The following is a 53,382-nucleotide window of genomic DNA, read 5'->3' as shown; positions in this document are numbered from 1 at the left end:
CCGACAAGGCCGTGACGACCAAGGACAAGAAGCCGATCAAGACCTGGTCGCGCCGCTCGATGGTTCTGCCCGAGTTCATCGGTCTGACCATCGCCGTGCACAACGGCAAGCAACACGTGCCCGTGTACATCACCGACCAGATGGTCGGCCACAAGCTCGGCGAATTTGCGCTCACGCGCACGTTCAAGGGGCACCCCGCGGACAAAAAAGTCCAGAAGAAGTAAGGAACGACCATGTCTGAAACACGTGCAGTCCTCCGCGGTGTCCGCCTGTCGGTCGACAAGGGCCGTCTGGTCGCTGACCTGATCCGCGGCAAGAAGGTCGATCAAGCGCTCAACGTTCTGCAGTTCACGCAGAAGAAGGCCGCTGTGATCATCAAGAAGGTGCTGGAGTCGGCTATCGCCAACGCCGAGCACAACGACGGTGCCGACATCGACGAGCTGAAGGTCAAGACCATCTACGTCGAGCAAGGTGCAACGCTCAAGCGCTTCACCGCGCGGGCCAAGGGTCGCGGCAATCGCATCAGCAAGCCCACGTGCCATGTGTACGTGACGGTTGGCAACTAAGAAGGCCTGGAAGAAATATGGGACAGAAAATCCACCCAACCGGGTTCCGCCTTGCGGTTACCCGTAACTGGTCCAGCCGCTGGTACGCAAGCGACCGCGATTTCGCGGGCATGCTGGCCGAAGACATCAAGGTTCGCGAATACCTGAAGAAGAAGCTGAAGAACGCTTCGGTGTCGCGCGTCATGATCGAACGTCCCGCCAAGAACGCACGCATCACGATCTACTCGGCACGTCCGGGCGTCGTGATCGGCAAGAAGGGCGAAGACATCGAGAACCTCAAGCGCGAACTGGGCAAGCAGCTCGGCGTGCCGGTTGCGGTCAACATCGAAGAAGTGCGCAAGCCCGAAATCGATGCGCAGCTGATCGCCGACAGCATCACGCAGCAGCTCGAAAAGCGGATCATGTTCCGCCGCGCCATGAAGCGTGCCATGCAGAACGCCATGCGTCTGGGTGCCCTGGGCATCAAGATCATGTCGGCTGGCCGCCTGAACGGCATCGAAATCGCTCGTACCGAGTGGTACCGCGAAGGCCGCGTGCCGCTTCACACCCTGCGCGCCGACATCGACTACGGCACCTCGGAAGCCAAGACCACCTACGGCGTCATCGGCGTCAAGGTCTGGGTCTACAAGGGCGACACGCTGGGTCGTAACGACCTGCCGGCCGTCGAAACGCCGCGTCCCGAAGAAGAACGTCGTCCGCGCGGTCCGCGCCGTGACGGTCGCCCTGGCGACCGTCCGGGTGGCGACCGTCGTGGTCCCGGCCCCCGTGCCGGCGGCCGCGGCCCGATCGGTGGCAACACCGCTCCGGCCGATGGCAGCGACAAGCCCGCAGAAGCAACCGGCGGTGCCGGTGCAGACTCGAAACCCGCCGTTAAGCGCGTCCGCAAAGCCGCGCCCGCTGCAGCAGCGGACGGTGCCAAGACCGAGTAATCGGTCGCTCCCGGGCACGCAAGTGCCTGGGGCCCTCACGGAGTAATAAAACATGCTGCAACCTGCACGCAGAAAGTTCCGCAAGGAACAAAAGGGCCGCAACACCGGCATCGCAACCACGGGTAACTCGGTTGCGTTCGGTGACTTCGGTCTCAAATGCACCGACCGCGGCCGCCTCACGGCGCGCCAGATCGAAGCCGCTCGTCGCGCGATTTCGCGTCACGTGAAGCGCGGTGGCCGTATCTGGATCCGCGTGTTCCCGGACAAGCCGATCTCGACCAAGCCCGCAGAAGTGCGGATGGGTAACGGTAAGGGCAACCCCGAGTACTACGTCGCTGAAATCCAGCCTGGCAAGATCGTGTTCGAGATCGTCGGCGTGCCCGAAGAACTCGCCCGCGAAGCGTTCCGCCTGGCCGCCGCCAAGCTTCCGCTGCGTACGACTTTCGTCGCTCGCCAGCTCGGCGCCTGAGAGGAGAACACTTATGGCAACCCGTAAGAAGAAAGAAACCGCGGCTCCGGCCAAGGTGACGAAGGCCGCAACCCTGCGCACGAAGGACGTCGCAGGCCTGCAAGCCGAAATCAAGGATCTGCAGAAGGCCCATTTCGGCCTGCGCATGCAGAAGGCCACGCAACAGCTGTCGAACACCTCGACGCTGCGCGTGACGCGTCGCGACATCGCACGCGCCAAGACCATTCTTGCGCAAAAGCAGCAAGAAACCCAAGCCGCCAAGTAAGGAGTGAACATGACGGAAGCTAAAAAATCCCTCAAGCGCACCTTGATCGGCAAGGTGGTCAGCGACAAGCGTGCCAAGACCGTGACCGTGCTGGTCGAGCGCCGTGTGAAGCACGAGCTCTACGGCAAGATCGTGGCCAAGACGAGCAAGTACCACGCCCATGACGAAAAGGGCGAGTACAAGCTGGGCGACACCATCGAGATCACGGAAAGCCGTCCGATCTCGAAGACCAAGAACTGGGTCGTGACCCGTCTGGTCGAGAAGGCCGTCCTGGTCTGATCAATCATTGGTGCCCCCTGGGGCAACCAATCCGGAAACGGCCCACAATGTGGGCCGTTTTTCTTTTTCTGGAGCACATCGAATGATCAAAGTCGGCGACACCCTTCCCGCGGCCACCCTGCAGGAATATTCCGAAGTCGAGGGCGAGGGCTGCAGCATCGGCCCGAACGCCGTGGACGTGGCCAAGGCTTCGGCCGGCAAGACCATCGCGCTGTTCGCGCTGCCGGGCGCCTTCACGCCCACCTGCTCGGCCAAGCACGTGCCGGGCTACGTGCAGCACTTCGACGACTTCAAGGCTGCCGGCGTGGACGAGATCTGGTGCGTGAGCGTGAACGACGCTTTCGTGATGGGCGCCTGGGCGCGCGACCAGAAGACCGGCGCCAAGGTGCGCATGCTGGCCGACGGCAGCGCCGATTTCGCCAAGGCCACCGGCCTCACGCTCGACCTGACCGGCCGCGGCATGGGTCTGCGCAGCAACCGTTATTCGATGCTCGTGAAGGACGGCAAGGTCGCGACGCTGAACGTCGAAGCGCCGGGCAAGTTCGAAGTGAGCAACGCCGAGACGCTGCTGGCGCAAGCCCGCGGCTGATCCGGCTAGAGATCCACCTTCAGGTAGTGGGCCCCGGCGACGGGGTTGTGATAGTAGGGCGGTACCTCCGCGAAGCCCAGGTCTTCGTAGAGGGCCCGCGCCGACTCCATGTCGTCGAGGGTGTCGAGCAGCACGCAGCCGTAGCCAGAGCTGCGCGCGGCATCGAGGATCGCCTCGGCCAGCTGCCGGCCCAGGCCCAGTCCGCGAAAACCGGGGCGCACGTACAAGCGCTTCATCTCGGCCGCGTTGGCGTAGTCCGCGCTGTCCAGCGGACGCAGCGCGCAGCATCCCGCAACGTGCGCCAGCGTGCCGTCGGCGCGTTTCAAGGTCGGCGCCTGGCGGCCGGCGTCTTCCTTCACGTTGACCGGATCGACCAGCGCCAGCAGCAGCGTGCCGCGCGGCTCGGCATATTCGCCCGGCAGGCCGGCCAGTTCGCCTTCGAAATCCTGGAAGTCGAGGTCGATGCCGAGCGAATTCGCATAGTCGCGGAAGATCGCGCGAACGGCATCGATCTCGTGCGCCTCCTCGGGCGTCAGCAGCACGACGGCGGGCATGGCCGCCAGCGGCAGTGGGCGTGAAACGGAAAAGCTCATATGCGCAACGAAGAAATCCAGTAAGCCACGCCCGCGCAGAGCGCGAACACCACGAGGGCAAACGCGCGCGAGGCCGCATCGTCGCGGCTCGGTGCGACATTGCCTCCGGCGCCGGCGGCGATCAGCTTGTCGCCCGTCACCATCGGCCGCACCAGCCGGCGCCGCTTGACGAGTGCATGGAACAGCACGGCCAGCACGTGCAGGCTCGCGAGCGCTATCACGATCCACTTGCCCCAGGCCTTGTGCCAGCTCGTGGCCAGGCTCACCGTCTCGCTCGAGACAAAGCGCGTGAGCGGTCCGGAGGCCGCGATCTCGTCGTCCGCCGTCAGCCCGGTCGCCACCTGGAGCGCGAGGATGGCCAGCACGGCGAAAACCGACAGGGCGCCCAGCGGGTTGTGCCCGATCAGATGGTCCGGATGCGCCTTCCCGCGCAGGTAGGCGACCACGGAGCCCGGCTGGTAGACGAAGGCCGCGAAGCGCGACCAGCGCCCGCCGACGAAGCCCCAGGCCAGCCGGAACAGCAGCAGCGCGAGCACCGCGTAGCCCAGGCGGAAGTGCCATTCCATGATGCCGTTCAGGCCGGTGCCGATCAGGCCGATCACGGCAATCGCCAGCGCCCAGTGGAAAAGGCGCGTCGGCAGGTCCCAGACCCGGGTGGCCGTGCCGGTGCCGAAGGCCGTTCGAGGGGCGGCCACGGAAGAGTCGGTCATCGAAGGAGGCGCGGAGGGCGCAATGCTGCGGAAGGCGCAGATTAGCAAAGTCCGGACCCTCATTCGCTTCGGGTTGTTGCTATGAGCCCGGCGCCGGCGCGACCTACACTCGCGCCGCGCCGCGCCAGACGGCGTTTCCCCAACGAGGAGCCCCGATGACCCGATTTGCTTCGTTCGCCCTTGCAGCCGCCTGCGCTGCGATGTCCCTGCCCGCCGCGGCCCAGTTCGCCAAGCCCGAGGACGCCATCAAGTACCGCCAGAGCGGACTGTTCGTGATGAGCCAGCATTTCAGCCGTCTCGGCGCCATGGCCAACGGCCGTGCGCCCTACGACGCCGCCGTGGCCGCCGCCAACGCCGAAGTGGTCGCCGACATGGCGAAGCTGCCCTGGGCGGCCTTCGGCCCCGGCACCGAGGGCGGCAAGGCCAGGACCGACGTGTGGAAGGAAGACGCCAAGTTCAAGGAACGGCAGCAGAAGCTGGTCGAAGAGACCGGCAAGCTGCTGGTCGCAGCCAAGGCCGGCAACATCGACGCGCTGAAGACCCAGTTCGGCCCGACCGCCGCGAGCTGCAAGGCGTGCCACGACAGCTTCCGCAACCAGTAAAAACAAAAGGCGCTCCTCGGAGCGCCTTTTTTCTTGTCGCCGGCCGAAGGATCAGGCTTCGGCCAGGAGTTTCTCGATCAGCTTGTGCAGCTCGGCGAAATCGGGCTCGCCCACATAGCGCTTCACGATCTCGCCGCGCTTGTTGACCAGGTAGGTGGTCGGCGTGAGCTTCACGTCGCCCCAGGCCTGCGCCACGCTGCCGGTGTTGTCGATCGCCACCTTGAACGGCAGCTTGCGCGTTTCGGCGAAATTGACGACGTAGCTCGGCGGGTCGTAGCTCATGGCCACTGCCAGCGTGTCGTAGCCCTGGGCCTTGTATTTGTCGTAGGTGGCGATGACCTTGGGCATCTCGCCGACGCAGGTCACGCAGCTCGTGGCCCAGAAGTTGACCAGCGTGACCTTGCCCTTCAGGTCGGCCGTGCTCTTTTTCGAGCCGTCGAGCAGCACGAAGGTCGAGGCCGGGGCGGCGGTGGCGCCGGAGCCGAGGTACACGCCCACGCCGGTGGCCAATGCGATGACGACGGCGGCAGCGGCGATGTATTTTTTCATGGCAGCGTAGAGAGAAGGGCGGCGCGATTTTAGTTCCGCCCGCCCGATCGTGCTTGCGACGCCCCGCCGGCCCCGGGCGGCTCGATAATCGCTCCCCCATGCCGTCGTCGCCCTTTCCATCTTCCTGGCTTGCGTTGGTCGCGGCGGCCCTGCTCGCCGCCTGCAGCCCCACCTTCAACTGGCGCGACGTGCCGGTCGGCGACGCCGGGCTGATCGCGATGCTGCCCTGCAAGGCCGACAAGGCGAACCGTGCCGTGCCGCTCGGTGCCGAATCAGTGCAGGTCGACATGACGGGCTGCGAAGCCGGCGGCGCGACCTTCGCCATCGCGCACGCTTCGGCCAGCGGACCGGCCCAGGCCGAAGCCTGGCTCAATGCGTGGCGCACCGCCACCCGCGCCCAGCTCGGCGGCATGCAGGTGACCGAAACCAGCGCCAGCGTGCAGCGCGCGACCGCCGTGCCGCCGCCGCTGCGGCTCGATGCCCGACCGGCGCAGGCCGGCGCGCCTGTGCAGGTGCTGTGGTTCGCCCAATCGCAGAAAGACGGCACCGTGGCGCTCTACCAGGCCACCGTGCTCGGCAAGCCCTCCGCGGCCGATGCCTCGCAAACCTTCTTCGAAGGCCTGCGCCTCCCGTGAAGCGAGGCTGCTATTGTTTTGATAGCCGCGCGTGCCGCTCGCCCCGGGGCGGCACTGTCCGGTTTGCCGCGCTGCCGCGTTGTGTCATATATCTACATCCACTGGGCGCCCCCGCATAATCGGCGCGTCGTCCTCCGTCCCGCATGAACAGCATCCTCATCATCGCCCACTCACCGTTCGCACATGCGCTGCGGCAGTGCGCGCTGCATGTGTTCCCAGATTGCGAGCAGGCCATCGTCGCGCTCGACGTGTTGCCCAACGTGTCGCCCGAAGAAACGCTGGCCGCCGCGCGCATCACGCTCGCGCAGCAGCTGCACGCGCCCCGCGCGCAGGTGCTGGTGCTGGCCGACGTGTTCGGCGCCACGCCCTGCAACGTGGCGCAGAAGCTGGTGGACGGCGTCCGGTCGCGGCTGGTGGCGGGGGTCAACCTCCCGATGCTGCTGCGCGCCGTCACCTACCGGCACGAACCGCTCGAGACTCTGGTGCAACGGGCCCTGGCCGGCGGCACCGCGGGTGTCATGCAGGTGGCGGCGGCCGCTCCCCAGAACCAGGCGAAGAGAAAGCACAGTGATCAAGAAATCCGTGACCATCAGCAATAAGCTGGGCCTGCATGCACGCGCATCGGCCAAGTTGACCAAGCTCGCAGGCAGCTTTCCCTGCGAGGTCTGGCTCTCGCGCGGCGACCGCCGCATCAATGCCAAGAGCATCATGGGCGTCATGATGCTGGCCGCCGGGCTCGGCTCCACCGTGGAGCTCGAAACCAACGGCCCGCAGGAAGAAGAAGCGATGAACGCCATCGTCCACTTGATGGACGACAAGTTCGGCGAAGGCGAATAAGGACTCTCCCATGACCTTCGCAGTCCACGGCCTCCCTGTCGCCCGTGGCATTGCCATCGGGCGCGCTGTGCTGGTGGTGTCGAGCCGCATCGACGTGGCCCACTACTTCATCAAGCCCGAAGAGATCGAGACCGAGATCGACCGCGTGCGCACCGCGCGCAACGCGGTGGCCGACGAGCTCACCAAGCTGCAGGCCAACGTGGCCCAGATGGGCCCCAACGACGCGCCGCACGAACTGGCGGCGCTGCTCGAGGTGCACCAGATGCTGCTGCAGGACGAGGCCCTGAGCGGCGGCGTCAAGCACTGGATCAGCGAGCGGCTCTACAACGCCGAATGGGCGCTGACCACGCAGCTGGAAATCATCGCGCGCCAGTTCGACGAGATGGAAGACGCCTACCTGCGCGAGCGCAAGGCCGACCTCGAGCAGGTGGTCGAGCGCCTGCTGCACCGCATGAAGGGCACGGCCGCCGTACTCGCGCCGAGCCCGCCGCGCCGCAAGCGCGCCGCCGCGCCGGTCGACGACAACGACGAGCACGACGACCCCACCGCGGGCGACGGCATCGACGTGCCGCTGGTGCTGATCGCGCACGACCTGTCGCCGGCCGACATGCTGCAGTTCAAGAAGAGCGTGTTCGCCGGCTTCGTGACCGACGTGGGCGGGCGCACCTCGCACACCGCCATCGTCGCGCGCAGCATGGACATCCCGGCCGTGGTGGGCGCGCGCACCGCGAGCCAGCTGGTGCGCCAGGACGACTGGGTCATCATCGACGGCGATGCCGGCGTGGTCATCGTCGACCCCTCGCCGATCATCCTGGCCGAATACGGCTTCAAGCAGCGCCAGGGCGACCTGGAGCGCGGGCGCCTCGCGCGGCTGCGCCACAAGCCGGCCGTCACGCTCGACGGCCAGCGCGTCGAGCTGCTGGCCAACATCGAGATGCCCGAGGACACCGTGGGCGCCGTCAAGGCCGGCGCGGTGGGCGTCGGGCTGTTCCGTAGCGAATTTCTCTTCATGGGCCGCGAATCTTCGGCCCGCCAGACGCGCCTGCCCGACGAGGAAGAGCAATACCAGGCCTACAAGCGTGCGGTAGAAGGCATGCAGGGCATGCCGGTCACCATCCGCACCATCGACGTGGGCGCCGACAAGCCGCTGGACAGCAAGTCGGCCAACAAGCAGGAACACCTGAACCCCGCGCTCGGCCTGCGCGCCATACGCTGGAGCCTGGCCGACCCGGCGATGTTCCTCACGCAGCTGCGCGCCATCCTGCGGGCCGCCGCGCACGGCGAGATCCACCTGCTGATTCCCATGCTCGCGCATGCCAGCGAGATCCGCCAGACCATGTCGCTGATCGACTTCGCGCGGGCCGAGCTCGACAACCGCGGCGCGGTGTACGGCCCGGTCAAGCTCGGCGCCATGATCGAGATACCGGCCGCGGCGCTCACGCTGCGCATCTTCCTGAAGCACTTCGACTTCCTGTCGATCGGCACCAACGACCTGATCCAGTACACGCTGGCCATCGACCGCGCCGACGAGTCGGTGGCGCACCTCTACGACCCGGCGCACCCGGCCGTGCTCAAGCTCGTGGCCGACACCATCGCCGAGTGCCGCCGGCAGGGCAAGGGCGTGTCGGTGTGCGGCGAGATGGCGGGCGACGTGGCGTTCACGCGGCTGCTGCTCGGGCTGGGCCTGCGCAGCTTCTCGATGCACCCCTCGCGCATCCTCGCGGTCAAGCAGGAAGTGCTGCGCGCCGACACCGGCAAGCTTGAGGCGTGGGCCAGGGGCGTGCTCGAATCCGACGACCCGGCCGCCGCGCTCGCGGGCTGAGTCTTTTCGTGGCGCGCGGCACCGCGCATTGCCAAGGGACATCGCTCGCATGACTTCGCCTTCGTCCACGCCCGCCGCGCCCGCCGCGCCCGCCGCCCACGCCGCCCACGCTGCCGACGTGGCGCCCGTCGATCCTCCCGGCCACGGCATGCTGCTCGCCTTCACCGGCGGCTTCGTCGACACGCTCGGCTTCGTCGCGCTGTTCGGCCTCTTCACCGCGCACGTCACCGGCAACTTCGTGCTGATCGGCGCGGCGATGGCGGGCGACGGCCATGCGGATGTGGTCGGCAAGCTGCTGGCGCTGCCCACCTTCGTCATCGGCGTCGCGGCCACGCGCCTGTTCCAGCTGCAGCGCGAACGGCAAGGGCGCGACACCGCGGCGCCGCTGGTCGTCATCCAGCTTGCGGGCCTAGTGGCTTTCATGCTCGCGGGCGTGTGGGCCGGGCCCTTCGCACACGGCGGCGGCATGCAGGCCATCGGCGTCGGGCTGATGGGCGTGCTGGCGATGTCGGTGCAGAACACCGCCGCGCGCAGCGTGTTCTCGCGCCTGACGCCCAGCACCGTGATGACAGGCAACGTCACGCAGCTGGTGATGGACCTGGTCGACATCGCGACGCGCGCGCCCGGCATGGCGGCGGCCGGTGCCCGCCTGCACAAGGCGTGGCCGCCGGTGGCCGCGTTCGCCGCCGGCTCGCTGGCGGGCGGGTTGGGCTACGCGCATGCGGGCTTCTGGGCGCTGCTCGCGCCCTGCATTGCGCTTGCGGTGCTGCTGCGGCTGCTGCGAAAGCACTAGCGCCGCAATAAAACGAAACACGCCGAAACTGCGGCGAAAGGACTTGCGGCGACCCCGCAAGCACGATCAGGCCTTCTCTTCCAACCCCTGAAAGAAAGGCCTGCCAAATGAAGCAATCTCTCTCCCTGACCCAGATCATCGCCGTCGGTTCGTTCGCCATGCTCGCGGCGGCCGGCGCCAAGGCTGAAAGCTACGAGGGCGTGCTGCCCGCCGTGTCGGCCAAGAGCCGCGCCGAAGTCAGCGCCGAAGCCGTGCGCACCGCGTCCGCCCCCGACCAGAACGTGGTGCGCGGCTCGCGCGGTTCCGAGACCGTTGCCGTGTCGACCGAGCGCGCCCGCGTCGTCGCGGAAGCCGTGCGCACCGCGGCGGCGCCCGACCAGAACGTGTCCTCGGGCTCGCGCGTGAACAGCCAGGTCATCTCGACCATGCAGAACCCGGTGGACGCGCGCGCCTCGGCGGCCAACGCCAAGAGCAGCCGCCTGTAATCGGGCAGTGCGGCAATAAAACGAAACACGCCGATACCGCGGCGAGAGGACTTGGCCCGGTGCGGATCGCACCATGGAGCTTCCTCCTCACAGACAACACAAGGACCTCCCATGAAGAACTGGATCAAACGTAGTCTCTTCGGTTTTGCGGGCCTCGCGGTGGTGGCCGGCAGCATCGCCGGCTGTGCCGGCCACCGCCACGGCTGGAGCGGCAACAGCGCCGAGTTCCGCGCCAAGATGGTCGAACGCGTGGGCAGCAAGCTGGAGCTCGACGCCAACCAGAAACAGAAGCTCACCGTGCTGGCAGAGAAGATGCAGGCGCAGCGTGAAGCCATGCGCGGCGCAGGCGGCTCGGGCGACCCGCGTTCGCAGTTCAAGGCGCTGTTCGCGGGCAACAAGCTCGACCAGGCCGGTGCCGCACGACTCGTCGACGAGAAGACCGCGGCGGTGCGCGCCGGCAGCCCCGAGATCATCGCGGCCGCCGCCGACTTCTACGACAACCTGAATGCCGCGCAGCAACAGAAGGTGCGCGACTTCATGGAGCGCGGCGGCCGCCGCTGGAACTGAGCATGGGCTCGCCCCCAGTCTTCGCGCACTTCGTGTCGCTTCGCCTTCCCCCTCTCCGGGGGCGATACCTGCGGCCCGGCGAAGCCGGTTTCGCGGTATCCCGCGAACAGGCCTCTGGCGCCGCGGCCGCGGGTGGCGTGCGTGCGCTGCTGCGCCTCGAGGGCGCGGTGGTGCTCGGCGTGGCGCTCGCCGCGTACGCGCAGTACGGGCTGGGCTGGGGCGTGTTCGCGCTCTGGCTGCTGGCGCCCGACCTCGCGATGCTCGGCTACCTTGCCGGGCCGCGCGTGGGCGCGGCGCTGTACAACGCGACGCACTCGTACGTCGGCCCCTCACTTTTGCTCGCGCTCGGCGTGCTCGCGGCCACGCCGTGGGCGGTGGCCGGCGGGCTGATCTGGTTCGCCCACATCGGCTTCGACCGCGCGCTCGGCTACGGGCTCAAGTACGCCGCCGGTTTCGGTCTCACGCATCTCGGCCGCATCGGCCGGGCCGATCCGTGGTGAGCGCGATCGCCGCCCCCGTCATGCGCCCGCGTATCGCGCGCGCATGGATGCTGGCCGAGGCGCTCACGCTCGGTGTCGCGTCGACGGTGCATGCCGGCTACCTCGTGCCGGGCCATGCGCACGCACCGGCGCGCATCGCCGAGGCGGTGATCGCGACGGTGCTGGTGCTGGCTGCGGTCGAGACCTGGCTGCGTCCCGCGCATGCGCGGCGCGCCGCGATCTTCGGCCAGGGCTTCGCGCTGCTGGGCACGCTGGTCGGGCTGGGCACCATCGTGGCCGGCATCGGCCCCGGCTCCACGGGCGACGTGGTCTACCACGCGCTGCTGCTCGCAATTCTGGTGGCGGGCCTGACCTGGGCGGTGCGATGCCGGCGGGTCTGATGGTGAGCGAAGTCATCCGCCACATGCTTGCCAGGAGGCACAATCCCGCCATGCCGCGCATCCTGCTGATCGACGACGACGAACACCTCGCCGCGCCGCTGACCACCTACTTCGCACGCTTCGGCTGCACGCTCGAGAGCGCCGTGCGCCCGAGCGAAGGCCTCGCCAAGCTGCGCGCCGGCCAATACGACGCCGCCATCCTCGACGTCATGCTGCCCGAGATGGACGGCTTCGAGCTGTGCCGCGAGATCCGCAAGGAAAGCGACATCCCCATCGTGATGCTCACCGCGCGCGGCGAAGTGATGGACCGCGTGGTCGGCCTCGAACTGGGCGCCGACGACTACGTGCCCAAGCCCTTCGAGCCGCGCGAGCTGGTGGCGCGCGTGCAGACGATCCTGCGCCGCCAGCGCAGCGCGCCGCCGGCTGCAAGCAGCACGCAGCAACGGGTGTTCGACGGCCTGTCGATCGACCTCGACCGCCGCCAGGTGCTGCGCCACGGCGAGCGCGTGGAGCTCACCGGCACCGAGTTCGAGCTGCTTGCGCTGCTGGCCGGCGAACCGGGCAAGGTCTTCAGCCGCGACGACATCCTCAACCGCCTGCGCGGCCACGAGGCCGAGCTTTACACGCGCGCGGTCGACATCGTGGTGAGCCGCCTGCGCAAGAAGCTGGAGCCGCTGGACTGCATCAAGACGCTGCGCAATGCCGGCTACGCGCTGGCCGTGGCGCGCAGCGAGACTGCATGAGCTTCAACCGCAGGTTCCCCCGCGAGATGCGGCGGCGCATGGAATGCCGCGACGAAGAATGGCGCCAGGAGTGGCACAAGCAGTGGCATGCGCGCTGGAACGAGAAGGTGCAGGGCAAGCGTCGCTGGCGCCGTTCGCTGCGCGTGCGGCTGGTGCTGATGTTCGTGCTGCTGGCCATGGTGATGGCGGTGGTCTTCATGGGCGGCATGAAGCGGGCTTTTTCCACCGGCTGGGCCGAGGCCGCCAGGCCGATGCTGACCGACTACACCGACCGCCTGGTCGCCGACATCGGCACGCCGCCCGACGTGGCGCGCGCGCAGGCGCTGGTGGCGCGCCTTCCCATCACCATCCGCATCGTCGGCCCCACGGTCAACTGGGACTCCAACCCCGGCGGCGCGAACAGCCCCGGCGGCTGGATGCACGACCGCGACGACAGGCCCGGCGGCGACAAGTGGTTCATCCGCTCCACCGCCGATGGGCACCGCGTGATCTTCGGCTGGTCGCCCAAGCTCTGGGAGCTGGCGCCGCGCGTCATCGGCTGGGCCACGCTCGGCGTGCTGCTGTCGTGCGTGCTGCTGGCCTATGCCTACGTGAGCCGGCTGCTGCGGCCGCTGATCGACATCCGCGAAGGCGCGCAGCGCTTCGGCCGGGGCGAGTTCTCGCAGCCCATTCCGGTCCGCCGCAACGACGACCTCGGCGATCTCGCGCAGCGCGTCAACACCATGGCCGACGACATCCAGGCCATGCTCGATGCCAAGCGCGGCCTGCTGCTCGCGCTGAGCCACGAGCTGCGCTCGCCGCTCACCCGTGCCCGCCTCAACGCCGAACTGCTGCCGGCCACGCCCGAAGGCCAGGCCGAGCGCGAGGCGCTGCTGCGCGACCTGAACGAGATGCGCGACCTCATCAGCGACCTGCTCGAAAGCGAACGGCTGGCGAGCCCGCACGTGGCGCTGCAGCGCGAGCCGGTCGACCTGGCCGTGCTGATCCGCGAGACCGTGGCCGAGATGCCCGGCGCGCAGCAGGTGCACCTGGACCTGGCCGACGGCCTGCCGCCGCATTCCGTCGACCGCATGCGCATCCGCCTGCTGGTGCGCAACCTGCTGGACAACGCGCTGCGCTACAGCAACGACGCGCCGCGCCCGCCCTGCGTGTCGCTGCGCGCGGTGCTCGACGGCAAGCAGCAGGGCGTCGAGATCGAGGTGCGCGACCACGGCCCCGGCGTCGACGATGCGCAGCTGGAGCGGCTCACCGAGCCCTTCTACCGCACCGACGGCGCGCGGGCGCGGGCCACCGGCGGCGTCGGCCTGGGCATGTACCTGTGCCGGCTGATCGCCGAGGCGCACGGCGGCGAACTCATGGTGCGCAACGCCTCGCCGGGGCTGCAGATCATCGTGCGGCTGGTGTAGCGCGCGGCCGCGCCCGGCTGTCGCCTGCGCTACAGGCGGGGCTACGGAGGGCGCGCGGTGCGCGGCTACGATGCGCCTCCGTGCCCACGCGGCGCCCGGCCCGTCATTCAAGGAGACACCATGAGCAGCCCCCTCACCAACCACCAGGTCCGCCTTGCCAAGCGCCCCGAAGGCGCCGCCACCCGCGAGAACTGGAAGTTCACCACCGAGCCCGTCGGCGAGCCGGCCGAGGGCGGCGTGCTGGTCAAGACGCTGTCGCTGTCGCTCGACCCGGCCATGCGCGGCTGGCTCAACGACGCCAAGAGCTACATCCCGCCCGTGGCCATCGACGAGGTGATGCGCGCCGGCGGCGTCGGCCGCGTGGTGGCCTCGAAGAACCCGAAGTTCGCCGTCGGCGACACGGTGTACGGCACGCTCGGCGTGCAGGAATACATCCTCATCGCGCAGGACGACCTCAAGCGCAACGGCCTGGTGAAGATCGACCTGAGCGTCGGCAGCATCACCCAGTGGCTCAACGTGCTGGGCATGCCCGGCATGACCGGCTACTTCGGGCTGATGGACGTGGGCCAGCCGAAGCCGGGCGAGACGGTGGTGGTCTCCGGCGCGGCGGGCGCCGTGGGCCAGACCGTGGGCCAGCTGGCCAAGATCAAGGGCTGCCGCGTGGTCGGCATCGCCGGCGGCGCCGCCAAGTGCGACTGGGTGGTCAAGGAGCTGGGCTTCGACGCCTGCATCGACTACAAGGCCGGCGCGGGCGCTGTGCGCGAAGGCCTCAAGGCGCATTGCCCGAAGGGCGTGGACGTCTACTTCGACAACGTCGGCGGCGAGATCCTCGACATGGTGCTGGCGCGGCTCGCGCGCAAGGCCCGCATCATCATCTGCGGCGCCATCAGCCAGTACAACAACGCCAACAGCATGCCCTCGGCCGGGCCGAAGAACTACCTGAGCCTGCTGGTGAACCGCGCGCGCATGGAGGGCATCGTGGTGTTCGACTACGCCGACCGGTATCACATCGCCATCGCCGAGATGGCCGGCTACCTGAAGGACGGCCGCATGAAGAGCAAGGAAGACGTCGTCAAGGGACTGGACACCTTCCCCGAGTCGCTCAACAAGCTCTTTGCGGGCGAGAACTTCGGCAAGCTGGTGCTGCAGGTCGCCGAAGCCTGATCGACTGACTGATCGACGGGCGGGGGACGCTTCAGTCGTTTTCGGGGCGCATGGGAATGTCGCCCATCGCCTCGTCGTCCCGCAGGCCGCGCGCGGCCTTCAGCAGCTCGATCGACAGGCCGTCGCCCCGGCCCGCGAAGCCCTTGGCGATGCCTTCGAGCACCGTCGACAGGCCGGCTTCGCCGTCGTCGCGGGCATCCATGCTGATGTTCAGAACGCGGGCCGCCATCTGGCGGTAGGTGACGGCGCCCGCGGTTTCCAGTGCGGCGACCAGATCGAGGTACAGCGCAAGGTTCATGTCGAACACGAGCTTGGGCGTGATCTCGAAATCACCGTTCTTTTCGTTCATGCGTGGCTCCTTTGTTCCTGAGCCGCCACTCTGCCAGAAAACGCGCGGCGCGCCGTCGGACGCAGGCGCATTCAGCGCGCGCGGGTGCCCATCAGCGCGGCCGAGATGATCAGGATCGCCGCGAGCGCGATGCTCCAGGTCAGCGGCCGGCCGGTCACGGCGAGCAGCAGCGCGGTCGAGGCCAGCGGCGTGATGTAGCTCAGGATGCCGATCTGCCGCGCGTCGCCGCGCTTGAGCGCCATGTCCCACAGGAAGAAGGCCGCGCCCAGCGGGCCGAGGCCGCACAGCACCAGCAGCAGCCAGTCGCGGCCCGACAACACGGCCGGTGTTTCCAGCAGGGCATGGCAGGCCAGCGCCAGCAGGCCCGAGACCAGCCCGAACAGCCCGATGGCGGAAGTGGGGAAGGCTGGCACGCGCTTCGTCCACAGCGAGTAGCTGGCCCAGATCACGGCCGAGGCCAGCGCGGGCAGGAAGCCCCAGTACGTGGTTGCCGGCCCGGAGGCCACGGCTCCCCGCGCCCCGAGGATCGCCGCCGCCGCGCCCGCGAACCCCAGCAGCGCCGCCACCACGTGCACCGGCCGCAGCGACATGCCGGTCAGCAGCACCGGCGCCAGCACCACCATGAGCAGCGGCCACAGGTAGTTGACGAGGTTGGCTTCCACCGGCGGCGCGATCCGCAGCGCCATGAACAGCAGGAAGTGATAGCCGAACAGGCCGTAGATGCCCAGCGCCAGCGTGCGCGGCGGCACCTTCCATGCGCTGCGGTCGCGCAGCACCAGAGGCCAGCTCGGCACGCTGCCGACGATCAGCGCGATACCGGTCGTGAGGAACGGGGGCAGGTGCGACAGCGAGGTGCCCAGCGAGGCGAGCGTCGCCCAGAGCGCAATGGCGAGCAGGGCAAAGAATGTGGACGGCATGGCCGGCGAGGCTACGCGATGCGAGCGTCGCGCAATGACGGACTGTCGTCGCGCAACGACGGTTTGCGGCGGGATCAGCGGTGAAATCAGCGGCGCAGCGCGGCGGTCAGCGCCGACGGCGAGCGGTAGCCCGTGCGGCGCGCCGTCTCGGCCACGCCCATGCCGCCGAGCCGCAGTTCGCGCGCATGCGCCAGCCGCAGCGAGCGCAGCCAGTGCATCGGGCTCATGCCCTGTTCTTCGCGGCAGCGCTGCGCGAACTGGCTCGGGCTCAGGCAGGCGACATCGGCCAGGTCGGCCACGCCCAGCTGCTCGTGCCAGCGGGCCCGGGCCCAGTCGGCGAGCAGGGGCCAGTCGATGCGGCGACGGCGCGAGTCCGAAGACGCCGGCCCGGGGCTCCAGGCCTCCAGCAGCAGCGCGGGGCCGTGCAGCAGGGCCAGCGCCGAGGCCTGCGGCTGCCTGATGCATTGCGCCAGGTAGCGCGCCAGCGTGTGCAGTTGCGGCGCGCCGGCCGGTGCGCGCTCGGCGCAGCGCGCCCATGCCGGCTGCGTGGTGTCGAGCACCAGGCACAGGCTGCCGTGCTTGCGCGCGTTGAAGTCGTGCCGCTCGCCCGGGGCGATCACCTGCGCTTCGCCTGCGCCGATGCCGCGGCCCCGGCCCTCCACTTCGATCTCGAGCACGCCGTCCAGGCCGATCAGTACCTGGAAGTGGTCGTGCGCGTGGCTGCCGTGCGAGTGGCCATAGTCGCGCAGGGCGAGTTCATGGCGGGGCTGGTGGAACGGCTGGGAGGAAGCGTGGGCATGCATGGGCTGCAGCGGATTGTCCGCGCAGCCCCGGCCGTGCCACAAGCGGGATCGATCAGCCCTCGTCGGCGTCGTCCCGCACGGCCTGTCCGTTGACCCGCACGGCTTCGACCACGCGCCCGTTGCCGGTCGCCAGCGGCTGCGTGCGGCCCTCGGCCCGCACCTTGTCGCCCACTTTCAGGCCCAGGCGCGCCATGCCGTCGGGCTTGGTGTGGACGAAGTCGCCGGTGTCCAGCACCACGCCGTTGGCCTCGCCGTGGCGCGCGTAGTTGAAGCGCACCACCTGGCCGTCGATGCTTGCGGCGGCCTCTGCCTGGCGCGGGGCCTTGCCGTCGACCGAGGCCAGCCGTTCGAAGCGGTAGACCGTGTGTTGCGCCTCGCCCTTGGGCGAGGGGCCTTCCTCGATGCCTTCGATCACCAGTGCCTGGCCGGACTTCAGGCCGGCGAACGCGGCCGCGGCGTCTTCGTCGTGGCGCTCGAACACGAACTGCGTGGGCACGCCGTCGGTGTCGATCAGCACGCCTTCGATGCCGCCCTTGGGGCTGTAGATCAGATGCTGGAACCGGCCTTCGACCGACCAGACGTCGAGGGTGTCGTGGGGATGTGGCATGGAATGTCCTTTTTGAGTGTGGTTGTGGAACGGAAAACGCGATCAACCGAGCCGCAGCAGCAGCGCCGACGCCGCGCACACGACCAGGAAGGGGATGCTGATGCGATGGAACTCGCGCAGCCCGTGCGGCACCTTGGCCAGCCGCAGGGCGATGAGGTTGGCCAGCGAGCCCAGCACGCAGCCGAAGCCGCCCACGCTCACGCCCGCCGCCAGCGCGGGCAGGTCGTGCACATAGCGGTCCAGCAGGATGGTGGCCGGCACGTTGCTGATGAACTGCGAGGTGGCGATGGCCGCGAGGTACGCGCGCCAGCCCTCGGCAATCGGCCACTGGCCCACCAGCGAAGCCACCGCCGGCAGCTCGGCGAGCTGTCGCAGGTCGACGAACATCAGCGCGATGATGGCGAGCAGCGCCCAGTCGACACCCAGCAGCACGCGGCGCTGGAACAGCAGGTAGGCGACGAACACCACCGCCAGGCCCGCGAGCAGCCAGTGCCGGTCGAGCGCGACGACGAAGCCCACGAACAGCACGCCCGACAGCGCCAGCAGCCTCGGCTGCACCGGCGCGGCCTCGGCCGCCGGCTTGAGCGCGATGGCCGTGCGCGGCACCAGCAGCCAAACGGCCACGAACAGCCAGAACAGCATGACCAGCACGGTGGGCGCCATCATCAGCATGAAGCCGCCGAAGCTCTCGCCGGTGCGGTGCCACAGGTACAGGTTCTGCGGATTGCCGATGGGCGTGAGCGCGGAGCCCGCGTTCACCGCCAGCGCCTGCAGCACCACCAGCCGCGCCAGCGGCAGGTGCGCCTGGGTGGCCAGCACGCGGGTGAGCGGCACCAGCAGGAACAGGCTCACATCGTTGGTGACCAGCGCCGACAGCATGGCCGCCGTGGCGGTCAGCAGCAGCGCCAGCTGGCGCAGGTCGGTGGTGCGCGCCAGCAGCCGCTGGGCGGCCGACTGGAGCATGCCGCTCTTCTCCACGCCCTGCGTGATGGCGAGCAGTCCGGCCAGCGCGCCCACGGTCTGCCAGTCGACCAGCTTGAGCCAGTCCATCGGCGCGCGCGGGCGCAAGAAGGCGAACAGCACCGCCACCGCCACCAGCACCCAGAGCAGGCCGTTGCCGCCGCCTTCGTGGGTTGCGGGCGCGTCGGCGCCGGAAGCGGCGGGCGAGGAGGGTGCGAGGGCGGACACGGTGTCTTTGGTCATGGAGCGGCGATGGTCAGTGCGGAGGCGGCCGGCGCGTTCGCCATCGAACGGCGCCGCTCGCGAGTTTCCGGCATCGCGAGCGCGAACAGCGTCAGCGCAGCGGCCGCGATGCCCGCCAGCATCACGAAGGCCGTGCCGTAGCCGGCCAGGTGCGCGACGGTGCCCGCCACCAGGTTGCTGAGCGCCGCGCCCAGCCCCACGCAGGCCGCGCCGATGCCCAGCGCGAAGTTGAAGTGGCCGCTGCCGCGCGTGAGGTCGCCGATCATCAGGGTCAGCATCACGCCGAAGATGCCCGCGCCGATGCCGTCCAGCACCTGCAGCGACAGCAGCGCGGCCGGGCTGTCGGCCAGCAGGTACAGCAGCCCGCGCACCGGCAGCACCGCGAAGCCGACCAGGAAGATAGGCTTGCGCGGCAGCCGCGGCGCCCAGCGCCCGACCGCCAGGGCGATCGGGATGGTGACCAGCTGCGTGACGATGACCCCGCCCGAAAGCCATAGCGTGGCCGAGGTGCCGGCCTGCGTGCCGACCTTCTGCGCCACCAGCGTGAGCATGGCGGCATTGGCCAGGTGGAACAGGAAGGCGCAGGTCAGCAGCACGATGAAGCGGCGGTCGTACCACCGTGCGGTGGAGTGCGGCGCACCGGCCTCGTCGTGATCGGCATCGGCGCCGCGCGCCAGCTTCGGATCGACGTCGCGCTTGCGGATCAGCATGGCCGCCGCGATGGTCGGCAGCGCCATCGCCACCGCGTAGAAGAACATTGCACGCGGGCCGAACGCGTGGCCCACCCAGCCGGTGCCCAGCGCCCACAGCACCGTGCCCGCCGCGGTGATCGCGGCGTTGCGGCCGACCCGCGCGTCCAGCCCGGCGCGGCCCACCATGCCCAGGCTGACGGCCGCGATGGCGGGCGCCACCAGCGTGCCCGCCGCGCCGATGAGCGACTGCCCCGCCAGGATCACGCCGTAGCCCGGCCAGTGCGCCATGACCACCAGGCACGCCGCGATGAGCGAAATGGCGCCGGCGATCCAGCGCGGCTTGTGGCGCGCGCTGTCGATCAGCGCCCCGGCCGGCGCCTGCACCAGCAGCCCGACCAGCGCCGAGACGAACATCACGGTGCCGATGCGCTGCGGGTCCCAGGCCAGCGTGCCGGCCATGAAGACGATCAGGAACGGGCCGACGCCGCCCTGGATGTCGGGTGCGAAGAAGGCCAGTGCGTCGAGTGCGCGCAGGCTGCGGCGCGAGGGTGCGGCGGTGGTGGTCATGGCGGGCCGGACAGCAAGATCAGGAGGCTGGTACCGGGGCCGGCGGAGCCATCAGCGGCGCGGGCGGCGTGGGGCCCGCGCCCCTCGGACCGCGGGGACCGCCGGGACCGCGCGGTGCGGGTTCCAGGCCCGGCCCGCCGAAAACCTCGCGCACCGTGTCCGCGGTCGGGCCGAGGCTGGTGGCTTCCAGCGCCGTGCCCTGCGCGCTGCGCGTACCCCAGCCGCGTGCATGGAGCTGTGCGCCGGGTTGCAGCTGCGCGCCGTACATGGCGCCGATGTGCGGGGGAAAGCGCACCGTGGTCTTGTCGGCGAGCACCACGCCGCGCACGTCGCCGCGGTCGGTGTAGAGCAGGCGTTCGATGCGACCGCCCGCTGACAGCGCGATTAGCGCGCCCGGGTCGCGCGGCGGCGGCGGTGCCATGCCGGGCGCCGGAGGCTGGTCTGTCAGGCTGCGGCCGTTGGCGACGAGGGCCTGCATGCGCACCACCGGCACGTTGGGCGCGCGCCAGCCGCTGACCTGCACCGTGTCGCCGGGCTTGAGCATCTGCATCACCGCCGCCGAGAGGTGCGGCGGAAATGCGACCTGCGTGCCGTCGCTCAGCAGCAGGCCGTCGGCTTCGCCGTTGGGGTTGATGAGCCACTGCTGCACGCGGCCGCTGGCGACGGTGCCCGCTTCCGGCGCGGCGGGCGGCATGGGGGCGGTGGCGCCGAGCGGCGGCGGGGGCACCGGGCCGCCGGGTGGCGGCGGCACCTGTGCTAAGGCGGCGCTGCTCGCCAGCAGGCAGGCGGCAGCGAGGAAGGTGATGCGATGTGTCATGGATGGCTCCTTGAAGGGTGGATGCCCAAAGACATCTCACACAACGTGCCAGCCCATGAATCCTTTCAAATCAACAACTTGCGAGCATCACGCTGCTTGGCGCCGCATGATCCGGAGACACCGGGTGTCCGGTTTGCGGACACCCGTGGCTCATTCAAGGCCGTACTGCGCCAGTTTTCGATACAGCAGCTGCCGGTGAATGCCCAGCCGGCGTGCCGTTTCGGCGCGATTGCCCTGCGTCTGCGCCAGCGCGTGCGCGATCAGCAGGCGCTCCAGCCGCTCGACGGCGGCGGGCAGCTCGCCCTCGAGCCAGTCGGCAGGCAGCGTGGCGGGTGCTTCGCCGGGAGCCGGGGCTCCGAGCGCGAGGTCCAGGTCCGCGCCGCCGATCACGCGGTGCCGCACCAGCGCATGGCAGCGTTCCATCACGTTGCGCAGCTCCCGCACGTTGCCCGGCCACGGGTGGCTCAGCAGCCGCTGCGCCGCCTCGGCCGACAGCGCCTTGGACACGGCATCGGGTGCGCCTTGCAGCGCGGCGCGGCGCAGGAAGTGCTCCGCCAGCGGAATGATGTCCGCCAGCCGTTCGCGCAGCGGCGGCATGCGGATCGACAGCACGTCGAGCCGGTACAGCAGGTCTTCCCGGAAGCGTCCTTCGCGCACGGCGGCGGCCAGGTCGCGGTGGGTGGCCGCGACCACGCGCACGTCGACCTTCACCGTCCTGTGGCTGCCCAGCGGCGTGACCTCGCCCTCCTGCAGGGCGCGCAGGATCTTGGCCTGCACGTCCAGCGCCATGTCGCCGATCTCGTCGAGCAGCAGCACGCCGCCGTCGGCCGCGCGAAAGCACCCGGGCCGCTCGCCGGTGGCGCCCGTGAAGGCGCCGCGCACATGGCCGAAGAGCTCGCTTTCGAGCAGCTCCTTCGGAATGGCCGAGCAGTTGACGGCCACGAAAGGCTGCCCGGCGCGGGCCGAATGGCGGTGCAGGGCGCGCGCCACCATTTCCTTGCCGGTGCCCGTTTCGCCGAGCACCAGCACCGGCATCGAATTGGCGGCCGCCAGGCCGATGCGCTTGTGTACCTCGCGCATGGCCTGGCTCGGGCCGATCAGGTCGCTGTCGTCGTCCGCTGCCGCCGTGGCGGACGGCAGGGCCGCCGTTTGCTGCTGCAGCGCGCGTTCCAGCACCTCGCGCACCGCCTCGCGGCTGATGGGCTTGGCCAGGTGGTCGAAGGCGCCCAGGCGCATCGCCTCGATGGTGTTGCCCGCGCTCGAAAAGGCCGTGAGCACGATCACCGGCGGCAGCCGCGCCAGGCGCGCCTGCAGGGCGGCGAGCGTCTGCAGGCCGTCCATGCCGGGCATGCGGTGGTCGAGGAACACGGCGTCGAAGCGTTCGCGCGAGGCCGTCTCGATGGCCTCGGCGCCGCTGGCGACCGGGACCGTTTCATGGCCCAGGCCCTGCAGCGTCTCGGCCAGCGTGTCGCGGAAGGCGTCGTCGTCGTCGACGATCAGGAGATGCGCCATGGAAGCTCCAGTTCGAATCGGGCGCCCGGCGTCAGCGGCACGTGGCGCAGATCGCCGCCGTGCGCCAGCGCCACCTCGCGCGCCAGCGCCAGGCCCAGCCCGGTGCCGTCGGCGCGCCCGGTGGCAAATGGCTCGAACAGGCTGGCCTGCAGCGATTCGGGCACGCCGGGGCCGTCGTCGTCCACGCGGATGGCCAGCGTGCGCGCGTCGGGCTGCAGGGCCGAAAGCACCACGTGGCCGCCGCGCGGCGCATGGCGCACCGCGTTGTCGAGCAGGTTGTCGACCGCGCGCGCCAGATGCACCGGGTCGAAGGTGGCGCTGGTGGGCTGGTCGTGATGCAGCGTGACCTGCACGCCGGCGGCATCGGCCTTGGGCGCCACGGCGGCCACGCGCTCGTCGAGCCAGCGGTGCAGCACCACTTCCACCGGCGCCAGCGCCACCGGCTGCACCAGCGCCAGCAGGCTCTGCACCAGGCCGTCGAGCCGGTCGATCTGGCCGACGATGGCCTGCAGCGCGGCGCCCTGCCGCTCGGGCGTGGCGGCCAGGGCGTTCTCGGCCTTCAGCCGCATGGTGGCGATGGGGTTGCGGATCTCGTGGGCGATGCCGCCCGTCATGCGGCCCAGCGCGGCCAGGCGCTGGTCGCGGCTGCGCTGCTGGGCGGCCGCGCGCAGATGCGTGCGGGCCTCCTCGAAGCGCAGCCGGTAGTGGTTGAAGCCGTCGACGATGCGGTCGAGCTCGCGCACGCCGGTGCGGGGGAGTTCGGGCACGGCGCCGCCGTCGGCGTCGGCCTGGGCCAGCCGGCTTTCCAGGCGCTGCACATGGCGCAGCCCGCGCAGCAGGATGAAGCCCAGCCACAGGCCCGAGGCCAGCACCAGCACCAGCAACACGCCCAGGCCGGTGCGCAGGCTGTCCTGCGCGGCCAGCGCGCCGCCGCTGGTGCGGGTCATGGTCCAGGCGGCCAGGTCATTGCGCGGGGTTGCCAGCGGGCAGGCCGAGACGATCAGCGCCTCGCGGCTGCCGCGCACCACGTCGGTCTGCGGCTGCTGCGTGCGCGCCGAGAGCTGCGCCAGCTCGGCGATCAGCGGCTGCTCGGCCGCGGGCACGTCGCGCTTGACGCCGCTGCCTTCGTAGGTGGGGTAGGCGTAGGCCAGGTGGCCGCCGCCGGCCTGCCATACGCCGCCCTCGACATGCGGCGCCTCTATCAGCACCAGCTGCAGCAGCACCTGCAGCAGGTCGACCTGCGGCTGGGCGGTCGGGGGGGCGGTGGCCGAGCGGGCATAGCGCGCCGCGATGGACCGGCACGACTGTTCGGTGGCGGTGCGCCCCGCCGCCACCTGCGCGCCCGCGCTGCTGCGGTACAGCGTGAGCATGACCACCGCCAGCGTGGCGCACATGCCGAACAACAGCACCCAGAAAAAGAGCAACTGACCGCGTAGAGATTTCATCTGCCGCAATCGTGCCCTGTTTTCAGGGCGGCGACGCGTCAGCCGTGATCGCGTTCACGCAATTCGCGCTTCAGTACCTTGCCGATCGCGCTGCGCGGCAGCTCGTCGATGAAGCTCAGCCGCGCCAGCCGCTGGGTCTTGCCGAGCTGGTCGTTGGTCCATTGCAGCAGCGCGGCCTCGGTGGTGGCGTCGCCCTCGCGGCGCACCACGAAGGCCACCGGGGTCTCGCCCCACTGCTGCGACGGCACGCCGACCACGGCCGCGTCGGCCACCGCCGCATGGCCGCGCAGCACCGCCTCGAGGTCGCTGGGATAGATGTTGAAGCCGCCGCTGATGATCATGTCTTTCTTGCGGTCGAACAGCGTGAGGAAGCCCTCGGCGTCGAAGCGGCCCACGTCGCCGGTGCGGATGAAGCGCTTGCCGGTGGCGTCGAACCACTCGGCCTCGCGTGTCTTCTCGGGCTGGCGGTGGTAGCCGGTCATCATGCCGGCCGAGTGGCCCACCACCTCGCCGGCCACCTCGGTGTTGTCGCGCGGCAGTTCGTTGCCCTGCTCGTCGATCAGGCGGATGTCGCTGCCCTCGGCGGGGCGGCCCACGGTGTGCAGCTTGGCCGGGTTCAGGTGCGCTTCCAGGATGCAGGTGCCGCCGCCTTCGGTCATGCCGTAGAACTCGACCAGCCCGCCGGGCCAGCGCTTGAGCACGTCGGCCTTGAGCGCGGCGCTGAAGGGCGCACTGGTGCTGAACTTGTGGCGGAAGGCGGACAGGTCGTGCTCGTCGAAGCGCGGGTGCGCCATCAGCCGCTGGTACTGCACCGGCACGAGCATGGTGTGCGTCACGCGGCGCTGCGCGGCCAGCTGCAGGTAGCCGAGCGCGTCGAACTTGGGCATCAGCACCACGCAGCCGCCGAAGGCGATGGTGGGGAAGAACACCACCAGCGTGGTGTTGGAGTAGAGCGGCGTCGACAGCAGCGTGACGGTGTCGGGGCTGTACTCGTACTTGGCGCCGCGCTGCACATGGGCCCAGCGCATGCCGTGGCCCTGCACGATGCCCTTGGGCTCGCCGGTGGTGCCCGACGAATAGATGATGTTGAACGCCCACGCGGGCTGCGCCTCCACGGGCGCGGGCTGCGTGCCCGCCGGCGCGAGCCAGCCTTCGAAGCCGCGGCCCACGGCGGAACCGTCGAGCGCGACGCGGGCGATGCCGCCTTCCCTGGCGGGGCCGATCACCTCGGCCGCCGATGCGTCGCTGAACAGGATGCGCGCCTCGGCGTCGTCGATCATGCGGGCCAGGCTGGCCGGTGTGGAGCCGGGCGCCAGCGGTGCCACCGCCACGCCCGCGCGCAGCGCGCCCAGGAACACCGCCGCATAGTTGACCGACGAAGACGCGCATATCGCGATGGCGTCGCCGGGCTTGAGGCCGTCGCGCTGCAGGCTGGCCGCGATGCGGTCCATCAGCGCGTCCAGCGCGCGGTAGTCCAGCGTGCGCTGGGCGTCGGCCAGCGCAGCGTTCCCGGGCGTGTGTTGCGCATGGAGACGGACCAGGTCGGCGATGGCGCCGAAGTTGCGTTCCATCGCGGCTTGAACGGCAGGGTGCGTTTGCAAAGTCATTCCTTCTTCTTGACCAACCAAAGGGCAGGATAGCGAAATGTTCACGCTTTCGGCCAGCGCCTTGGCGACCTCGAGCCTGCAGGGCGCAGCCGTCAGCCAGCGCTCAGGATGGGCGGTCCACGATGCCCTCGTCACCATCAGCAAACAGGGAGCTTCTCGTGCACATCATCTGGACGATCCTGATCGGTTTCATCGCGGGGCTGATCGCCCGCGCGGTCCTGCCGGGCAACAACTCGATGGGGTTCATCCTCACGGTCATCCTGGGCATCGCCGGTTCGCTGGTGGCGACCTATGCAGGACAGGCCCTGGGGCTGTACGCTGCGGGCGCGGGCGCCGGCTTCATCGCCTCCGTGATCGGCGCGGCCCTGCTGCTCGGGGTCTGGCATCTCGTGACCCGCTGACAAGGAGTTCCACATGGGTCTACTCGACATCCTCCAGCAGGCCATCGGCGGCAACAGCAGCCCCGAGGCCCACCTCGACCAGGTCACGCAGCACGCTTCCACCGGCGAGGTCGGAGCGGGGCTCGCGGCGGCCATGCGCTCCGACCAGACGCCGCCCTTCGGCGACATGGTCGGGCAGCTGTTCGGCCAGTCGTCGCCGCAGCAGCAGGCCGGCGTGCTCAACCAGATCCTGGCCACGCTCGGGCCGGCGGCCGCGTCGGCGCTGGCGGGCGGCGTGCTCGGCCGCATGCTGCAGCCGGGCCAGACGCAGGTCACGCCCGACCAGGCCTCGCAGCTGTCACCCGCGCAGGTGACCGAAATCGCCGCGCATGCCGAGCAGCAGCACGCGGGCATCATCGACGAGGTGAGCCAGTTCTATGCGCAGCACTCGGGTCTGATCAAGACGCTGGGCGGCGCGGCGATTGCCATCGCGCTGGCGAAGATGAAAGAGAACGCCACGCGCGGCTGAGGGCCGCGCGGGCTGCCTGCTCACGCCTGGTGAGTCACGGCCTGCTGGGCCGCATGCGCCTGCTGGTCGGCGTGGTAGCTCGACCGCACCATCGCGCCCACGGCGGCGTGGCTGAAGCCCATCTTGTAGGCCTCTTCCTCGAACATCTTGAAGGTGTCGGGGTGCACGTAGCGGCGCACCGGCAGGTGCGAGCCCGACGGCGACAGGTACTGGCCGATGGTCAGCATGTCGATGTCGTGCGCGCGCATGTCGCGCATGACCTGCAGGATTTCTTCATCGGTCTCGCCCAGGCCGACCATGATGCCGCTCTTGGTCGGCACGCCGGGGTGCAGCGCCTTGAACTTCTTCAGCAGGTTCAGGCTGAACTGGTAGTCGCTGCCGGGACGCGCTTCCTTGTAGAGGCGCGGCGCGGTTTCCAGGTTGTGGTTCATCACGTCCGGCGGCGCGGCCTTGAGGATTTCCAGCGCGCGGTCGTCGCGGCCGCGGAAGTCGGGCACCAGGATCTCGATCTGCGTCATCGGCGAGAGCTCGCGGATGTTCCTGATGCAGTCGACGAAGTGCTGGCTGCCGCCGTCGCGCAGGTCGTCGCGGTCGACGCTGGTGATCACCACGTACTTCAGGCGCAGCTTGGCGATGGTCTTGGCAAGGTTGAGCGGCTCGTCCTTGTCGAGCGGATCGGGGCGGCCGTGGCCCACGTCGCAGAACGGGCAGCGGCGCGTGCACTTGTCGCCCATGATCATGAAGGTGGCGGTGCCGTTGCCGAAGCATTCGCCGATGTTCGGGCACGAGGCTTCTTCGCACACGGTATGCAGGTTGCTTTCGCGCAGGATCTGCTTGATCTCGTAGAAGCGCGTGGTCGGGCTGCCGGCCTTGACGCGGATCCAGTCGGGCTTCTTGAGCACCTCGCCGCCCTGCACCACCTTGACGGGGATGCGCGAGAGCTTGGCCGCCGCTTTCTGCTTGGCCAGGGGGTTGTAGTTTTCGGCGCTTTGCGCGTCGCGGACGACTTCTGTGGTGCTCATTGGTATGTCAAGGCGCCAGGAAGGCGCGGAGCTTCTGGCTCAGCACCGTGGCGGCTTCTTCCCATGTGGTTTGAATGCCGATTGTAGAAAGGTCGACCGTTTGCAGCCCCGCGTAGCCGCAAGGGTTGATGCGCGAGAAGGGTTCGAGGTCCATTTCGACGTTGAGCGCCACGCCGTGGTAAGTGGCGTGGCGGCTCACCTTGATGCCCAGCGCGGCGATCTTGCCGAGGCCCCGGAACGGGTCGGCGGCGGGCAGCGGGCCGGCCAGGGCTGAACCAGGCAAAGGCGATGCCTTCAGCATCGCGTGCGAGAACGGGTCGTCCAGGCGCACGTAGATGCCCGGCGCGCCCGGCACGCGGTGGCCGGTCACGCCGAAGTGGGCGAGGGTGCGCAGCACCGATTCCTCGATGCGGTAGACGTATTCCTTCACGAAATAGCCGGCGCGCCGCAGGTCTATCAGCGGATAGGCCACCACCTGGCCGGGGCCGTGGAAGGTGACCTGGCCGCCGCGGTCGGTCTGCACGACGGGAATGGCGCCGGGGTTCAGGAGGTGGTCCTGCCTGCCGGCAATGCCCTGGGTGAACACCGGCGCGTGCTCGCAGATCCACAGCGCGTCGGGCGTCTCGGGCGTGCGCTCGAGCGTGAACTGCTTCATGGCCGCGAAAGTGGTCGCGTAGTCGACGCGGCCCATCGGATGCAGCTCGATGGCGGGAACGGTGGCGGCGGTGTCTGTCATGGCGTGGCCTGCCGCGCGGGCAGCTTGCGGGTCTCGCCGATGGCGAGCGTGAAGAAGGCGTCGTCCGCCACGCCCTGGGCCTTGCGGGCTGCGGCAAGGTCCTTGGGCGGCTGGTCGAGCGCTTCGTCGGTGAGCGAGAAGGTGCCCCAGTGCACGCCCAGGCTGCGCCTGGCGTGCAGCTCGCGGTGGATGCGCACGCTTTCGTCGGGGTTGACGTGCTGGTCCTTCATGAACCAGCGGGGCTCGTAGGCGCCGACGGGCAGCAGCGCGAGGTCGAAGCCGCCGCCCTGCGCGTCGGCCTGGCGCGGCGCGAGACGGGCCTGGATGTCGGCGAAATCCTTCGAGTAGCCGGTGTCGCCGGAATAGAACACGTGCAGCTTCGGCGAAAGCAGCGCGAAGCCGCCCCAGAGCGTCTTCATGCGGTCGCCAAGACCGCGGGCGCTCCAGTGCTGCGCGGGTGTCAGGAACACCTGCACCGCGTCGCTGTTGGCGCCAGCGTCGATGCCCGCGCCGTTGCGCTGGACGAGCGGCTGTGCGGAAGCTGCCGAAGGCGTGGCAGGCAGCGTGACGCTGTCCCACCAGTCGAGTTCGACCGCGTTCGTGACGCCGCGCTCCGCGAGCCACGGCTTGATGCCCAGCGGCACCACGAACAGCGGCGGGCCGCCGGCCTGCGCATTCAGCGCCTTCACGCTGTCCTCGTCGAGGTGGTCGTAGTGGTTGTGGCTGACCAGCACGAGGTCGATGCGCGGCAGGTCCTTCAGGGCCACGCCGGGCGGCTGGAAGCGCTTCGGTCCCGCGAAAGAGACGGGCGAGGCGCGCTCGCCGAACACCGGATCGGTCAGCACGTTGAGGCTGCCGTTCGCGGTCGGCACCTGCACCAGCACGGTGGCGTGGCCGATGAAGGTGGCGGCGGGCCGGGCCTTTGCGCCGGTGTTCGACGCAATGAAGGCGAGGTCTGGCGCGACCACCGGCGGTGGCGCTTCGGACGCGGGCGGCAGGCCCTTGAACCACGAAGGAATCTGCCAGCCCAGCAGCACGTCGGTGAAGAAATTCTTGGGCTTGAAGTCGACGTAGTTGTCCTGGAAGCCGTCGGGCCGGTGGTGTCTGCGGCTGGCGTCGTAGTACGGGTTCGGCGGCGTCGAGCAGGCGGCCAGCAGGCCACCCGCGCAGAGCGCCGCCGCGACGTGCCGCAGGCGGGTCAAAGCACGACCTTGACCTGCGGGTGCGACGACAGCGCGCGGTACAGGTCGTCGAGCTGTTCGCGGCTGGTGGCCGTGACGGTGATGGTCACGCCGAGGTAGTTGCCGGCCTTGCTGTCGCGCAGCTCGACGGTGGTGGCGTCGAAGGTGGGGTCGAAGCGCTCGGCGATCTGCGTGACGGCGTGCACGAAGCCGTCGACCTTGGCGCCCATCACCTTGATCGGGAACTGCGAGGGGTACTCGATCAGCGACTCCTTGCGCGGGTCGGGGATCGAGGTGGTTTCGGTGGTGGTCGTGTTGTCGGTCATGCCGGGACTCCGTGCTTCTGTGCGTTGCGTAGCTTGGCCTCCTGGTAGGCCGCGTACAAGCTCTTGTAGATGGGGCCGGGGCGGCCGTTGCCAATAGCCTTGCCGTCGAGCGTGACCACGGGCAGCAGCTCCTTGCTGGCCGAGGAGATCAGCAGCTCGTCGGCGGCGAACACCTCGTCGCGCGAGATGCGGCGCAGCGTGAAAGGAATGCCATGCTCCTCGCACAGGCGCTCCAGCAGGCCATAGCGGATGCCGGTCAGCACGAGGTTGTCCCTGGGCGGGCCGGCGAGCACGCCGTCCTTCACGATCCACACATTGCTCGACGAGGCTTCGCTGAGCCATTCGCCGCGGAACATGATGGTCTCGGCCGCGCCGGCTTCCACGCTGATCTGCCGCGCGAGCACGGCGCCCAGCAGGCTGGTGCTCTTGATGTGGGCCTTCTGCCAGCGGAAGTCTTCCGCCGTCACGCAGGCCACGCCCTTGGCGCGCACGGCCTCGGAGATGGGCGGCAGCGGGTTCACCATCACGAACACCGTGGGGCGAATGCCGCGCACCATGGCGTGGTCGCGCGGCGCCACGCCGCGTGTCACCTGAAAGTAAACGGATTGTGGCGCTTCGCCGCCGGGAGCGACCAGCCGCATCACGATCTCGCGCCACTGCGCGAGCGAGAGCGGGTTCTCGATCTGCAGCTCTGCGAGCGAGCGGTCGAGCCGGGCCATGTGCTCCTCGAAACAGAAGGGCTGGCCGAAGTAGACGGGGACGTATTCGTAGATGCCGTCGCCGAAAATGAAGCCGCGGTCCAGGACGCTGATCTTCGCGTCGCGCAGCGCGGTGTACTCGCCATCGAGGTAACAAAGCGTGGCGGGCAGGGCGTCGGTGATAGGGTGCATGCAGGAATTATGGTTGCGTGCGCCGGGTCGGGCTCGCGTCAGGGAATGCAGGAGCGATTTGCATGCGCGACACGTGGGGTGGCGGGATGGGTTGGGTTTTTACTTATAATCAATGGCTTTGTAGAAATTCTGGGTCGTCATCCGGGCTTCATTCAAAATGAAAACAATCGCCCGACAAGACTCGGAGGTCGCTGAAGACCTCGACGCAGAATTCAAGCCGTTGACCGCCGAGGAGGCGCGTGAACTGCGTGCAAAGAACCCTTCGATCTCCCCCTGGCGGGTGGTCGCGGGGCAGTTGGTTGTCGGTCTGCTGGTGGCTCTGGCCATCTGGGGGCTGACGGGGAGGCAAAATCTGGGTTGGTCCGCCGCTTACGGTGCGATCGCGGTGGTCATTCCATCGGCGGTGTTCGCACGGGGGCTGACCGGTCGGTTTTCTTCCCTGAATCCGGGTACTGCGGTGTTCGGGTTCTTCCTGTGGGAAATGGTCAAGATGGCCTTGTCTGTGGCGATGCTGATCGCTGCGCCAAGGCTGATTACGGCGCTGAGCTGGCCAGCAATGCTGGTCGGCCTGGTGGTGACAATGAAGGCGGCCTGGTTGGCGGTGATGTTCTCGCCCCGGCGCCGGAAACAGAGAGACGAGTAACGGAATGGCTGCTGAAAACGCTGCGGAACATAGTCAGACCGCGGGTGAATACATCGTTCACCACTTGACGCACCTGCAAAGCTCCAAGCCTGGAGGTGTGGCTGACTTTACGGTTTTCAATTTCGACTCGCTCTTCTTCTCGATCTCGCTCGGCATCCTGGGCTGCTGGCTGCTGTGGCTTGCCGCCCGCAAGGCCACTTCGGGCGTTCCCGGCCGTTTTCAAGCGGCGGTCGAGTTGCTGGTCGAAATGGTCGACCAGCAGGCCAAGGGCATCGTCCACAACGCCACGAGCCGCAAGTTCGTGGCCCCGCTGGCACTCACGATCTTCGTCTGGATCTTCCTGCTGAACGCGATGGACCTGTTCCCGGTCGATCTGTTCCCGGCCATCTGGGCCAAGATCTTCGGCCTCGCCGGCGAAGACCCGCACCACGCCTACCTGCGCGTCGTGCCCACGGCCGACCTCTCGGTGACCATGGGCATGTCGGTGGCCGTGCTGCTGATCTGCATCTACTACAACATCAAGATCAAGGGCGCTGGCGGCTGGGTGCACGAGCTATTCACCGCCCCCTTCGGCAACCACTGGGCGCTGTACCCCTTCAACTTCGCCATGCAGATGATCGAGTTCGTCGCCAAGACGGTCTCGCACGGCATGCGGTTGTTCGGCAACATGTACGCCGGTGAACTGATCTTCCTGCTGATCGCCCTGATGGGCGGTGCCTGGTCCATGTCGGCCACCGGCATCGGCCTGGCCATCGGCCACATCATCGCGGGCACGGCCTGGGCCATCTTCCACATCCTGATCATCACGTTGCAAGCCTTCGTGTTCATGATGCTGACGCTGGTCTACATCGGCCAGGCCCACGATCACCACTGATCATCAGTTTTCGTTTCTGTTTTTGTTTTTCTCTTCAACCAAAGTCCTCTAGGAGTCATCATGGAAGTTATTAGCTTTGTTGCACTGGCCGCCGGCCTGATCATCGGTCTGGGCGCTGTTGGCGCATGTATCGGCATCGGCATCATGGGCAGCAAGTACCTCGAGTCGGCCGCACGTCAGCCCGAACTCATGGGTGAACTCCAAACCAAGATGTTCCTGCTGGCTGGTCTGATCGACGCCGCTTTCATTATCGGTACCGGTATCGCCCTGTGGTTCGCAACGGCCAACCCGTTCCTGTCGCAAATCGCCAACCTGCCGAAGTAAGTCTTTCTCGTCGGACCTGCGTCGTCGTTCTCTAGAGCCCCTAGCGAATGGCTTCGATTCAATCCCATAGAGAGGGTGAAAAGTGAGCATTACCGGTACCCTGATCGTTCAGATGATCGTGTTCCTGATCCTGGTCGGGTTCACGATGAAGTACGTGTGGCCGCCGATCGCGAAGGCGTTGGACGACCGCGCTGCGAAGATCGCCGAAGGCCTCGCTGCCGCCGACAAGGCCAAGTCCGAGCTGACCGCCGCCAACAAGCGCGTGGAAGCCGAACTGGGCCAGGCACGCAACGAGTCCGCACAGCGTCTTGCCGACGCCGAACGTCGCGCCCAGGCCATCGTTGAAGAGGCCAAGGCCCGCGCGACCGAGGAAGGCAACAAGATCGTTGCAGCCGCACGCGTCGAAGCCGACCAGCAGGCACTGAAGGCCCGTGAGGCCCTGCGCGAGCAGGTCGCCGCGCTGGCCGTCAAGGGCGCGGAGCAGATTCTGCGCAAGGAAGTGAATGCAGGCGTTCACGCCGATTTGCTCGCCCGTCTGCAGACCGAACTCTGATAGAAGCCATGGCAGAACTCGCCACCATTGCACGCCCCTACGCCGAGGCGCTCTTCAAGGCGTCGTCGTCCGACCTCGCCGGCACCAGCGCCTGGCTCGAAAAGGTTGCCGCCATCGCGGCCAGCCCGGAGCTCAAGCAGTTCGCCGAGAACCCCAAGGCCACGGCCGAACAGGTGATCGGCGTGGTCGCCGGTGCATTCGGTGCACCGCTCGCCGCTCCCGCCCAGAACTTCCTGGGTGCGCTCCTCGAGAACGGACGTTTTTCGGTGCTGCCGGAAATTGCGAAGCAGTTCCGGGCACTGGCCAACGCGAAGAGCGGTTCGTCCGACGCCGTTGTCTACAGCGCCTTCCCGATCGATGCCGCGGCCCTCGCCAACGTGTCGGCCGCGCTCGAAAAGCGTTTCGGTCGCAAGCTCCAGGTCACGGTCCAGCAAGAGCCGGAACTGATCGGTGGCATTCGTGTGGTGGTCGGCGACGAGGTGCTCGACACCTCCGTCAAAGCGCGCCTTGAACAAATGAAAGTTGCGCTGGCGGCCTGACGGTCTCCATCGCCTTACAAAGAAAGAAGGAAAGAGTCATGCAACTCAATCCCGCAGAAATTTCCGAACTGATCAAGAGCCGCATCGAGGGCCTCGGGGTCAGCGCCAACATCCGCAACGAAGGCACCGTGGTTTCGGTGACTGACGGCATCGTGCGCGTGCACGGCCTGTCGGACGCGATGCAGGGCGAAATGCTCGAATTCCCGCCGAGCGCAGACGGTACGCCGTCGTTCGGCCTCGCACTGAACCTCGAGCGCGACTCCGTCGGCGCCGTGATTCTGGGCGAATACGAGCACATCTCCGAAGGCGACACCGTCAAGTGCACGGGCCGCATCCTGGAAGTGCCGGTCGGCCCCGAGCTCATCGGCCGCGTGGTGAACGCACTGGGCCAGCCGATCGACGGCAAGGGTCCCATCAACGCCAAGATGACCGACGTGATCGAGAAGGTCGCTCCGGGCGTGATCGCACGGAAGTCCGTCGACCAGCCGATGCAGACCGGCCTGAAGTCCGTCGACTCGATGGTGCCCGTCGGCCGCGGCCAGCGCGAGCTGATCATCGGCGACCGCCAGACCGGCAAGACCGCGGTGGCCATCGACGCGATCATCAACCAGAAGGGTCAGAACATGACCTGCGTCTACGTTGCGATCGGCCAGAAGGCTTCGTCGATCAAGAACGTGGTGCGCGCTCTCGAACAAGCCGGCGCGATGGACTACACCATCGTGGTGGCGGCATCGGCCTCCGAATCGGCAGCCATGCAATACGTGTCGGCCTACTCGGGCTGCACGATGGGCGAATACTTCCGCGACCGCGGCCAGGACGCACTGATCGTCTATGACGACCTGTCCAAGCAAGCCGTGGCATACCGCCAGGTCTCGCTGCTGCTGCGCCGCCCGCCAGGCCGCGAAGCCTACCCCGGCGACGTGTTCTATCTCCACAGCCGCCTGCTCGAACGCGCAGCCCGCGTGAACGCCGACTACGTCGAAGCCTTCACCAAGGGTGAAGTCAAGGGCAAGACCGGTTCGCTGACCGCACTGCCGATCATCGAAACGCAAGCCGGCGACGTGTCCGCCTTCGTTCCGACCAACGTGATCTCGATCACCGACGGCCAGATCTTCCTGGAAACCAACCTGTTCAACGCCGGTATCCGCCCCGCCATCAACGCCGGTATCTCGGTGTCGCGCGTGGGTTCGTCGGCCCAGACCAACCTGGTGAAGAACCAGTCCGGCGGTATCCGTACCGACCTGGCGCAGTACCGCGAACTCGCGGCCTTCGCCCAGTTCGCATCGGACCTGGACGAAGCCACCCGCAAGCAGCTCGACCGCGGTGCCCGCGTGACCGAACTGCTGAAGCAGACCCAGTACAGCCCGCTGCCCATCTCGCTGATGAGCGCCACGCTGTTCGCGGTGAACAAGGGCTTCATGGACGACATCGACGTCAAGAAGGTGCTCTCGTTCGAACACGGCTTCCACCAGTACCTGAAGTCGAGCCACGCCTCGCTGCTGGAAACGATGGAAAAGCACGGCGCCAAGTGGGACGTCAAGCCCGCCAAGGCCGACGACAGCGACGCCAAGAAGGCACTCAAGAAGACCTGCCAGGACGCCGAAGCCGAACTGCTTGCCGCCGCCACTTCGTTCAAGAAGTCGTTCGCCTGATCGACGCAAGAAGGAGCTCTCATGGCAGCTGGTAAGGAAATCCGCGGCAAGATCAAATCGGTGGAAAACACCAAGAAGATCACCAAGGCCATGGAAATGGTCTCGGTTTCCAAGATGCGCAAGGCGCAGGAACGCATGCGCGCCGCTCGCCCCTACAGCGAAAAAATCCGCAACATCGCGGCCAATCTCGGCAAGGCGAATCCGGAGTACACCCACGCGTTCATGAAGACGACCGAAGCCAAGGGCGTCGGTTTCATCATCGTGACCAGCGACAAGGGCCTGTGCGGCGGCTTGAACACCAACCTGCTGCGTGCAGTGACGGCCAAGCTGCGCGAAGCGCAGTCGGCCGGCAACGTGGTGGAGTCGGTGGCCATCGGCAGCAAGGGCCTGGGTTTCCTGAACCGCATCGGCGCCCGCGTGGTGGCCCATGTGACACAACTGGGCGACACGCCGCATCTCGACAAGCTCATCGGGCCGGTCAAGACGCTGCTCGACGCCTATGCGGAAGGCAAGCTGTCGGCCGTGTACCTGTGCTACACGAAGTTCATCAACACCATCAAGCAAGAGCCGATGGTGGAGCAGTTGCTGCCGCTCAAGGCCGAAACGCTGCAGACCGAGTCGGGACACCATTCGTGGGACTACATCTACGAACCCGACGCGCAAAGCGTGATCGACGAGCTGCTGGTGCGCTATGTGGAATCGCTGGTGTACCAGGCCGTGGCCGAGAACATGGCGTCCGAGCATTCGGCGCGCATGGTGGCCATGAAGGCTGCAACGGACAACGCGGGCAACGTGATCAGCGAACTGAAGCTGGTCTACAACAAGACCCGTCAGGCCGGCATCACCAAGGAACTGTCGGAGATCGTGTCCGGCGCTGCAGCCGCCGCGGGCGTTTGATGGTTGGCGGGGCAATGGAACGGGCCACATTGCCTGCCGTGCGCGCCTAGCGTGCACAGTGATTCAAGGCCTTCTTTCAAGGGGACTACGCGCAAATGAAGAAAATTCTTGCTCTGGTGGCGGTTGCTGCCGCTCTGACCGCCTGCTCCAAAAAGGAAGAGGCGCCCGCGCCTGCACCGGCTCCGGCTGCTGCACCCGCGGCGCCCGCGCCCGCTCCCGCCGCCGCAACGCCTGCAGCCCCCGCAGCGGCATCGACGGCTTCGGCCGACCTGCCGCAAGAGTGCAACGACTACCTGGCCAAGGTGCAGACCTGCGTCTCCGCGCAAAGCGGTGCAGCCGCCGACGCGATGAAGGCAAGCCTCGACCAGACCAAGGCCACCTGGGCTTCCATGGGTGCCGACAAGGCTGCGCTGGGTCAGGCCTGCAAGGCCGCCTCGGACGCATTCGCGGCGCAAGCCACGGCAATGAAGTGCTGACCTGAACTGAACCAATCAAGGGTGCCGGCCCGTCCGGCATTCTTGCAAAAGCGGCCCGTTTCGGCACCAGGACGCTTCTGCAAGAACCTGTCGCAAATTTATTGAGATCCATCCAGAAGGAAACGCCATGGCTGAAGGAAAAATTGTCCAATGTATCGGCGCCGTGGTCGACGTGGAGTTCCCGCGTGACCAGATGCCCAAGGTGTACGACGCCTTGAAATTCGAAGGCAGCGCGCTGACTCTCGAAGTCCAGCAACAGCTCGGCGACGGCGTGGTGCGCACGATTGCACTGGGCTCGTCCGACGGCCTGCGCCGCGGCCTGATCGTCACGAACACCGGCGCACCCATCACGGTGCCCGTCGGCAAGGCCACGCTCGGCCGCATCATGGACGTGCTGGGCGCGCCCATCGACGAACGCGGCCCGGTCGGCCAGGAGCTCACCGCTTCGATCCACCGCAAGGCTCCCGCGTACGACGAACTGTCGCCTTCGCAAGACCTGCTGGAAACCGGCATCAAGGTGATCGACCTGGTGTGCCCGTTCGCCAAGGGCGGCAAGGTGGGCCTGTTCGGTGGCGCCGGCGTGGGCAAGACCGTGAACATGATGGAACTCATCAACAACATCGCCAAGGCTCACTCGGGTCTGTCGGTGTTCGCCGGTGTGGGTGAACGTACCCGCGAAGGCAACGACTTCTATCACGAGATGGCCGACTCCGGCGTCGTGAACCTCGAGAAGCTCGAGGACTCGAAGGTGGCCATGGTCTACGGCCAGATGAACGAACCCCCGGGCAACCGTCTGCGCGTGGCGCTGACCGGCCTGACCATCGCCGAGTCGTTCCGCGACGAAGGCCGTGACGTTCTGTTCTTCGTGGACAACATCTACCGCTACACGCTGGCCGGTACCGAAGTGTCGGCTCTGCTGGGCCGCATGCCTTCCGCCGTGGGCTACCAGCCGACGCTGGCCGAGGAAATGGGCCGCCTGCAGGAGCGGATCACGTCGACCAAGGTCGGCTCGATCACCTCGATCCAGGCCGTTTACGTTCCCGCCGACGACTTGACCGACCCGTCGCCCGCCACCACCTTCGCCCACTTGGACTCGACCGTGGTGCTGTCGCGTGACATCGCTTCGCTCGGTATCTACCCCGCCGTGGACCCGCTGGACTCGACCTCGCGCCAGCTCGACCCGAACGTGGTCGGCGAAGAGCACTACAACGTGGCCCGCGCCGTGCAAGGCACGCTGCAGCGCTACAAGGAACTGCGCGACATCATCGCGATCCTGGGCATGGACGAACTGGCTCCCGACGACAAGCTCGCCGTGGCCCGCGCCCGCAAGATCCAGCGTTTCCTGTCGCAGCCGTTCCACGTGGCCGAAGTGTTCACGGGCTCGCCCGGCAAGTACGTGCCGCTGGCCGAAACCATCCGTGGCTTCAAGATGATCGTGAACGGCGAAGCCGACCACCTGCCGGAACAAGCGTTCTACATGGTGGGCGGCATCGACGAAGCGTTCGAAAAGGCCAAGAAGGTCGCTTAAGAAGGAATCACCATGGCAGGCACCATTCATGTGGACGTGGTCAGCGCGGAAGAGTCGATCTTCTCGGGCGAAGCCAGGTTCGTCGCGCTGCCCGGTGAAGCCGGTGAGCTCGGCATCTACCCGCGCCACACCCCGCTGATCACGCGCATCCGCCCCGGCGCCGTGCGCATCGAAATGGCCGATGGCGGCGAAGAGTTCGTCTTCGTGGCCGGCGGCATTCTCGAAGTGCAGCCCAACGCCGTGACCGTGCTGTCCGACACCGCGATCCGCGGCAAGGACCTCGACGACGAGAAGGCCAACCAGGCCAAGGCCGCGGCTGAGGAAGCACTGAAGAACGCGAAGAGCGACATCGACATCGCGATGGCGCAATCGGAGCTGGCCGTGATGGCCGCCCAGATCGCGGCGCTGCGCAAGTACCGCCAGAAGAAGTAAGTAAGCAAGCAATCAAGGAGCCCCCCTGGGCTCTCTTCCTGAAAAGCCGCCTCCGGGCGGCTTTTTTGCGTCCGGCGTTTCCCCATTCAAGTCGACTTCGGTTTGAACTTGGCCGAAGTTCGGCCTTGTCCGGCTGAAGGCCTGCACCTAGTATTCGCCTTCGCCCGACAGCCGAAGGTTGCGGGCGGCGACTTCAAAAGAAAGAACACGGAGACAAACGCGTGGCACCCTGGAGCGGCATCACCGCCGATGAAATGCGGCTGCTGGAAACGACCTTCTGGTCGGCCGGCGGATCGCGCCATGCCATGGCCGAGCAGCTCGGCTTCTCCAAGAGCAAGGCCAATGCGCTCATCGCCGGCCTCGTCGAACAGGGGCTGCTGGCCGAAGCGGGCCTGCAGCGTTCGTCGGGCGGGCGGCGTGCCGAAAACCTCCAGCTGCACTTCGGGCTCGGCGTGCTGGTCGGCATCGACATCGGCGCGACCAGCCTCGGCGTGGCCGTGCTGCGGCCCGACCTCACCGTGCTTGCGCAACATGAAGAGCCCGCCGACGTGCGCGAGGGCCCGGCCGTGGTGCTGGCCCGGGTACGGGTGCTGATGCGCGAATTGCTGGCGCAAGGCGGCCACGCCGCGCGCGACGTGCTCGGCATCGGCATCGGCGTGCCCGGCCCCGTCAACTTCGAGATCGGCCAGCTCGTGAACCCGCCGCTGATGCCCGCGTGGGACAGCTTCTCGATCCGCGATTACCTGCGCGAGGACTACGCCGCGCCCGTCTTCGTCGACAACGACGTGAACCTCATGGCGCTCGGCGAGCTGTGGAGGCTCAAGCGTTCGCTGACCAATTTCCTCGTCATCAAGATCGGGACCGGCATCGGCTGCGGCATCGTCTGCCACGGCGAGGTGTACCGGGGCGCGGCCGGCTCCGCGGGCGACGTGGGCCACATCTGCGTCGACCAGGAGGGGCCGCGCTGCCACTGCGGCAACCTGGGCTGCGTCGAGGCCATGGCGGCCGGCCCCGCGATCACTCGCATGGCCGTGCAGGCGGCCGAGGCCGGCGAAAGCGAACTGCTGGCCGAGTGCCTGCGCGTGCATGGCCGCATCGACGCGATCGACGTCGGCCAGGCCAGCCGCGGCGGCGACACCGCGGCCAACGGCATCATCCAGCGCGCGGGCAGCCTCATCGGCCAGATGCTCGCGTCGGTCGTCAACTTCTTCAACCCGTCGCATGTGTTCATCGGCGGCGGCATCACGCGCATCGGGCCGCTGTTCCTCGCGGCGGTGCGCCAGAGCGTGTACCAGCGCTCGCTCGCGCTCTCCACGCGGCACCTGGAAATCCAGTACACGCCGCTGGGCATGCAAGGCGGACTGATAGGCGCCGGCGTGCTCGCGATGCACGAGACCCTGAAGGTCCGCGGAGTGGCGCCATGAGCGGCAGTACGCCAAGCAACAAGGGCAGCGTCGCCGTCGAGTTCGACGGCGTGGTCAAGGCCTTCGGCCCGGTGCAGGTGCTGCACGGCGTGAGCTTTGCGCTCGCGCCCGGTCGCGTATACGGCCTGCTCGGCGAGAACGGCGCGGGCAAGTCGACGCTGATGAAGATTCTTGCCGGCTACGAGCAGCTCACCGGCGGCACGCTGCGCATCAACGGCCAGCCGCAGCAGTTCGGCAGCTCGCGCAATGCCGAGGCGCTGGGCATCGTGCTGATCCACCAGGAGTTCAACCTCGCGGAAGACCTGAGCGTGGCGCAGAACATCTTCCTGGGCCACGAGAAGAAGAAAGGCTGGCTGCTCGACGACGCCTCGATGGAACGCGAAGCCGCCGCCGCGCTCGCCGCCGTCGGGCTGAACATCGATCCGCGCACCAAGGTGCGAAAGCTCATCGTCGCCGAGAAGCAGCTCGTCGAGATCGCGAAGGCCATTGCCCGGCGCGCGCGCCTGCTCGTGATGGACGAACCCACCGCCACGCTCACGCCCGGCGAGACCGAGCGGCTGTTCAAGCTCATCGCACAGTTGCGCGCCGATGGCGTGACCATCGTCTACATCTCGCACAAGCTCGACGAGGTGGAGCAGGTAACCGACGAGGTGATCGTCATGCGCGACGGCCGCTTCGTCGCGCGCGCGCCCACGCCCGAGGTCACGCGCCAGCAGATGGCCAACCTCATGGTGGGCCGCGAGCTGGCCGATCTGTACCCGCCGCGCGACGTGGTGGTGGCCGCCGATGCGCCCGCCATGCGCGTGCGAAATTTCAATGTGCCCGGCTGGGCGCAAGACGTGAGCTTCGAGGTGCGCCCCGGCGAGATCCTCGGTTTCGCGGGCCTCGTGGGCGCGGGCCGCACCGAGCTCTTCGAAGGCCTGCTCGGCCTTCGCCCCGCGAGCGGCAGCGTCGAGATGCTCGGCAGGCCCGTGCCCGGCAGCAAGGGCTGGCGCAACCCGCGCGACGCGGCGAAGCACGGCCTCACCTATCTGAGCGAAGACCGCAAGGGCAAGGGCCTGCACGTCAACTTCGGCCTGCGGCAGAACCTCACGCTGATGGCGCTCGAGCGCTATGCGCAGCCCTGGCTCAAGCCCGAAGCCGAACGCGGCGCGCTGGCCGGGGCGGTGAAGGACTACGGCATCCGCACCGGCTCGCTCGAGGTCAAGGCCTCGTCGCTGTCGGGCGGCAACCAGCAGAAGCTCGCGCTCGCCAAGGTGCTGCAGCCGCAGCCGAAGGTGGTGGTGCTCGACGAGCCCACGCGCGGCGTGGACGTGGGCGCCAAGCGCGACATCTATTTCCTGATCCAGCGACTGGCCCGCGAAGGGCTCGCGGTGATCGTCGTCTCGTCGGAACTGATGGAGCTGATCGGCCTGTGCCACCGCGTGGCGGTGATGCGCGCCGGAAAGCTGGTCGCCACGCTCGACGCGGACCATTTGACAGAAGAGGAGCTCATCGCTCATGCCACCGGAACAGCAGACACCACCGCCGCGCACGCTTGAAGCCGCGCAGCAGCAGCACCGCAGCGAGGCAAAGCCGCGCTGGACCGAGCGCCTGCACGGCCTCGGCCCGGTCATCGGCCTGGTGCTGCTTTGCATTGCCGGCACGCTGCTCAACAGCGACTTCGCGACCGTCGACAACGCGATGAACGTGCTCACGCGCACGGCCTTCATCGGCATCATCGCGGTGGGCATGTGCTTCGTGATCATCTCGGGCGGCATCGACCTGTCGGTGGGCTCGATGGCCGCGCTCATCGCGGGCAGCGTGATCATGTTCATCAACTGGGCCGGCCCGGCATCGGGCTCGCCGCTGCTGGCGGTGGTGATGGGCGCGGTGCTGGCCATCGTGCTGGGTGCCGTGTTCGGCCTTGCGCACGGCCTGCTCATCACCAAGGGGCGCATCGAGCCCTTCATCGTGACGCTGGGCACGCTGGGCATCTTCCGCGCGTACCTCACCTACTTTGCGGACGGCGGCGCGCTCACGCTCGACAACGAACTGTCGGACCTGTACGCGCCGGTGTACTACGCCAGCCTCGCGGGCATTCCGGTGCCGGTGTGGGTGTTCGTGATCGTCGCGATCATCGGCGGCGTCATATTGAACCGCACGGCCTACGGGCGCTACGTGCAGGCCATCGGCTCGAACGAGCAGGTGGCGCGCTACGCGGCCGTGGACGTCGACCGCGTGAAGATCATGACCTACGTGCTGCTCGGCGTGTGCGTGGGCATCGCCACGCTGCTCTACGTGCCGCGCCTGGGCTCGGCCTCGCCGACCACCGGCCTGCTGTGGGAGCTGGAAGCCATTGCCGCGGTGATCGTCGGCGGCACCGCGCTCAAGGGCGGCGCGGGCAGCATCACCGGCACGGTGGTGGGCGCGATCCTGCTCTCGGTCATCAGCAACATCCTGAACCTCACCAGCATCATCAGCGTGTACCTGAATGCCGCGGTGCAGGGCTTCGTGATCATCATCGTCGCGTTCCTGCAGCGCGGCCGGCGCTAGTTCCGTTCCCGTTCCGTTCCATCCACCAAGAGGAGACATCCAGCATGACAACTTTCACCAGACGCCTCGCGCTCACGGCCGTTGCCGCCGCAGCCTTCGCCAGCCTGCCCGCGCTCGCCGCAGAGAAGGTCAACCTCGGCGTTTCGATTCCCGCGGCCACGCACAGCTTCATGGGCGGCATCAACTACTGGGCCAACCAGGCGAAGAAGGACCTCGAGAAGGAACACAAGGACCTGAAGATCACGATCAAGACGGCAGCCAACGCGCCCGAGCAGGCCAACCAGCTGCAAGACCTGTCGACGGTGACCAAGATCAATGCGCTGGTCGTGTTCCCGTTCGAATCCGCCGCGCTGACCAAGCCGGTCGCGCAGGTCAAGGCCAAGGGCGCCTATGTGACCGTGGTCGACCGCGGCCTCACCGACACCAGCGCGCAGGATGCCTATGTGGCCGGCGACAACACCGCCTTCGGCAAGATCCCGGCCGAGTACATCGTGAAGCAGCTCAACGGCAAGGGCAACGTGGTGGCGCTGCGCGGCATTGCGACCACGCTCGACAACGAGCGCATGGACGCCTTCAACGCCGTGCTCAAGGGCAGCCCCGACATCAAGCTGCTGGACGCCAAGTACGCCAACTGGAACCGCGACGACGCCTTCAAGGTCACGCAGGACTACCTCACCCGTTTCAAGAACATCGACGCCATCTGGGCCGCCGACGACGACATGGCCGTGGGCGTGCTCAAGGCCATCTCGCAGGCCAAGCGCGACGACATCAAGATCGTGTTCGGCGGCGCCGGCGCGAAGGACATGGTCAAGACCATCATGGACGGCAAGGACCCGCGCATCACGGCCGACGTGAGCTATTCGCCCAAGTTCATCTACGACGCGATCAAGCTCACGGCCGAAGCGCGCCTGAAGGGCGAGAAGCTGCCGGCGACGACGATCATTCCTTCGGTGCTGATCACGAAGGAAAACGCCAAAGAGTTCTACCACCCCAACTCGCCGTTCTGAGGTGATCGAGATCGCTCCACGCAAGCTCCGCTACGCCATGGTCGGCGGCGGCCGCGACGCCTTCATCGGCGCCGTGCACCGCAAGGCCATGGCGCTCGACGGCCAGATCGAGCTCGTGGCGGGGGCGCTGTCGTCGAGCCCCGACAAGGCGCGCGCCTCGGGCCGCGACCTCGGCCTGGCCGACGGCCGCAACCACGGCGACTGGCAGTCGCTGCTGGCCGACGAGCTGAAGCGGCCCGCTGACGAACGGATCGACTTCGTGTCGATCGTCACGCCCAACCACGTGCACTTTCCGGTGGCGCAGGCCTTTGCCGACGCCGGCTTCCACGTGGTGTGCGACAAGCCGCTGGTGCACACGCGCGAGCAGGCCGATGCGCTGGTCGCCACCGTCGCGAAGCGGGGCACGGTGTTCGGCGTCACCTACAACTACACCGGCTACCCGATGGTGCGGCAGGCCCGCGAGATGGTGCGGTCGGGCCAGATCGGCGAAGTGCGCAAGGTCGTCGTCGAATACAACCAGGGCTGGCTTGCCAGCCATGTCGAAGGCGGCACCAACAAGCAGGCCGACTGGCGCACCGACCCCGCGCGCAGCGGCGCGGCCGGGGCCATCGGCGACATCGGCTCGCATGCCGAGAACCTCGTGGCCAGCGTCACCGGCCTGGAGATCGAAAGCCTCTGCGCCGACCTCAGCGCGCTGGTTCCGGGCCGCATGCTCGACGATGACGGCAGCCTGCTGCTGCGCTTCAAGGGCGGCGCGCGCGGCGTGCTGGTGGCCTCGCAGATCAGCACGGGGCTGGAGAACGACCTGCGCCTGCGCATCTCCGGCACGCGGGGCACGCTCGAATGGCACCAGGAGCAGCCCAGCCAGTTGCAGCACCTGCCGCACGACGGACCCAGGCGCGTGCTGACGCGCGGCGCGCCCTGGCTGTGCGAGGCCGCGCAACGCGCGAGCCGGCTGCCGGCGGGGCACCCCGAAGGCTTCATCGAGGCCTTCGCCAACGTGTATGCCGGCGTGGCGGCGGACATCCGCGCCCGTCTCGAAGGCCGTGCGGCCGACCCGCTGGCTGCCGACTATCCGCGCGTGGAAGACGGCGCGCGCGGCGTGCGCTTCATCGAACGCACGGTGGCATCCGCGCAAAGCGAATTAAAGTGGACGCCCTGGTAGCGCATGCGCGCTGCCGCGGGCTTCCATGACATCCACCATCACCGACAACACCGGCGCCTCGCGCCCGGCCACGCAGACCTGGCCCGCGGCGCTCTGGCGGCGCTGCATCACGCTGTTCCCGCTGAAGCTGGTGGGCAACACGGTCGCCACGCTCGGCTTCTTCCCGCTGTACTTCTGGATCGCGAAGAACGCGGGCCAGGCCTGGGTGCTGCCGCTCACCGCCTTCGACCGCGCCATCGCCTTCTGGCCGGCGCTGCTGCCGGTGTATCTCTCGCTGTGGGGCTACATCGCGCTGCCGGTGCTGCTGGCCAAGGACATGCGCGAGCTGACGCGCTTCTCCCTCGGCTGCGCGGCGATGACCTTGCTGGCGCTGCTCGTGTTCTGGTTCATGCCCACGGCCATTCCCAATTTCGCGGTCGCCACCACGCCGGGCACTTCGCTGCAGTTCCTGAAGATGGTCGATTCGGCGGGCAATGCCTTTCCGTCGCTGCATGTGTCGTTCTCGGTGTTCGCCTGCGTCATGCTCGCGCGGCAGTTGCGCGATGCGGGCGCGCCGGCATGGCTGCGCGTCGTCAACGTGGCGTGGGCCGCGGGCATCGTCTATTCGACGATGGCGGTGCGCCAGCATGTGCTGGTCGACGTGCTGGGCGGCCTTGCGCTGGGTGTCGCGCTCGGCGTGGCCACGCGGCAGCGGGAGCCGGCCGCGGCGGCGGTGCATGCGCGTGCGGCGTAGGCCGATCGCGGTATTCCGCCGCCACCGGGCGCGCGGTACAAATCCGGCATCGTCGTTGTCCATCCGATGCGGAGCCTTGCCATGAAGATTCGCCCGTCCGCCGCCGCTGCAGCCTGCCTTGCCGCGGCTGCCATCGCCATGCCCGCGTTCGCGCTCGACTATCCGGCGCGCAAGCCCGGCCTGTGGGAGATCCAGACCGGCGACGGCGGCAAGGGCCCGGGCCACACCATGCAGCAGTGCATCGACGCGGCCAGCGACAAGTCGCTGCGCGAAATGGGCCAGGGCATGGGCAAGGAAATGTGCTCGAAGCAGGAGCTGCGGCTCGACGGCGGCAAGCTGGTGATGGACTCCGTGTGCAAGATCGGCAACTCCACCGCCACCTCGCATGCGGTGATGAGCGGCGACTTCAACTCGGCCTACCGCATGGAAAGCAAATCGAGCTACAACCCGCCGCTCATGGGCCGCGCCGAAGGCACCAGCGTGATCGAGGCCAGGTGGGTCGGCCCCTGCAAGGCCGACCAGAAGCCCGGCGACATGGTCATGCCCAACGGCATGAAGATGAACGTCATCGACATGATGAACAACCGGCCCAAGCGGCCCTGACGGAGCCTGCGGGGCAGGCCGGCGGGTAGGCGCCGGCCCACAGCGCTTCGCGGCTGACGTTCGGCGCCGGGCGGCGCAGGCTGCGCCTACGATGGCGTGCCATGCCCGCAACGCAGCAAGAAGATCTCGTCGTCGCCCGGCCCGAGGGCCTGTACTGCCCGCCGGGCGATTTCTACATCGACCCCTGGCGGCCGGTGGCGCGCGCCGTCATCACCCACGCCCATTCGGACCACGCACGCACGGGGCATGGGCACTACCTGGCCCACACCGACAGCGCTGGCACCCTGCGCACCCGGCTGGGCGCCGACATCGACCTGCAGACGCTGCCCTACGGCGAAGCCATCACGCACCACGGCGTGCGCGTCTCCCTCCACCCGGCCGGCCACGTGCTGGGCTCGGCGCAGGTGCGGCTCGAGCACGGCGGGCGCGTGTGGGTGGCCTCGGGCGACTACAAGACCGAGCCCGACGGCACCTGCACCCCCTTCGAGCCGGTGGCTTGCGACACCTTCATCACCGAATCCACCTTCGGCCTGCCGATCTACCGCTGGCCCACGCATGCCGCGCTGTTCGCGGAGATCGACGCATGGTGGCGCGCCAATGCCGAGGCGGGGCGCGCTTCGGTGCTGTTCTGCTATGCCTTCGGCAAGGCGCAGCGCATCCTGCACGGGGTGGACGCGAGCATCGGGCCGATCGTGGTGCACGGGGCGGTGGAGCCGCTCAATGCCGTGTACCGCGCGGCGGGCGTGGCGCTGCCGCCGACGCTGCGCGTGAGCGACGAAGGTGTCGACGCGGCACTGCTCAAGCGCGCGCTGGTGCTGGCCCCGCCGTCGGCGCAGGGCACGCCGTGGATGCGCCGCTTCGGCAACTATGCCGATGCGTTCGCCAGCGGATGGATGCAGCTGCGTGGCACGCGCAGGCGGCGCGGCGTGGACCGCGGCTTCGTGATGTCGGATCACGCGGACTGGCCCGGGCTGCAGAAGGCGATCGCCGGCACGGGCGCGCAGCGCGTGTTCGTCACGCATGGCAGCGTGCAGGTGATGGTGCGGTGGCTGACGGAGAACGGGCTGGATGCGCAGGGCTTCAAGACCGAGTACGGCGATGAAGACGACCAGGCGGCACCCGACGGAGCCGCCGACGGCCGCCATCCCGGCCTTCCCCCGGCGGGGGAGGGAGCGAACGCATGAAAGCCTTTGCCGCGCTCTACCGCGAGCTCGACGCCAGCACCTCGAACCTCGCCAAGCAGGCCGCGCTGCAGCGCTACCTGCGCGAGGCCGACGCGGCCGATGCCGCATGGGCCGTGTACTTCCTGGCCGGCGGCAAGCCGCGCCAGCTGGTGCCCACCAAGCTGCTGCGCCTGCTCGCGCAGGAAGCCGCGGGCCTGCCGGAGTGGCTGTTCGACGAAAGCTACGACGCGGTTGGCGACCTCGCGGAAACCATCGCGCTGCTGCTGCCGCCCCCCAGCGAGGTGCATGACCTCGGGCTCGCGGACTGGGTCGAGCAGCACCTGCTGCCGCTGCGCGATGCGGCGAAGACTTCGCCCGAGCAACTGGCCGACCGCCTGCGCGCGCAGTGGCGCCAGCTCGCGGCCGAAGAGCGGCTCGTGTACTTCAAGCTCATTACCGGCGCGTTCCGCGTGGGCGTGTCGAAGCTGCAGGTCACGCAGGCGCTGGCGGCCGTCGGCGGCATCGACCCCAAGCGCGTCGCGCAGCGGCTCATGGGCTACACGCACATCGGCGCGCGGCCGCATCCGGACGACTACCAGGCGCTCATCGCACCCGAGTCGGGCATGGAGCAGGTGCAGAAGACCAGCGGGCAGCCGTACCCGTTCTTCCTTGCGCATCCGTTCAACCTGCCGGTGGAGCAGTTCGACGCCGTGCTCGGCCCGCCTTCCGGCTGGATCGTGGAATGGAAGTGGGACGGCATCCGTGCGCAACTGGTCAAGCGTGCGGGCGTGCCATGGGTGTGGTCGCGCGGCGAGGAGCTGGTGACGGAGCGATTCCCCGAACTCGCGGTGCTCGGCGAGGCCCTGCCCGACGGCACCGTGCTCGACGGCGAGATCGCGGTATGGCGCGACGGCAAGGTGCAGCCCTTTGCGGAGCTGCAGAAGCGCATCGGCCGCAAGACGCTCGGCGCCAAGCTGCTGCGCGACATCCCGGTCGTGCTGCTGGCCTACGACCTTCTCGAGTGGGAAGGCCGGGACCTGCGCGCGCTGCCGCAGTCGGAACGCCGGGCGCTGCTCGACGAACTGGTCGCGCGCATGCAGCACCCTTCGCTGCTGCCCAGCCCGATGCTCACGGGCGTCGACTGGAACGATCTGTCCACGCAGCGCGAAGCCGCGCGCGCCATGGGTGTCGAAGGCATGATGCTCAAGCGCCGCGACGCTCAGTACGGCGTGGGCCGCACCAAGGATGTCGGCGTGTGGTGGAAGTGGAAGATCGACCCATTGAGCATCGACGCCGTGCTGATCTACGCGCAGCGCGGCCATGGCCGCAGGGCGAGCCTGTACAGCGACTACACCTTCGCTGTGTGGGACGGCCCGCCCGGTCAGGAGGACCGCAGGCTCGTGCCCTTTGCCAAGGCTTACTCGGGCCTCACCGACGCCGAAATGGCGCGCGTGGACGCGATCATCCGCAAGACCACCGTGGAAACCTTCGGCCCGGTGAAGAGCGTGAAGCCGACGCTGGTGTTCGAGCTGGGCTTCGAGGGCATCGCGCGCAGCACCCGCCACAAGAGCGGCATCGCGGTGCGCTTTCCGCGCATGCTGCGGTGGCGTGAAGACAAGCCGGTGGAGGAGGCCGATACCTTGCAGACGCTTGCCGCGTTGCTGCCGGCATGAGCACCAGGCCGGACCCCGAGAAGTTTCTCCCTTCCCCCGGCGGGGGAAGGAGCAGGACAAAGGTCAAGGCTGCGCTCGATGCATGGTTCACCGCGCGCGGCTGGAAGCCTTTCAAGTTCCAGCGCGACGTCTGGAAGGCGATCGCACAAGGCCAGTCCGGCCTGCTGCATGCCACCACCGGCGCGGGCAAGACCTACGCCGTCTGGCTCGGCGCGCTGCAGGCCTTCTCGCAGCCCCGAAAGGAAACAGCCCGCCCCGCACCCCTGCCGCTCACCGTGCTGTGGCTCACCCCGATGCGCGCGCTCGCGGCCGACACGCTGCGCGCGCTGCAGCAGCCGCTCGAAGCACTGGGCGCCGAGGTACATCCCTGGAGCACCGGAGCGCGCAGCGGCGACACGTCCTCCAGCGAGCGCAGCGCGCAGAACCAGCGCCTGCCCAGCGTGCTCGTCACCACGCCCGAAAGCCTCTCGCTGCTGCTGGCGCGCGCCGATGCGAGCCAGGTGCTGGGCGGCGTGCGGATGGCGGTGGTCGATGAATGGCACGAGCTGCTCGGCAACAAGCGCGGCGTGCAGGTGCAGCTTGCGCTCGCCCGGCTCAGGCGCTGGAACCCGGGCATCGCGATCTGGGGCATGTCGGCCACGCTGGGCAACCTGCGCGAGGCCATGCACGTGCTGCTGGGCCATGACGAAGGCGTGCTGGTGCAGGGCCAGGTGCCCAAGAAGCTCGTCATCGATTCGCTGCTGCCCGGCCGCGCGGAGCGCTTTCCGTGGGGCGGCCACCTGGGCCTCACGATGCTGCCGCAGGTGATAGGGGAAATCGCCGCGAGCAAGACCACGCTGGTCTTCACCAACACGCGCTCGCAGTCGGAGATCTGGTACCAGGCCCTGCTGGAGGCCCGGCCCGATTGGGCGGGCCTGATCGCGCTGCACCACGGCTCGCTCGACCGCGAGGTGCGCGAGTGGGTCGAGCTGGGCCTGAAGAGCGGCGAGCTGAAGGCGGTGGTCTGCACATCGAGCCTCGACCTGGGCGTGGACTTCCTGCCGGTCGAGCGCGTGCTGCAGATCGGCTCGCCCAAGGGCGTGGCGCGGCTGCTGCAGCGCGCGGGGCGCTCGGGCCATGCGCCGGGGCGGCCGTCGCGCATCACGCTCGTGCCCACGCACAGCATCGAGATGGTCGAGGGCGCGGCCGCGCGCGCGGCCATTGCCGAGGGGCACATCGAGTCACGCCGTTCGCCCGACCAGCCGCTGGACGTGCTGGTGCAGCACCTGGTGACGGTGGCGCTCGGCGGCGGCTTCGTGCCCGACGACCTGTACGCCGAAGTGCGCGGCACGGCCGCCTACGAAGAGCTTTCGCGGGAGAACTGGCAGTGGTGCCTCGACTTCGTCTCGCAGGGCGGCGCTTCGCTCTCGGCCTACCCCGACTACCGCCGCGCCGTGCCCGACGCCGAGGGCGTGTGGCGCGTGCCCGATGCGCGGCTCGCGCGGCGGCACCGCATGAACATCGGCACCATCGTGAGCGACGCGAGCATGTCGGTGCAGTTCGTCGGCGGCGCGAAGATCGGCAGCGTCGAAGAGGGTTTCGTCGCGCGCATGAAGCCCGGCGACTGCTTCCTGTTCGGCGGCCGGCTGCTCGAACTCGTGCGCATCCACGACATGACGGCCTGGGTGCGGCGCGCCAGCGGCAAGCGGCCTGCCGTGCCGCGCTGGAACGGCGGACGCATGCCGCTGTCGAACACGCTGGCCGACGCGGTGGTGCAGCAGCTGGCGCTGGCCGGCGACGGTGCCTACGGCTCGCCCGAGCTGCAATGCGTGCGCCCGCTGCTGGAGATCCAGCAGCATTGGTCCGCGCTGCCCACGCCGCAGACGCTGCTGGCCGAGACGCTGACCACGCGCGAGGGCTCGCACCTGTTCCTGTATCCGTTCGCCGGGCGGCATGTGCACCTGGGGCTCGCGAGCCTGCTGGCCTGGCGCGTCGCGCAGCATGAGGCGCGCACCTTTTCCATCGCGGTCAACGACTACGGCTTCGAGCTGCTGAGCGCGACCGAGGTCGACTGGCCGACGCTGCTGCCGCAGGTGCTGCGCCTGCCTAAAGGCAGCGGCGAAGGCAATGGCGAGGGTGAAGACGCGCGCGCGGTGTTGCTGCACGAAGTGCTCGCATCGCTCAACGCCGGCGAGCTCGCGCAGCGCCGCTTTCGCGAGATCGCGCGCGTGTCGGGCCTGATCTTCCAGGGCTACCCGGGCGAGAAGCGCAGCAGCAGGCAGCTGCAGGCCTCGTCCTCGCTGTTCTGGGAGGTGTTCCGCAAGTACGACCCCGGCAACCGGCTGCTGCAGCAGGCCGAACAGGAACTGCTGGCGCAGGAGCTGGAGATCGGCCGTCTGCGCGCCAGCCTCACCCGCATGGCCGGGCAGCAGCTGGTGCTCAAGCCGATCGCGCGGCCCACGCCGTTCTCGTTCCCGCTGATGGTCGAGCTGTTCCGCGAGAAGCTGTCGAACGAGAACGTGGCCGACCGCATCGCGCGCATGGTCGAGCAACTGGAGAAAGCCGCGGGCGGCGCGGTGACGGCCGGCGGCATCGACCGCGTGAAGCGCACGATGGCGTTCGGCCAGGAAGGCGCGGGCAAGCCGCCGGCGCCGCGGCGCGAACGCAGGCGGCCTTCACGCCCGCTGCCGCCGCTGTGAGGGCCTGGTGAAAGGCCGTTGCCTAGCCGGCGCCGTGCGCCTTCACCCAGCGCACGATGTCCGCCGCGCCCATGGCGCCGGCCTGCCGCGCGACCTCTCGGCCGCCCTTGAACAGCGCCAGCGTGGGGATGCTGCGGATGTTGAAGCGCGCGCCCAGCGAGCGCACCGCCTCCGTGTCGACCTTGGCCAGCCGCACCTTCGGCTCGAGCTGGGCCGCGGCCTGCTCGTAGCCCGGCGCCATCTGGCGGCACGGACCGCACCACGGCGCCCAGAAGTCGACCAGCACCGGGATCTCGTTGCGCGCGATGTGGCGATCGAAGGTGGCCTCGTCGGGCAGCGCGGTCGAATGGCCGGCGAACAGCGGGCGGTGGCAGCTGCCGCAGTCGGGCGCGCTGCCCAGCTGGTCCGCGCGCACGCGGTTGGTCGTGTGGCAGTGCGGGCAGACGATGTGCAGCGAAGTCGATTCGGTCATGCGCAAGAACTGGGGGCCGCAGGGGCCAATTGCAAGACGCGCGCCGGGCAAGGCGTCTTTTGCGAAACTTGCCGGCCGTGACGCTCGCAGAATCCTCCGAATCGACCACCTCCACTGTCCGCTGGGCAGGTGAACTGCTCCACCTGCTGCCCGAACGGGCGCTGTGGTGGCCCGCCGCGGGCGTGCTCTTCGTGGCCGACCTGCACCTGGGCAAGGCCGCGACCTACCGCGCGCTGGGCCAGCCGGTGCCGGGCGGCACCACGCAGGAGAACCTCGCGCGGCTCGATGCGCTGATCGCGCGGTGGAGCCCCCGGCGCATCGTGTTCCTGGGCGACTTCCTGCATGCGGCGCAGGCGCGCACGGTACTCGCCGGCGTGCAGGCCTGGCGCGAACGCCATGCGGGCATCGCGATGACGCTGGTGCGCGGCAACCACGACAGCCGCGCTGGAGACCCGCCCGAAGCGCTGGGCATCGAGGTGGTGGATGAGCCGCACCTGATGGGCCCGTTTGCCTGCTGCCACCATCCGCAGCCGCATGCCACGCATTTCGTGCTCGCGGGGCACCTGCACCCGGTGTGCCGGCTGCATGGGCCGGGGCGCGACAGGGTGCGGCTGCCTTGCTTCGTGAGCGAGGCGGGGCAGGCGGTGCTGCCTGCCTTTGGCGAGTTCACAGGCGGATGGCTGATGGAGCGTGCGCCGGGGCGGCGCTTCCACGCGGTGGGCGGTTCGGTCGTCTGGGCCCTGCCCGCGTCGGAGTGAAGTTTTCTCCTTCCCCCTCTGGGGGAAGGTAGGGATGGGGGCAGGCGGCGCTGGTTCTTGCGCGGTGCTTCATCGATTGCCGCTTGCCCCCACCCCGGCCCTCCCCCAGAGGGGGAGGGAGAAAGAAAGCCTCAGAGCACGACCGGCTCGTCCGGCAACTCGTTCACGTCGAGTTCGCCTTCGCCCAGCGGAAAGTGCTCGACCAGCAGCGCCGAAATCTCCTCGAGCGCCTGCGTGAGCCCGTCCTCGAAGCGCCCTTCGCGGAAGGCCGCGCTCATGCGCTGCATCATCGCGGTCCACGCCGCGGTGTCGACGCGCGAATGGATGCCCCGGTCGGCCACGATTTCGATCGCATGCTCGGCCAGCAGCAGGTAGATCAGCACGCCGTTGTTGTGCGCGGTGTCCCAAACACGCAGCTTGCCGAACAGCATGACGGCGCGCTCGCGCACCGAGGCGTGGCGCCACAGGTACGACATCGGCAGGCCGGCTTCGATGCAGATGCGGATCTCGCCGCTGTGGCGGCGCTCGCTCGCGGCCACGCGGCCCGTGAGGCGCTGCATGGCCTCGTCGGGCAGGGCGCGGCGAACCTCGGCTTCGTCAATCCAGCGATGGCGCCAGATGCGGCCGAGCCTGGTGAAAAGGGTGGCTTCGGTCGTCATCGTGTTCACCAGTTGCCCGACGCGCCGCCGCCGCCGAAGTTGCCGCCGCCGCCGGAGCTGAAGCCACCGCCTCCGCCACCACGGCTGAAGCCGCCACCGCCACCCAGACCACCGCCCCAGCCGCCACC

63 protein-coding genes (1 of these 63 only partly in view) are annotated in these 53,382 nt (G+C 68.5%); 43 read left to right on the top strand and 20 right to left on the bottom strand.

What is annotated here, in order from left to right; all coding sequences use genetic code 11:
- From rpsS to AC1RVW_RS20590, 7 genes are all read left to right on the top strand, one after another.
- A protein-coding gene (rpsS, locus tag AC1RVW_RS20620) for a 30S ribosomal protein S19 (RefSeq protein ID WP_007838132.1) crosses the window boundary here: on the top strand, positions 1-224 show its 3' portion. The gene continues 55 nt to the left of window position 1, outside the view; the window shows 224 of its 279 coding nt (coding positions 56-279); the start codon falls outside the window, past its left edge; the stop codon is at positions 222-224.
- A gap of 9 nt (positions 225-233) precedes the next feature.
- Positions 234-566 (top strand): 50S ribosomal protein L22, encoded by a 333-nt coding sequence (gene rplV, locus AC1RVW_RS20615; protein ID WP_007838134.1) that lies wholly within the window; start codon positions 234-236, stop codon positions 564-566.
- A gap of 17 nt (positions 567-583) precedes the next feature.
- Positions 584-1,495 (top strand): 30S ribosomal protein S3, encoded by a 912-nt coding sequence (gene rpsC, locus AC1RVW_RS20610; RefSeq protein WP_081266126.1) that lies wholly within the window; start codon positions 584-586, stop codon positions 1,493-1,495.
- 52 nt (positions 1,496-1,547) lie between these two features.
- Positions 1,548-1,964 carry a 50S ribosomal protein L16 gene (gene rplP, locus AC1RVW_RS20605; protein ID WP_007838137.1) on the top strand — a complete coding sequence of 139 codons (417 nt, stop codon included), beginning with the start codon at positions 1,548-1,550 and terminating at the stop codon, positions 1,962-1,964.
- A gap of 55 nt (positions 1,965-2,019) precedes the next feature.
- Positions 2,020-2,229, top strand: coding sequence for a 50S ribosomal protein L29 (gene rpmC / locus AC1RVW_RS20600; protein ID WP_026284221.1), 210 nt, complete (start codon positions 2,020-2,022; stop codon positions 2,227-2,229).
- A gap of 9 nt (positions 2,230-2,238) precedes the next feature.
- A complete protein-coding gene (gene rpsQ / locus AC1RVW_RS20595) occupies positions 2,239-2,508 on the top strand; it encodes a 30S ribosomal protein S17 (protein WP_015867662.1) in 270 nt (89 codons plus the stop codon).
- 82 nt (positions 2,509-2,590) lie between these two features.
- Positions 2,591-3,097 (top strand): peroxiredoxin, encoded by a 507-nt coding sequence (locus AC1RVW_RS20590; protein ID WP_081266127.1) that lies wholly within the window; start codon positions 2,591-2,593, stop codon positions 3,095-3,097.
- A gap of 5 nt (positions 3,098-3,102) precedes the next feature.
- Here the strand turns inward: AC1RVW_RS20590 and AC1RVW_RS20585 are convergent, their stop codons facing one another.
- Positions 3,103-3,690 carry a GNAT family N-acetyltransferase gene (locus AC1RVW_RS20585; protein ID WP_106936580.1) on the bottom strand — a complete coding sequence of 196 codons (588 nt, stop codon included), beginning with the start codon at positions 3,688-3,690 and terminating at the stop codon, positions 3,103-3,105.
- Positions 3,687-4,400, bottom strand: a complete 714-nt coding sequence (locus AC1RVW_RS20580) for a cytochrome b/b6 domain-containing protein (protein ID WP_493202154.1) — start codon at positions 4,398-4,400, stop codon at positions 3,687-3,689. The genes AC1RVW_RS20585 and AC1RVW_RS20580 overlap by 4 nt, the downstream gene beginning before the upstream one ends.
- A gap of 155 nt (positions 4,401-4,555) precedes the next feature.
- Here AC1RVW_RS20580 and AC1RVW_RS20575 point away from each other — a divergent pair, with 155 nt between their 5' ends.
- On the top strand, positions 4,556-5,002 hold the full coding sequence (locus AC1RVW_RS20575; RefSeq protein WP_493202152.1) for a c-type cytochrome: 447 nt from the start codon (positions 4,556-4,558) through the stop codon (positions 5,000-5,002).
- A gap of 51 nt (positions 5,003-5,053) precedes the next feature.
- On the opposite strand, the gene AC1RVW_RS20570 is transcribed toward AC1RVW_RS20575, so the two are convergent.
- Positions 5,054-5,551, bottom strand: a complete 498-nt coding sequence (locus AC1RVW_RS20570) for a TlpA family protein disulfide reductase (protein ID WP_493202150.1) — start codon at positions 5,549-5,551, stop codon at positions 5,054-5,056.
- Between the two features lie 98 nt (positions 5,552-5,649).
- Between AC1RVW_RS20570 and AC1RVW_RS20565 the strand changes: the two genes are divergently transcribed.
- From AC1RVW_RS20565 to AC1RVW_RS20510, 12 genes are all read left to right on the top strand, one after another.
- Positions 5,650-6,186 carry a hypothetical protein gene (locus AC1RVW_RS20565; RefSeq protein WP_493202148.1) on the top strand — a complete coding sequence of 179 codons (537 nt, stop codon included), beginning with the start codon at positions 5,650-5,652 and terminating at the stop codon, positions 6,184-6,186.
- 143 nt (positions 6,187-6,329) lie between these two features.
- The gene (locus AC1RVW_RS20560; RefSeq protein ID WP_081266133.1) at positions 6,330-6,785 is read left to right on the top strand and encodes a PTS sugar transporter subunit IIA; all 456 of its coding nucleotides are present in this window, start codon (positions 6,330-6,332) and stop codon (positions 6,783-6,785) included.
- Positions 6,754-7,023 carry an HPr family phosphocarrier protein gene (locus AC1RVW_RS20555; RefSeq protein ID WP_081266134.1) on the top strand — a complete coding sequence of 90 codons (270 nt, stop codon included), beginning with the start codon at positions 6,754-6,756 and terminating at the stop codon, positions 7,021-7,023. Before AC1RVW_RS20560 ends, AC1RVW_RS20555 begins: the two co-directional genes overlap by 32 nt.
- A gap of 10 nt (positions 7,024-7,033) precedes the next feature.
- Positions 7,034-8,845: a phosphoenolpyruvate--protein phosphotransferase gene (gene ptsP / locus AC1RVW_RS20550; protein WP_081266135.1), complete on the top strand. Its 1,812-nt coding sequence runs from the start codon at positions 7,034-7,036 to the stop codon at positions 8,843-8,845.
- Positions 8,846-8,894: 49 nt separating this feature from the next.
- Positions 8,895-9,638: a YoaK family protein gene (locus AC1RVW_RS20545; RefSeq protein WP_493202144.1), complete on the top strand. Its 744-nt coding sequence runs from the start codon at positions 8,895-8,897 to the stop codon at positions 9,636-9,638.
- A gap of 107 nt (positions 9,639-9,745) precedes the next feature.
- Positions 9,746-10,123, top strand: coding sequence for a DUF4148 domain-containing protein (locus tag AC1RVW_RS20540; protein WP_493202142.1), 378 nt, complete (start codon positions 9,746-9,748; stop codon positions 10,121-10,123).
- 111 nt (positions 10,124-10,234) lie between these two features.
- On the top strand, positions 10,235-10,690 hold the full coding sequence (locus AC1RVW_RS20535; RefSeq protein ID WP_493202140.1) for a Spy/CpxP family protein refolding chaperone: 456 nt from the start codon (positions 10,235-10,237) through the stop codon (positions 10,688-10,690).
- 2 nt (positions 10,691-10,692) lie between these two features.
- Positions 10,693-11,190, top strand: a complete 498-nt coding sequence (locus tag AC1RVW_RS20530) for a DUF4260 domain-containing protein (RefSeq protein ID WP_493202138.1) — start codon at positions 10,693-10,695, stop codon at positions 11,188-11,190.
- Positions 11,187-11,570 carry a hypothetical protein gene (locus AC1RVW_RS20525; protein ID WP_493202136.1) on the top strand — a complete coding sequence of 128 codons (384 nt, stop codon included), beginning with the start codon at positions 11,187-11,189 and terminating at the stop codon, positions 11,568-11,570. Before AC1RVW_RS20530 ends, AC1RVW_RS20525 begins: the two co-directional genes overlap by 4 nt.
- 50 nt (positions 11,571-11,620) lie before the next feature.
- Complete coding sequence (locus AC1RVW_RS20520; RefSeq protein WP_172839771.1) at positions 11,621-12,313, top strand: response regulator transcription factor; 693 nt, start codon at positions 11,621-11,623, stop codon at positions 12,311-12,313.
- 26 nt (positions 12,314-12,339) lie between these two features.
- Positions 12,340-13,719: a HAMP domain-containing sensor histidine kinase gene (locus AC1RVW_RS20515; RefSeq protein WP_493202165.1), complete on the top strand. Its 1,380-nt coding sequence runs from the start codon at positions 12,340-12,342 to the stop codon at positions 13,717-13,719.
- A 120-nt stretch (positions 13,720-13,839) separates the two neighbouring features.
- The gene (locus AC1RVW_RS20510; RefSeq protein WP_081266142.1) at positions 13,840-14,883 is read left to right on the top strand and encodes an NADP-dependent oxidoreductase; all 1,044 of its coding nucleotides are present in this window, start codon (positions 13,840-13,842) and stop codon (positions 14,881-14,883) included.
- A gap of 31 nt (positions 14,884-14,914) precedes the next feature.
- On the opposite strand, the gene AC1RVW_RS20505 is transcribed toward AC1RVW_RS20510, so the two are convergent.
- The 10 genes from AC1RVW_RS20505 to AC1RVW_RS20460 all read right to left on the bottom strand — a co-directional run bounded on the left by AC1RVW_RS20505 (position 14,915) and on the right by AC1RVW_RS20460 (position 25,366).
- Complete coding sequence (locus tag AC1RVW_RS20505; RefSeq protein ID WP_081266143.1) at positions 14,915-15,232, bottom strand: hypothetical protein; 318 nt, start codon at positions 15,230-15,232, stop codon at positions 14,915-14,917.
- 71 nt (positions 15,233-15,303) lie between these two features.
- Positions 15,304-16,149: a DMT family transporter gene (locus tag AC1RVW_RS20500; protein WP_081266144.1), complete on the bottom strand. Its 846-nt coding sequence runs from the start codon at positions 16,147-16,149 to the stop codon at positions 15,304-15,306.
- Positions 16,150-16,235: 86 nt separating this feature from the next.
- Entirely contained in the window at positions 16,236-16,952 is a 717-nt protein-coding gene (locus AC1RVW_RS20495) for a helix-turn-helix domain-containing protein (protein WP_493202132.1), read from the bottom strand.
- Positions 16,953-17,004: 52 nt separating this feature from the next.
- Positions 17,005-17,559, bottom strand: a complete 555-nt coding sequence (locus AC1RVW_RS20490) for a hypothetical protein (RefSeq protein WP_493202130.1) — start codon at positions 17,557-17,559, stop codon at positions 17,005-17,007.
- Between the two features lie 42 nt (positions 17,560-17,601).
- Positions 17,602-18,762, bottom strand: a complete 1,161-nt coding sequence (locus tag AC1RVW_RS20485) for an SLC13 family permease (protein WP_493202128.1) — start codon at positions 18,760-18,762, stop codon at positions 17,602-17,604.
- Positions 18,759-20,021, bottom strand: a complete 1,263-nt coding sequence (locus AC1RVW_RS20480) for an MFS transporter (protein WP_409194417.1) — start codon at positions 20,019-20,021, stop codon at positions 18,759-18,761. Before AC1RVW_RS20480 ends, AC1RVW_RS20485 begins: the two co-directional genes overlap by 4 nt.
- A gap of 19 nt (positions 20,022-20,040) precedes the next feature.
- A complete protein-coding gene (locus tag AC1RVW_RS20475) occupies positions 20,041-20,838 on the bottom strand; it encodes a hypothetical protein (protein WP_493202126.1) in 798 nt (265 codons plus the stop codon).
- A gap of 150 nt (positions 20,839-20,988) precedes the next feature.
- Positions 20,989-22,350 carry a sigma-54-dependent transcriptional regulator gene (locus tag AC1RVW_RS20470; protein ID WP_493202124.1) on the bottom strand — a complete coding sequence of 454 codons (1,362 nt, stop codon included), beginning with the start codon at positions 22,348-22,350 and terminating at the stop codon, positions 20,989-20,991.
- On the bottom strand, positions 22,335-23,795 hold the full coding sequence (locus AC1RVW_RS20465; protein WP_493202122.1) for a sensor histidine kinase: 1,461 nt from the start codon (positions 23,793-23,795) through the stop codon (positions 22,335-22,337). The genes AC1RVW_RS20470 and AC1RVW_RS20465 overlap by 16 nt, the downstream gene beginning before the upstream one ends.
- A gap of 38 nt (positions 23,796-23,833) precedes the next feature.
- Complete coding sequence (locus AC1RVW_RS20460) at positions 23,834-25,366, bottom strand: class I adenylate-forming enzyme family protein (protein WP_493202163.1); 1,533 nt, start codon at positions 25,364-25,366, stop codon at positions 23,834-23,836.
- Positions 25,367-25,560: 194 nt separating this feature from the next.
- Here AC1RVW_RS20460 and AC1RVW_RS20455 point away from each other — a divergent pair, with 194 nt between their 5' ends.
- Together AC1RVW_RS20455 and AC1RVW_RS20450 are read left to right on the top strand one after the other, a co-directional pair.
- The gene (locus AC1RVW_RS20455) at positions 25,561-25,803 is read left to right on the top strand and encodes a GlsB/YeaQ/YmgE family stress response membrane protein (protein ID WP_081266107.1); all 243 of its coding nucleotides are present in this window, start codon (positions 25,561-25,563) and stop codon (positions 25,801-25,803) included.
- A 13-nt stretch (positions 25,804-25,816) separates the two neighbouring features.
- On the top strand, positions 25,817-26,311 hold the full coding sequence (locus AC1RVW_RS20450) for a hypothetical protein (RefSeq protein ID WP_285413160.1): 495 nt from the start codon (positions 25,817-25,819) through the stop codon (positions 26,309-26,311).
- A 20-nt stretch (positions 26,312-26,331) separates the two neighbouring features.
- Here the strand turns inward: AC1RVW_RS20450 and lipA are convergent, their stop codons facing one another.
- Genes lipA through AC1RVW_RS20425 form a run of 5 tightly spaced genes read right to left on the bottom strand, consistent with a single transcriptional unit; the run spans position 26,332 to position 30,466 of the window.
- Complete coding sequence (gene lipA / locus AC1RVW_RS20445; protein ID WP_106936598.1) at positions 26,332-27,333, bottom strand: lipoyl synthase; 1,002 nt, start codon at positions 27,331-27,333, stop codon at positions 26,332-26,334.
- A 7-nt stretch (positions 27,334-27,340) separates the two neighbouring features.
- Positions 27,341-28,069 (bottom strand): lipoyl(octanoyl) transferase LipB, encoded by a 729-nt coding sequence (lipB, locus tag AC1RVW_RS20440; protein ID WP_493202119.1) that lies wholly within the window; start codon positions 28,067-28,069, stop codon positions 27,341-27,343.
- On the bottom strand, positions 28,066-29,271 hold the full coding sequence (locus tag AC1RVW_RS20435; RefSeq protein ID WP_493202117.1) for an MBL fold metallo-hydrolase: 1,206 nt from the start codon (positions 29,269-29,271) through the stop codon (positions 28,066-28,068). Before AC1RVW_RS20435 ends, lipB begins: the two co-directional genes overlap by 4 nt.
- Positions 29,268-29,576, bottom strand: a complete 309-nt coding sequence (locus AC1RVW_RS20430; RefSeq protein WP_081266103.1) for a YbeD family protein — start codon at positions 29,574-29,576, stop codon at positions 29,268-29,270. Before AC1RVW_RS20430 ends, AC1RVW_RS20435 begins: the two co-directional genes overlap by 4 nt.
- Positions 29,573-30,466 (bottom strand): D-amino acid aminotransferase, encoded by an 894-nt coding sequence (locus AC1RVW_RS20425; RefSeq protein ID WP_493202115.1) that lies wholly within the window; start codon positions 30,464-30,466, stop codon positions 29,573-29,575. The genes AC1RVW_RS20430 and AC1RVW_RS20425 overlap by 4 nt, the downstream gene beginning before the upstream one ends.
- Before the next feature lie 157 nt (positions 30,467-30,623).
- On the opposite strand from AC1RVW_RS20425, the gene AC1RVW_RS20420 reads away from it, so the two are divergent.
- From AC1RVW_RS20420 to AC1RVW_RS20325, 20 genes are all read left to right on the top strand, one after another.
- The gene (locus AC1RVW_RS20420; RefSeq protein ID WP_081266101.1) at positions 30,624-31,109 is read left to right on the top strand and encodes an ATP synthase subunit I; all 486 of its coding nucleotides are present in this window, start codon (positions 30,624-30,626) and stop codon (positions 31,107-31,109) included.
- 4 nt (positions 31,110-31,113) lie between these two features.
- Complete coding sequence (gene atpB / locus AC1RVW_RS20415) at positions 31,114-31,983, top strand: F0F1 ATP synthase subunit A (protein ID WP_081266100.1); 870 nt, start codon at positions 31,114-31,116, stop codon at positions 31,981-31,983.
- 60 nt (positions 31,984-32,043) lie between these two features.
- Positions 32,044-32,307, top strand: a complete 264-nt coding sequence (gene atpE, locus AC1RVW_RS20410; RefSeq protein WP_019657641.1) for a F0F1 ATP synthase subunit C — start codon at positions 32,044-32,046, stop codon at positions 32,305-32,307.
- Positions 32,308-32,389: 82 nt separating this feature from the next.
- A complete protein-coding gene (locus AC1RVW_RS20405) occupies positions 32,390-32,860 on the top strand; it encodes a F0F1 ATP synthase subunit B (RefSeq protein ID WP_081266099.1) in 471 nt (156 codons plus the stop codon).
- An 8-nt stretch (positions 32,861-32,868) separates the two neighbouring features.
- Positions 32,869-33,399: a F0F1 ATP synthase subunit delta gene (locus AC1RVW_RS20400; RefSeq protein WP_081266098.1), complete on the top strand. Its 531-nt coding sequence runs from the start codon at positions 32,869-32,871 to the stop codon at positions 33,397-33,399.
- Between the two features lie 38 nt (positions 33,400-33,437).
- Entirely contained in the window at positions 33,438-35,051 is a 1,614-nt protein-coding gene (atpA, locus tag AC1RVW_RS20395) for a F0F1 ATP synthase subunit alpha (RefSeq protein WP_106936601.1), read from the top strand.
- A 21-nt stretch (positions 35,052-35,072) separates the two neighbouring features.
- Positions 35,073-35,948, top strand: coding sequence for a F0F1 ATP synthase subunit gamma (gene atpG / locus AC1RVW_RS20390; RefSeq protein WP_081266096.1), 876 nt, complete (start codon positions 35,073-35,075; stop codon positions 35,946-35,948).
- 95 nt (positions 35,949-36,043) lie between these two features.
- Positions 36,044-36,424, top strand: a complete 381-nt coding sequence (locus AC1RVW_RS20385; RefSeq protein WP_285413152.1) for a hypothetical protein — start codon at positions 36,044-36,046, stop codon at positions 36,422-36,424.
- Between the two features lie 127 nt (positions 36,425-36,551).
- Complete coding sequence (gene atpD, locus AC1RVW_RS20380) at positions 36,552-37,952, top strand: F0F1 ATP synthase subunit beta (protein WP_081266094.1); 1,401 nt, start codon at positions 36,552-36,554, stop codon at positions 37,950-37,952.
- Positions 37,953-37,964: 12 nt separating this feature from the next.
- Complete coding sequence (locus AC1RVW_RS20375; protein WP_081266093.1) at positions 37,965-38,384, top strand: F0F1 ATP synthase subunit epsilon; 420 nt, start codon at positions 37,965-37,967, stop codon at positions 38,382-38,384.
- 254 nt (positions 38,385-38,638) lie between these two features.
- Positions 38,639-39,808, top strand: a complete 1,170-nt coding sequence (locus AC1RVW_RS20370) for an ROK family protein (RefSeq protein ID WP_081266120.1) — start codon at positions 38,639-38,641, stop codon at positions 39,806-39,808.
- Entirely contained in the window at positions 39,805-41,349 is a 1,545-nt protein-coding gene (locus AC1RVW_RS20365; protein WP_493202108.1) for a sugar ABC transporter ATP-binding protein, read from the top strand. Before AC1RVW_RS20370 ends, AC1RVW_RS20365 begins: the two co-directional genes overlap by 4 nt.
- Positions 41,309-42,343 carry an ABC transporter permease gene (locus tag AC1RVW_RS20360; RefSeq protein WP_106936604.1) on the top strand — a complete coding sequence of 345 codons (1,035 nt, stop codon included), beginning with the start codon at positions 41,309-41,311 and terminating at the stop codon, positions 42,341-42,343. Before AC1RVW_RS20365 ends, AC1RVW_RS20360 begins: the two co-directional genes overlap by 41 nt.
- A 44-nt stretch (positions 42,344-42,387) precedes the next feature.
- Positions 42,388-43,350, top strand: a complete 963-nt coding sequence (locus AC1RVW_RS20355) for a substrate-binding domain-containing protein (RefSeq protein ID WP_106936605.1) — start codon at positions 42,388-42,390, stop codon at positions 43,348-43,350.
- 37 nt (positions 43,351-43,387) lie between these two features.
- The gene (locus AC1RVW_RS20350) at positions 43,388-44,515 is read left to right on the top strand and encodes a Gfo/Idh/MocA family protein (protein ID WP_409196308.1); all 1,128 of its coding nucleotides are present in this window, start codon (positions 43,388-43,390) and stop codon (positions 44,513-44,515) included.
- 25 nt (positions 44,516-44,540) lie between these two features.
- On the top strand, positions 44,541-45,248 hold the full coding sequence (locus AC1RVW_RS20345) for a phosphatase PAP2 family protein (RefSeq protein ID WP_493202105.1): 708 nt from the start codon (positions 44,541-44,543) through the stop codon (positions 45,246-45,248).
- An 81-nt stretch (positions 45,249-45,329) separates the two neighbouring features.
- Positions 45,330-45,851, top strand: a complete 522-nt coding sequence (locus AC1RVW_RS20340; protein ID WP_493202103.1) for a DUF3617 domain-containing protein — start codon at positions 45,330-45,332, stop codon at positions 45,849-45,851.
- Between the two features lie 101 nt (positions 45,852-45,952).
- On the top strand, positions 45,953-47,035 hold the full coding sequence (locus tag AC1RVW_RS20335; protein ID WP_493202101.1) for a ligase-associated DNA damage response exonuclease: 1,083 nt from the start codon (positions 45,953-45,955) through the stop codon (positions 47,033-47,035).
- Positions 47,032-48,687, top strand: coding sequence for an ATP-dependent DNA ligase (locus AC1RVW_RS20330; protein WP_493202099.1), 1,656 nt, complete (start codon positions 47,032-47,034; stop codon positions 48,685-48,687). The genes AC1RVW_RS20335 and AC1RVW_RS20330 overlap by 4 nt, the downstream gene beginning before the upstream one ends.
- Positions 48,684-51,365 (top strand): ligase-associated DNA damage response DEXH box helicase, encoded by a 2,682-nt coding sequence (locus AC1RVW_RS20325; protein ID WP_493202097.1) that lies wholly within the window; start codon positions 48,684-48,686, stop codon positions 51,363-51,365. The genes AC1RVW_RS20330 and AC1RVW_RS20325 overlap by 4 nt, the downstream gene beginning before the upstream one ends.
- Positions 51,366-51,387: 22 nt before the next feature.
- Here AC1RVW_RS20325 and trxC read toward each other — a convergent pair whose 3' ends face one another.
- Positions 51,388-51,837 (bottom strand): thioredoxin TrxC, encoded by a 450-nt coding sequence (gene trxC / locus AC1RVW_RS20320; protein ID WP_285413144.1) that lies wholly within the window; start codon positions 51,835-51,837, stop codon positions 51,388-51,390.
- A 77-nt stretch (positions 51,838-51,914) separates the two neighbouring features.
- On the opposite strand from trxC, the gene pdeM reads away from it, so the two are divergent.
- Complete coding sequence (pdeM, locus tag AC1RVW_RS20315; protein ID WP_493202095.1) at positions 51,915-52,595, top strand: ligase-associated DNA damage response endonuclease PdeM; 681 nt, start codon at positions 51,915-51,917, stop codon at positions 52,593-52,595.
- Positions 52,596-52,726: 131 nt separating this feature from the next.
- Here pdeM and AC1RVW_RS20310 read toward each other — a convergent pair whose 3' ends face one another.
- Entirely contained in the window at positions 52,727-53,254 is a 528-nt protein-coding gene (locus AC1RVW_RS20310; protein WP_493202093.1) for a TPM domain-containing protein, read from the bottom strand.
- Positions 53,255-53,382 lie beyond the last annotated feature (128 nt).

The sequence above is a fragment of the Variovorax sp. MPBD4-3 genome, assembly GCF_058809745.1.
This window is presented reverse-complemented; position numbering and strand designations above follow the sequence as displayed.

Coding starts and splice junctions, on each gene's coding strand:
- AC1RVW_RS20565 (WP_493202148.1), top strand. CDS start 5,650: ATGCCGTCGTCGCCCTTTCCATCTTCCTGGCTTGCGTTGGTCGCGGCG.
- AC1RVW_RS20540 (WP_493202142.1), top strand. CDS start 9,746: ATGAAGCAATCTCTCTCCCTGACCCAGATCATCGCCGTCGGTTCGTTC.
- AC1RVW_RS20330 (WP_493202099.1), top strand. CDS start 47,032: ATGAAAGCCTTTGCCGCGCTCTACCGCGAGCTCGACGCCAGCACCTCG.
- AC1RVW_RS20580 (WP_493202154.1), bottom strand. CDS start 4,400: ATGACCGACTCTTCCGTGGCCGCCCCTCGAACGGCCTTCGGCACCGGC.
- AC1RVW_RS20345 (WP_493202105.1), top strand. CDS start 44,541: ATGACATCCACCATCACCGACAACACCGGCGCCTCGCGCCCGGCCACG.
- ptsP (WP_081266135.1), top strand. CDS start 7,034: ATGACCTTCGCAGTCCACGGCCTCCCTGTCGCCCGTGGCATTGCCATC.
- AC1RVW_RS20570 (WP_493202150.1), bottom strand. CDS start 5,551: ATGAAAAAATACATCGCCGCTGCCGCCGTCGTCATCGCATTGGCCACC.
- AC1RVW_RS20325 (WP_493202097.1), top strand. CDS start 48,684: ATGAGCACCAGGCCGGACCCCGAGAAGTTTCTCCCTTCCCCCGGCGGG.
- AC1RVW_RS20545 (WP_493202144.1), top strand. CDS start 8,895: ATGACTTCGCCTTCGTCCACGCCCGCCGCGCCCGCCGCGCCCGCCGCC.
- lipA (WP_106936598.1), bottom strand. CDS start 27,333: ATGAGCACCACAGAAGTCGTCCGCGACGCGCAAAGCGCCGAAAACTAC.
- atpA (WP_106936601.1), top strand. CDS start 33,438: ATGCAACTCAATCCCGCAGAAATTTCCGAACTGATCAAGAGCCGCATC.
- AC1RVW_RS20450 (WP_285413160.1), top strand. CDS start 25,817: ATGGGTCTACTCGACATCCTCCAGCAGGCCATCGGCGGCAACAGCAGC.
- rplP (WP_007838137.1), top strand. CDS start 1,548: ATGCTGCAACCTGCACGCAGAAAGTTCCGCAAGGAACAAAAGGGCCGC.
- rplV (WP_007838134.1), top strand. CDS start 234: ATGTCTGAAACACGTGCAGTCCTCCGCGGTGTCCGCCTGTCGGTCGAC.
- AC1RVW_RS20400 (WP_081266098.1), top strand. CDS start 32,869: ATGGCAGAACTCGCCACCATTGCACGCCCCTACGCCGAGGCGCTCTTC.
- AC1RVW_RS20335 (WP_493202101.1), top strand. CDS start 45,953: ATGCCCGCAACGCAGCAAGAAGATCTCGTCGTCGCCCGGCCCGAGGGC.
- AC1RVW_RS20310 (WP_493202093.1), bottom strand. CDS start 53,254: ATGACGACCGAAGCCACCCTTTTCACCAGGCTCGGCCGCATCTGGCGC.
- AC1RVW_RS20420 (WP_081266101.1), top strand. CDS start 30,624: ATGAAAACAATCGCCCGACAAGACTCGGAGGTCGCTGAAGACCTCGAC.
- AC1RVW_RS20365 (WP_493202108.1), top strand. CDS start 39,805: ATGAGCGGCAGTACGCCAAGCAACAAGGGCAGCGTCGCCGTCGAGTTC.
- atpB (WP_081266100.1), top strand. CDS start 31,114: ATGGCTGCTGAAAACGCTGCGGAACATAGTCAGACCGCGGGTGAATAC.
- atpE (WP_019657641.1), top strand. CDS start 32,044: ATGGAAGTTATTAGCTTTGTTGCACTGGCCGCCGGCCTGATCATCGGT.
- AC1RVW_RS20430 (WP_081266103.1), bottom strand. CDS start 29,576: ATGACCGACAACACGACCACCACCGAAACCACCTCGATCCCCGACCCG.
- AC1RVW_RS20505 (WP_081266143.1), bottom strand. CDS start 15,232: ATGAACGAAAAGAACGGTGATTTCGAGATCACGCCCAAGCTCGTGTTC.
- AC1RVW_RS20535 (WP_493202140.1), top strand. CDS start 10,235: ATGAAGAACTGGATCAAACGTAGTCTCTTCGGTTTTGCGGGCCTCGCG.
- AC1RVW_RS20575 (WP_493202152.1), top strand. CDS start 4,556: ATGACCCGATTTGCTTCGTTCGCCCTTGCAGCCGCCTGCGCTGCGATG.
- AC1RVW_RS20350 (WP_409196308.1), top strand. CDS start 43,388: ATGGTCGGCGGCGGCCGCGACGCCTTCATCGGCGCCGTGCACCGCAAG.
- AC1RVW_RS20465 (WP_493202122.1), bottom strand. CDS start 23,795: ATGAAATCTCTACGCGGTCAGTTGCTCTTTTTCTGGGTGCTGTTGTTC.
- AC1RVW_RS20460 (WP_493202163.1), bottom strand. CDS start 25,366: ATGGAACGCAACTTCGGCGCCATCGCCGACCTGGTCCGTCTCCATGCG.
- AC1RVW_RS20375 (WP_081266093.1), top strand. CDS start 37,965: ATGGCAGGCACCATTCATGTGGACGTGGTCAGCGCGGAAGAGTCGATC.
- AC1RVW_RS20425 (WP_493202115.1), bottom strand. CDS start 30,466: ATGCACCCTATCACCGACGCCCTGCCCGCCACGCTTTGTTACCTCGAT.
- trxC (WP_285413144.1), bottom strand. CDS start 51,837: ATGACCGAATCGACTTCGCTGCACATCGTCTGCCCGCACTGCCACACG.
- AC1RVW_RS20560 (WP_081266133.1), top strand. CDS start 6,330: ATGAACAGCATCCTCATCATCGCCCACTCACCGTTCGCACATGCGCTG.
- AC1RVW_RS20500 (WP_081266144.1), bottom strand. CDS start 16,149: ATGCCGTCCACATTCTTTGCCCTGCTCGCCATTGCGCTCTGGGCGACG.
- AC1RVW_RS20495 (WP_493202132.1), bottom strand. CDS start 16,952: ATGCATGCCCACGCTTCCTCCCAGCCGTTCCACCAGCCCCGCCATGAA.
- AC1RVW_RS20360 (WP_106936604.1), top strand. CDS start 41,309: ATGCCACCGGAACAGCAGACACCACCGCCGCGCACGCTTGAAGCCGCG.
- AC1RVW_RS20510 (WP_081266142.1), top strand. CDS start 13,840: ATGAGCAGCCCCCTCACCAACCACCAGGTCCGCCTTGCCAAGCGCCCC.
- lipB (WP_493202119.1), bottom strand. CDS start 28,069: ATGACAGACACCGCCGCCACCGTTCCCGCCATCGAGCTGCATCCGATG.
- AC1RVW_RS20490 (WP_493202130.1), bottom strand. CDS start 17,559: ATGCCACATCCCCACGACACCCTCGACGTCTGGTCGGTCGAAGGCCGG.
- AC1RVW_RS20370 (WP_081266120.1), top strand. CDS start 38,639: ATGCGGCTGCTGGAAACGACCTTCTGGTCGGCCGGCGGATCGCGCCAT.
- AC1RVW_RS20385 (WP_285413152.1), top strand. CDS start 36,044: ATGAAGAAAATTCTTGCTCTGGTGGCGGTTGCTGCCGCTCTGACCGCC.
- AC1RVW_RS20485 (WP_493202128.1), bottom strand. CDS start 18,762: ATGACCAAAGACACCGTGTCCGCCCTCGCACCCTCCTCGCCCGCCGCT.
- AC1RVW_RS20585 (WP_106936580.1), bottom strand. CDS start 3,690: ATGAGCTTTTCCGTTTCACGCCCACTGCCGCTGGCGGCCATGCCCGCC.
- AC1RVW_RS20515 (WP_493202165.1), top strand. CDS start 12,340: ATGCGGCGGCGCATGGAATGCCGCGACGAAGAATGGCGCCAGGAGTGG.
- AC1RVW_RS20590 (WP_081266127.1), top strand. CDS start 2,591: ATGATCAAAGTCGGCGACACCCTTCCCGCGGCCACCCTGCAGGAATAT.
- AC1RVW_RS20530 (WP_493202138.1), top strand. CDS start 10,693: ATGGGCTCGCCCCCAGTCTTCGCGCACTTCGTGTCGCTTCGCCTTCCC.
- rpsC (WP_081266126.1), top strand. CDS start 584: ATGGGACAGAAAATCCACCCAACCGGGTTCCGCCTTGCGGTTACCCGT.
- AC1RVW_RS20520 (WP_172839771.1), top strand. CDS start 11,621: ATGCCGCGCATCCTGCTGATCGACGACGACGAACACCTCGCCGCGCCG.
- AC1RVW_RS20475 (WP_493202126.1), bottom strand. CDS start 20,838: ATGACACATCGCATCACCTTCCTCGCTGCCGCCTGCCTGCTGGCGAGC.
- atpD (WP_081266094.1), top strand. CDS start 36,552: ATGGCTGAAGGAAAAATTGTCCAATGTATCGGCGCCGTGGTCGACGTG.
- rpsQ (WP_015867662.1), top strand. CDS start 2,239: ATGACGGAAGCTAAAAAATCCCTCAAGCGCACCTTGATCGGCAAGGTG.
- AC1RVW_RS20355 (WP_106936605.1), top strand. CDS start 42,388: ATGACAACTTTCACCAGACGCCTCGCGCTCACGGCCGTTGCCGCCGCA.
- AC1RVW_RS20480 (WP_409194417.1), bottom strand. CDS start 20,021: ATGACCACCACCGCCGCACCCTCGCGCCGCAGCCTGCGCGCACTCGAC.
- AC1RVW_RS20470 (WP_493202124.1), bottom strand. CDS start 22,350: ATGGCGCATCTCCTGATCGTCGACGACGACGACGCCTTCCGCGACACG.
- atpG (WP_081266096.1), top strand. CDS start 35,073: ATGGCAGCTGGTAAGGAAATCCGCGGCAAGATCAAATCGGTGGAAAAC.
- AC1RVW_RS20340 (WP_493202103.1), top strand. CDS start 45,330: ATGAAGATTCGCCCGTCCGCCGCCGCTGCAGCCTGCCTTGCCGCGGCT.